General features: G+C 71.2%; 49 protein-coding genes (1 of these 49 running past the window's edge). 17 read left to right on the top strand and 32 right to left on the bottom strand.

Annotation, left to right across the window (positions count from 1 at the left end):
- Together OTB20_RS22290 and OTB20_RS22285 are read right to left on the bottom strand one after the other, a co-directional pair.
- Positions 1–150, bottom strand: the start of a protein-coding gene (locus OTB20_RS22290; RefSeq protein ID WP_267819984.1) for a VOC family protein. The gene continues 351 nt to the left of window position 1, outside the view; 150 of the gene's 501 nt are visible here — the first part of the coding sequence; it begins with the start codon at positions 148–150; its stop codon lies beyond the left edge, outside the window.
- A 347-nt stretch (positions 151–497) separates the two neighbouring features.
- The gene (locus tag OTB20_RS22285) at positions 498–995 is read right to left on the bottom strand and encodes a helix-turn-helix domain-containing protein (RefSeq protein WP_267819982.1); all 498 of its coding nucleotides are present in this window, start codon (positions 993–995) and stop codon (positions 498–500) included.
- A gap of 153 nt (positions 996–1,148) precedes the next feature.
- On the opposite strand from OTB20_RS22285, the gene OTB20_RS22280 reads away from it, so the two are divergent.
- Entirely contained in the window at positions 1,149–1,619 is a 471-nt protein-coding gene (locus OTB20_RS22280; RefSeq protein ID WP_267819981.1) for a hypothetical protein, read from the top strand.
- A gap of 9 nt (positions 1,620–1,628) precedes the next feature.
- Here the strand turns inward: OTB20_RS22280 and OTB20_RS22275 are convergent, their stop codons facing one another.
- The 10 genes from OTB20_RS22275 to OTB20_RS22230 form a co-directional block, all read right to left on the bottom strand.
- A complete protein-coding gene (locus OTB20_RS22275; RefSeq protein ID WP_267819979.1) occupies positions 1,629–2,423 on the bottom strand; it encodes a GNAT family N-acetyltransferase in 795 nt (264 codons plus the stop codon).
- A 130-nt stretch (positions 2,424–2,553) separates the two neighbouring features.
- On the bottom strand, positions 2,554–4,170 hold the full coding sequence (locus OTB20_RS22270) for a phospholipase D family protein (RefSeq protein ID WP_267819978.1): 1,617 nt from the start codon (positions 4,168–4,170) through the stop codon (positions 2,554–2,556).
- Between the two features lie 90 nt (positions 4,171–4,260).
- The gene (locus OTB20_RS22265) at positions 4,261–5,475 is read right to left on the bottom strand and encodes a hypothetical protein (protein ID WP_267819977.1); all 1,215 of its coding nucleotides are present in this window, start codon (positions 5,473–5,475) and stop codon (positions 4,261–4,263) included.
- A gap of 131 nt (positions 5,476–5,606) precedes the next feature.
- A complete protein-coding gene (locus tag OTB20_RS22260) occupies positions 5,607–6,410 on the bottom strand; it encodes an NAD-dependent epimerase/dehydratase family protein (protein WP_267819975.1) in 804 nt (267 codons plus the stop codon).
- Positions 6,407–7,597: a hypothetical protein gene (locus tag OTB20_RS22255; protein ID WP_267819973.1), complete on the bottom strand. Its 1,191-nt coding sequence runs from the start codon at positions 7,595–7,597 to the stop codon at positions 6,407–6,409. The genes OTB20_RS22260 and OTB20_RS22255 overlap by 4 nt, the downstream gene beginning before the upstream one ends.
- Positions 7,591–8,868 (bottom strand): glucarate dehydratase family protein, encoded by a 1,278-nt coding sequence (locus tag OTB20_RS22250; RefSeq protein ID WP_267819971.1) that lies wholly within the window; start codon positions 8,866–8,868, stop codon positions 7,591–7,593. Before OTB20_RS22250 ends, OTB20_RS22255 begins: the two co-directional genes overlap by 7 nt.
- On the bottom strand, positions 8,868–9,791 hold the full coding sequence (locus OTB20_RS22245; RefSeq protein ID WP_267819970.1) for a 5-dehydro-4-deoxyglucarate dehydratase: 924 nt from the start codon (positions 9,789–9,791) through the stop codon (positions 8,868–8,870). The genes OTB20_RS22250 and OTB20_RS22245 overlap by 1 nt, the downstream gene beginning before the upstream one ends.
- Before the next feature lie 35 nt (positions 9,792–9,826).
- Entirely contained in the window at positions 9,827–10,675 is an 849-nt protein-coding gene (locus tag OTB20_RS22240; RefSeq protein ID WP_267819969.1) for a carbohydrate ABC transporter permease, read from the bottom strand.
- A complete protein-coding gene (locus OTB20_RS22235) occupies positions 10,672–11,553 on the bottom strand; it encodes a carbohydrate ABC transporter permease (protein WP_267819967.1) in 882 nt (293 codons plus the stop codon). The genes OTB20_RS22240 and OTB20_RS22235 overlap by 4 nt, the downstream gene beginning before the upstream one ends.
- Positions 11,553–12,893: a sugar ABC transporter substrate-binding protein gene (locus OTB20_RS22230; RefSeq protein ID WP_267819966.1), complete on the bottom strand. Its 1,341-nt coding sequence runs from the start codon at positions 12,891–12,893 to the stop codon at positions 11,553–11,555. The genes OTB20_RS22235 and OTB20_RS22230 overlap by 1 nt, the downstream gene beginning before the upstream one ends.
- Before the next feature lie 123 nt (positions 12,894–13,016).
- On the opposite strand from OTB20_RS22230, the gene OTB20_RS22225 reads away from it, so the two are divergent.
- A complete protein-coding gene (locus OTB20_RS22225; RefSeq protein WP_267819965.1) occupies positions 13,017–13,796 on the top strand; it encodes an IclR family transcriptional regulator in 780 nt (259 codons plus the stop codon).
- Between the two features lie 15 nt (positions 13,797–13,811).
- On the opposite strand, the gene OTB20_RS22220 is transcribed toward OTB20_RS22225, so the two are convergent.
- Together OTB20_RS22220 and OTB20_RS22215 are read right to left on the bottom strand one after the other, a co-directional pair.
- Positions 13,812–15,275 carry a cellulose binding domain-containing protein gene (locus OTB20_RS22220; protein ID WP_267819964.1) on the bottom strand — a complete coding sequence of 488 codons (1,464 nt, stop codon included), beginning with the start codon at positions 15,273–15,275 and terminating at the stop codon, positions 13,812–13,814.
- Positions 15,276–15,288: 13 nt separating this feature from the next.
- Positions 15,289–17,643: a cellulose binding domain-containing protein gene (locus tag OTB20_RS22215; protein ID WP_267819962.1), complete on the bottom strand. Its 2,355-nt coding sequence runs from the start codon at positions 17,641–17,643 to the stop codon at positions 15,289–15,291.
- A 214-nt stretch (positions 17,644–17,857) separates the two neighbouring features.
- Here OTB20_RS22215 and OTB20_RS22210 point away from each other — a divergent pair, with 214 nt between their 5' ends.
- Positions 17,858–19,312 (top strand): cellulase family glycosylhydrolase, encoded by a 1,455-nt coding sequence (locus tag OTB20_RS22210; protein ID WP_267819960.1) that lies wholly within the window; start codon positions 17,858–17,860, stop codon positions 19,310–19,312.
- Positions 19,313–19,492: 180 nt separating this feature from the next.
- Here OTB20_RS22210 and OTB20_RS22205 read toward each other — a convergent pair whose 3' ends face one another.
- On the bottom strand, positions 19,493–20,722 hold the full coding sequence (locus OTB20_RS22205; protein WP_267819958.1) for an MFS transporter: 1,230 nt from the start codon (positions 20,720–20,722) through the stop codon (positions 19,493–19,495).
- Positions 20,723–20,727: 5 nt separating this feature from the next.
- A complete protein-coding gene (locus OTB20_RS22200) occupies positions 20,728–22,071 on the bottom strand; it encodes a peptide ligase PGM1-related protein (protein ID WP_267819957.1) in 1,344 nt (447 codons plus the stop codon).
- A 161-nt stretch (positions 22,072–22,232) separates the two neighbouring features.
- On the opposite strand from OTB20_RS22200, the gene OTB20_RS22195 reads away from it, so the two are divergent.
- The 9 genes from OTB20_RS22195 to OTB20_RS22155 all read left to right on the top strand — a co-directional run bounded on the left by OTB20_RS22195 (position 22,233) and on the right by OTB20_RS22155 (position 34,068).
- Positions 22,233–23,426, top strand: a complete 1,194-nt coding sequence (locus tag OTB20_RS22195; protein WP_267819955.1) for an NAD(P)-dependent malic enzyme — start codon at positions 22,233–22,235, stop codon at positions 23,424–23,426.
- On the top strand, positions 23,423–24,598 hold the full coding sequence (locus tag OTB20_RS22190) for a 3-deoxy-7-phosphoheptulonate synthase (protein ID WP_420716458.1): 1,176 nt from the start codon (positions 23,423–23,425) through the stop codon (positions 24,596–24,598). The genes OTB20_RS22195 and OTB20_RS22190 overlap by 4 nt, the downstream gene beginning before the upstream one ends.
- Positions 24,599–24,798: 200 nt before the next feature.
- Entirely contained in the window at positions 24,799–25,455 is a 657-nt protein-coding gene (locus OTB20_RS22185) for an isochorismatase family protein (RefSeq protein WP_267819952.1), read from the top strand.
- Positions 25,452–27,338, top strand: a complete 1,887-nt coding sequence (locus OTB20_RS22180; RefSeq protein WP_267819950.1) for an anthranilate synthase family protein — start codon at positions 25,452–25,454, stop codon at positions 27,336–27,338. The genes OTB20_RS22185 and OTB20_RS22180 overlap by 4 nt, the downstream gene beginning before the upstream one ends.
- A gap of 95 nt (positions 27,339–27,433) precedes the next feature.
- Positions 27,434–29,908 (top strand): helix-turn-helix transcriptional regulator, encoded by a 2,475-nt coding sequence (locus tag OTB20_RS22175; RefSeq protein ID WP_267819948.1) that lies wholly within the window; start codon positions 27,434–27,436, stop codon positions 29,906–29,908.
- A 237-nt stretch (positions 29,909–30,145) separates the two neighbouring features.
- On the top strand, positions 30,146–31,303 hold the full coding sequence (locus OTB20_RS22170) for an AI-2E family transporter (RefSeq protein WP_420716457.1): 1,158 nt from the start codon (positions 30,146–30,148) through the stop codon (positions 31,301–31,303).
- A gap of 59 nt (positions 31,304–31,362) precedes the next feature.
- Positions 31,363–31,629 (top strand): GlsB/YeaQ/YmgE family stress response membrane protein, encoded by a 267-nt coding sequence (locus tag OTB20_RS22165; RefSeq protein ID WP_267819944.1) that lies wholly within the window; start codon positions 31,363–31,365, stop codon positions 31,627–31,629.
- Positions 31,630–31,735: 106 nt separating this feature from the next.
- Positions 31,736–33,151, top strand: a complete 1,416-nt coding sequence (locus tag OTB20_RS22160; protein ID WP_267819943.1) for an NAD-dependent succinate-semialdehyde dehydrogenase — start codon at positions 31,736–31,738, stop codon at positions 33,149–33,151.
- Between the two features lie 89 nt (positions 33,152–33,240).
- Positions 33,241–34,068: an aldo/keto reductase gene (locus OTB20_RS22155; protein WP_267819941.1), complete on the top strand. Its 828-nt coding sequence runs from the start codon at positions 33,241–33,243 to the stop codon at positions 34,066–34,068.
- 105 nt (positions 34,069–34,173) lie between these two features.
- Here OTB20_RS22155 and OTB20_RS22150 read toward each other — a convergent pair whose 3' ends face one another.
- The 3 genes from OTB20_RS22150 to OTB20_RS22140 form a co-directional block, all read right to left on the bottom strand.
- Positions 34,174–37,074 (bottom strand): ATP-binding protein, encoded by a 2,901-nt coding sequence (locus OTB20_RS22150; protein WP_267819939.1) that lies wholly within the window; start codon positions 37,072–37,074, stop codon positions 34,174–34,176.
- A 69-nt stretch (positions 37,075–37,143) separates the two neighbouring features.
- Positions 37,144–38,547 carry a cytochrome P450 gene (locus tag OTB20_RS22145; RefSeq protein ID WP_267819937.1) on the bottom strand — a complete coding sequence of 468 codons (1,404 nt, stop codon included), beginning with the start codon at positions 38,545–38,547 and terminating at the stop codon, positions 37,144–37,146.
- A 14-nt stretch (positions 38,548–38,561) separates the two neighbouring features.
- On the bottom strand, positions 38,562–39,497 hold the full coding sequence (locus OTB20_RS22140) for a terpene synthase family protein (RefSeq protein ID WP_267819935.1): 936 nt from the start codon (positions 39,495–39,497) through the stop codon (positions 38,562–38,564).
- Between the two features lie 560 nt (positions 39,498–40,057).
- On the opposite strand from OTB20_RS22140, the gene OTB20_RS22135 reads away from it, so the two are divergent.
- From OTB20_RS22135 to OTB20_RS22125, 3 genes are all read left to right on the top strand, one after another.
- Positions 40,058–40,567, top strand: coding sequence for a hypothetical protein (locus OTB20_RS22135; RefSeq protein ID WP_267819933.1), 510 nt, complete (start codon positions 40,058–40,060; stop codon positions 40,565–40,567).
- Between the two features lie 196 nt (positions 40,568–40,763).
- On the top strand, positions 40,764–41,879 hold the full coding sequence (locus OTB20_RS22130) for a mechanosensitive ion channel family protein (protein WP_267819931.1): 1,116 nt from the start codon (positions 40,764–40,766) through the stop codon (positions 41,877–41,879).
- Positions 41,880–42,028: 149 nt separating this feature from the next.
- Positions 42,029–42,292 carry a 4'-phosphopantetheinyl transferase family protein gene (locus OTB20_RS22125; RefSeq protein ID WP_324290404.1) on the top strand — a complete coding sequence of 88 codons (264 nt, stop codon included), beginning with the start codon at positions 42,029–42,031 and terminating at the stop codon, positions 42,290–42,292.
- Between the two features lie 20 nt (positions 42,293–42,312).
- Here OTB20_RS22125 and OTB20_RS22120 read toward each other — a convergent pair whose 3' ends face one another.
- From OTB20_RS22120 to OTB20_RS22060, 13 genes are all read right to left on the bottom strand, one after another.
- Positions 42,313–43,101: a hypothetical protein gene (locus tag OTB20_RS22120; protein WP_267819929.1), complete on the bottom strand. Its 789-nt coding sequence runs from the start codon at positions 43,099–43,101 to the stop codon at positions 42,313–42,315.
- A gap of 66 nt (positions 43,102–43,167) precedes the next feature.
- A complete protein-coding gene (locus OTB20_RS22115; protein WP_267819927.1) occupies positions 43,168–43,710 on the bottom strand; it encodes a hypothetical protein in 543 nt (180 codons plus the stop codon).
- 27 nt (positions 43,711–43,737) lie between these two features.
- Entirely contained in the window at positions 43,738–44,493 is a 756-nt protein-coding gene (locus OTB20_RS22110; RefSeq protein ID WP_420716465.1) for a hypothetical protein, read from the bottom strand.
- 20 nt (positions 44,494–44,513) lie between these two features.
- Positions 44,514–45,050, bottom strand: coding sequence for a hypothetical protein (locus OTB20_RS22105; protein WP_267819924.1), 537 nt, complete (start codon positions 45,048–45,050; stop codon positions 44,514–44,516).
- The gene (locus OTB20_RS22100) at positions 45,047–46,324 is read right to left on the bottom strand and encodes an MCE family protein (RefSeq protein ID WP_267819922.1); all 1,278 of its coding nucleotides are present in this window, start codon (positions 46,322–46,324) and stop codon (positions 45,047–45,049) included. Before OTB20_RS22100 ends, OTB20_RS22105 begins: the two co-directional genes overlap by 4 nt.
- Positions 46,321–47,580, bottom strand: coding sequence for an MCE family protein (locus tag OTB20_RS22095; RefSeq protein WP_420716456.1), 1,260 nt, complete (start codon positions 47,578–47,580; stop codon positions 46,321–46,323). Before OTB20_RS22095 ends, OTB20_RS22100 begins: the two co-directional genes overlap by 4 nt.
- Positions 47,577–48,602, bottom strand: a complete 1,026-nt coding sequence (locus OTB20_RS22090; RefSeq protein WP_267819920.1) for an MCE family protein — start codon at positions 48,600–48,602, stop codon at positions 47,577–47,579. Before OTB20_RS22090 ends, OTB20_RS22095 begins: the two co-directional genes overlap by 4 nt.
- Entirely contained in the window at positions 48,599–49,648 is a 1,050-nt protein-coding gene (locus OTB20_RS22085; RefSeq protein WP_267819919.1) for an MCE family protein, read from the bottom strand. The genes OTB20_RS22090 and OTB20_RS22085 overlap by 4 nt, the downstream gene beginning before the upstream one ends.
- Positions 49,645–50,700, bottom strand: coding sequence for an MCE family protein (locus OTB20_RS22080; protein ID WP_267819917.1), 1,056 nt, complete (start codon positions 50,698–50,700; stop codon positions 49,645–49,647). The genes OTB20_RS22085 and OTB20_RS22080 overlap by 4 nt, the downstream gene beginning before the upstream one ends.
- Complete coding sequence (locus tag OTB20_RS22075; protein WP_267819916.1) at positions 50,697–51,950, bottom strand: MCE family protein; 1,254 nt, start codon at positions 51,948–51,950, stop codon at positions 50,697–50,699. The genes OTB20_RS22080 and OTB20_RS22075 overlap by 4 nt, the downstream gene beginning before the upstream one ends.
- A gap of 1 nt (position 51,951) precedes the next feature.
- A complete protein-coding gene (locus OTB20_RS22070) occupies positions 51,952–52,758 on the bottom strand; it encodes an MlaE family ABC transporter permease (RefSeq protein WP_267819915.1) in 807 nt (268 codons plus the stop codon).
- A gap of 5 nt (positions 52,759–52,763) precedes the next feature.
- Positions 52,764–53,528, bottom strand: coding sequence for an MlaE family ABC transporter permease (locus OTB20_RS22065; protein WP_420716455.1), 765 nt, complete (start codon positions 53,526–53,528; stop codon positions 52,764–52,766).
- Positions 53,525–54,535: an ABC transporter ATP-binding protein gene (locus tag OTB20_RS22060; protein WP_267819913.1), complete on the bottom strand. Its 1,011-nt coding sequence runs from the start codon at positions 54,533–54,535 to the stop codon at positions 53,525–53,527. Before OTB20_RS22060 ends, OTB20_RS22065 begins: the two co-directional genes overlap by 4 nt.
- Before the next feature lie 641 nt (positions 54,536–55,176).
- Between OTB20_RS22060 and OTB20_RS22055 the strand changes: the two genes are divergently transcribed.
- Together OTB20_RS22055 and OTB20_RS22050 are read left to right on the top strand one after the other, a co-directional pair.
- Positions 55,177–55,812 carry a hypothetical protein gene (locus tag OTB20_RS22055; protein ID WP_267819911.1) on the top strand — a complete coding sequence of 212 codons (636 nt, stop codon included), beginning with the start codon at positions 55,177–55,179 and terminating at the stop codon, positions 55,810–55,812.
- 183 nt (positions 55,813–55,995) lie between these two features.
- Positions 55,996–57,606 (top strand): DUF6801 domain-containing protein, encoded by a 1,611-nt coding sequence (locus OTB20_RS22050; protein WP_324290403.1) that lies wholly within the window; start codon positions 55,996–55,998, stop codon positions 57,604–57,606.
- Positions 57,607–57,671 lie beyond the last annotated feature (65 nt).

Here is a 57,671-nt window from a genome sequence, read left to right as displayed (position 1 = left end):
GTCGTTGAGGCTGCCCGGGGCGCTGAGGAAGGCGGCGCGGCCGGGGATCAGGTGGTCGACCTGGAACCCGAAGACGTCGGTGTAGAACTCGACGGACCGGTCTATCTCCCGGATCCAGAGCACGGCGTGGTTCAGGCGGCGGACGGACATGCGGCGGGGCTCCCGTGGAATCGAAGGGCGGTCTGGCTCGGAGTGTGGCCAGCATATCGTTCAAATTCAAACTACCGGGTCCCGGACAACCGCGCGAGTGCGAGGGGCGGCTCGCACGGTGCGGCGCGGTTCCGCGCGCACGTCTCGCGGAGCCAGGACGCTGCTCGCCTGCGCCACGACTGCCGCGGCAGCGGTCGCAGTGTCGGCCGGGCGTGCGGTGGGGTGCGGGGCCAGGGTGATGCGCGGGACCGGTGCGGCGGGCCGTCCGGTGACCTTGACGCGGGCTCGCACCGCGCCGGGAACCGTGCCCAGCCGGTCCGCGACGGCGCTGCGCAGGGCCCTACCCGTCAAGGTGGGCCGTGTGGGCCGCGGTGGCCGCCCGACCCCATCTCCTGAGGGCGTGCCGTCGGCGGGCAGTGACGCTGCGGCTCCTGGGCCAGGCCGTGCAGGAACCGTGCGCAGGCCTCCCGGCGCTTGCCGGTCGGGGCGCTGTGACCGGTTTCCCAGGACCGCACCGTCGCCGCCGTCACGCCGACGGCCGAGGCGACCTGCGACGGGGTGAGCTTCCACGCCTCGCGGAGCCGCCTGCGTTCGACGGGTTCGGGAAGCGCGCGCGTACGAGCGACCGACGGCTGCCGAGCCGGACCTCCATCACGTGGGGGCGTCCGCGTCGCTCGCGCCGTACCGCCGAGAGCCAGGCGCTCTGTGCCGCCTTCGAGGCGCTGTCGTCGGCCATCAGCGGCTGCGGGCGCTCGCCGACGACACCGGTGACGGCCATCAGCGTGCCACCTGGCGAAACGAGGGGCAGGTGCGCCGCCGGGCCACCGGTGCGGTAACCAGCACACGGCTGCCGTCAGGCCTCATGACCGCTCCCGGTCGGCGCGCGTGGCCGGTGGAGATTTCGTGAAACGTCACATGTTGGGTCACGCAGGGGTGGAGCGTACCGAGCACGGCCCGGACGGACCGGGTCTGCGGCATCTGATCACCAGGAGATGCAGATGAAGAGGTTGACGAAGCGGTTACGTACACCACAGCTGCTGGGCGTCGGCGTCATGACGCTGTTGCTCGGTCTGGTTGCCTCGCCCACCGCCCAGGCGGCGACCGCGGCCCCCGCCGCCGCGCAGTGCAGCGGCAGTTGGGACGGCAAGACCTACTGGGCCAAGGCGGCGGGGCGCAACGGCGGCGGCTACGCGCGCACCTACTGGAACAATTCGACCAAACAGAACTGCGTGAAGTTCTGGTCCAGCCCCTACGACGGCCTCGCCTCGCACATCAGCCTGGCGATCTTCGACGAAGGTGGTGACTACTCCATCGACCCGCCGAAGGAACATCCGGCCAACTATCACTACTTCGCCGGGCCGCTGTACACCTGGTTCAACTCGACAGGCCAGTGCATCAGGGTGAGCGGTTCGCTGGTCCGGGGCGGAGTGACCTACAGCCTCGACACCGGGCCGATCCGGTGCGGCTGATGAGACCGCCTACGGGCGCGGGCGCGCCGTGAAGGACGCCTCCGTGAACTCCGTGACCTCGCTGAAGCCCAGCCTGCGGTAGAGGCGGACGGCGGTGGCGTTGTCCGCGCGGACGTTCAGCCCGATGTGCTCCACGCTCTTGCCCAGCCGTCGGCACAGCTCGGCGACACACGCGCCGCCCGCGCCCTGCCCGCGTACCCGTGGATGCGTGGCGACGTTCCCGATCGCGGCGACCCGGTAGGTGGCCGAGTGGACGTGCACGCCCGCCACGGCGACCAGCCGGCCGGCCTGACGGACACCGACGTACTGGCCGGTGTCGAGCATCCGGTGGTCGAACCAGTTGCCCGGGTACGCCTGTGTGAACAGCTCGAGCAGTTCCGGCAGGTCGCCGCGGCCCAGCGGGGCCGGCTGCCACGGGCCGGCCGGATACCGGTCGGCCCGGTCGGGCTCGGTCAGCGCCATGCGCAACAGGGTGCCGTGCGGCCGCACGGTGTAGGCGGATTCCAGGACCTTCGCGGCATTGCCGGTGAGGTGCCCGAAGAAGTGCCGTGGGAGTACGGGCAGCAGCGCCTCGGCGAGGTCTTCCAAGGCGGATGCCTGCCCGGGGCGGGTGAAGCCCAGCAGCGTCGGAACGTCGCCGACGGAGTACAAAAGCGCCACCGGCCCGCCCTCGGAAACCGTGTACCAACTGGTGTGCGGCCACAGCAGGTCGTCGAGGTCGCCGAGTTCCATCACGTGCATCGCCGGATCCCGTTCGAAGCGGGTAGCCAGAGCGGACCGGTCGTGGAGGCTGCTGAGAATCACCCGCCCAGAATACGGTGGCGCCCGCTCCGGCTTTCGGCGAGGTGGGAGCGGAAAGCCGGACCGGGGCCCTGGGGCCACCCTTCCGTCGCGGCGCCCGCCGTCCGGGCAGGACGCCGTCCCCCGGCCGCGGTCAGAAGGCGTTGCGCCGCCGAAAGCCGAACGTACGGCCGTCCGGGTCGACGAGGAGCCGGTACGGCAGCGTGGCGAAGCGGCGCTCGGCGTACGAGAGGTCGGGTGGACGGTAGGCGCGCAGCCGGCCGGGTGGTTTCGGCCCGCGGCCGCCGTCCTCGTGCCAGGCGTCCAGCGCGCCGGCGCTCGCGGCGAACGCCTCGAAGGCTCGTACCGGGTCGCACAGCGGGTCCGGGTCGCCGGGGTCCTCGGGTTCGGGGACGTCGAGGTGCTCGCGGGAGAGTTCCAGCCGCAGCTCCCTCGCGAAGCGGCGAGCTCCGTCCCCCAGCCCGGCGGGATCGGCCGGCGTGCGGGCGTCCAGGTCGTCGTCGAGGACGGCGCAGTTGAGTTCCGAGTCGTGGGTCCACGACCGGAGGTTGATGTTGTCGGATCCGATGGTGGCCCACACGTCGTCGACGGCACACACCTTGGCGTGGACGTACACAGGGGTACCGGCGCGGTTCTCCAGCCCGTAGACCGCCACCCGCCCGCCACCCGCCTCGCGCAGTGTGTCCAGCGCCTTGACCCGTCCGACCAGGTTCATCGGCCGGGACAGCCAGCCGTTCTGGTCGGGCACGGTGGGTATCACCGCGATCAGGCGGAGCTCGGGGTTCTCGTGCAGCGCCCGAGCGAAGCACTCCACCACTTCGGGGGACCAGAGGTACTGGTCCTCCAGGTAGATGAGCCGTCGGGCCCGCTTCAGCGCCTTGAGGTAGCTGCGCGCGACGCTGCGCTCCCCGTCCGGGGCGAAGGGGTAGCCGCGCAGCAGCCGGTTCGGGTAGGTGCGCAGTACCTGCACGGTGTGGTTGCCACAGGGCGGGGGGTCGGGGAGCTGCGGCGGGATCGGATCCGCGTAGGTGTCCTCCCGGTCGACGAGGGCCCGCAGCTTCACGAACGGGCTGCGGCTCAGCGCGGCCGGGTCCTCCCAGCGTTCGCGGAAACCCGCCTCGATGTCACCGACGGCCGGTCCCCTGACTGCCAGTTGGACGTCGTGCCAAGGCGGCCGGGGACCGTAGGCGGCCGCCAGGGGCATCGCCTGCGGATCGCCGTGGTGCGAGGCGTCGTCGTTGCGGCTGTGGCACAGGTCGATACCGCCGACGTAGGCCACGTCCAGGGCGGGGCGGCCGGGATGGCGCAGGACGACCAGCTTCTGGTGGTGGCTGCCTCCGGGGCGGACCCGCATGTCGAGCAGGCATTCGCCGCCGCCCGCCTCGATCGCCTCTTCGAGGTGCCGGTTCTCGCTCTCGCTGAACCGCATTCCGTCCAGGTGGGAGCGCCAGAGGAGGCCTTTGACGATGACGCCCCGCGCGGCTGCTGCGGCCAGCACGGCGCCGATCTCCGTGCCCTCGCCGTCGAGCCGCTCGTCGGGGTCGCCGCGCCAGTCCGTGAAGAGGAGCAGGTCTCCCCGTCGCTGGGCGCGGATGTTGCGCAGGAGCTCGGCGAAGTACGTGGCGCCGTGCACGAGCGGGCGAGCCTCGTTGCCGTTCGTCCAGGCGGCTCCGTCGGGGTGGCGGCTGTCCACCCGGGTGGCCGTGTTCCCGCGTTCACCAGCGGTGAGCATCCAGTCACTGAGTTTCATCTTTGGCGCCTCCCTCAGCGCTGCTACCCGCTCGAGGCAGTTCCAGACGCGACGCGGCTCGCGGCGCGGACGAAGAACAGCGGTCGCCGGTCATACCAGCACCCCGGGGAAGAACATCCCTCCCAGGAGGGCATATTGAATCGAGCAAAATACCAGCAGTGTCGCCTGAACCCATCGGGGCATGCGTCTGACCAGGATGAGCCCGACGAACATTTGCGCATGATTGCGATACCACGACATTTGCGCGCCCGCGAAGAACGGCAAGAGGAAGATGGCCACCGTCAAGATCAACGCGGCCCATTCCTCGACGTCGAGCCGGTGGTTCCGCAGGAGGAGCACGGCGGCAGTCACCAGCACCAGCAGGACGAAGGCGATGTTCAGCCAGAGCTGGGTCCTGTGTGCGGCGAGAGCGTGTTCCACCAGCCACGGCGGATGCCCCTCGGGCTTGTACCAGTAGCTGAACGGGAAATTGTAGGCATTCCTCATCTCGCTGAAGGGCTCACGGAGGTCACCCTGGTGGTAACTGGATTTCTGGATGACCTCGTACGCGTCCCAGCGGCCCGTCCCCTGCCACATCAGCCATTTGGCCCAGAGCACGCCGCAGCCGGCGACGGCAGCCGACGACCCGGCTTTCGCGCACCGCATCGGCCATCTGTCGCGCTGCCACGCGAAGAACGCGCTCAGGAGCAGCATGCCGACGACGACAGCGCCGACGAAATGGCAGGCGCACACGACGAAGCCGCCGGCCGCGGCCATGACCCAGGAGCCGCGCTTCACTCCGGCGATGCAGACGAGTAGTGCCAGCGTTCCGGTGGCGATCGGGAACATCGCATGGAAATAGATACCGCCCGGGAATACCGCGCCAACGGCAAGGGTGAGACCTGTGGCCCATGTCAGCCGGGCACCCATTAACCACCACAACACCGCGAACATTCCGAGCAGGGACAACTCTGCGAGAACGACAGCAGCCATCTCATAAGACATTCCGGTGGCTGAAGCCGCCCGGACCAGCATGGGGTATCCGGGAAACCACGCGGTATTTCCGCACATGACGTCGCGAAAGTCCGGATACCGGTCCCGGCACCAATACATTTCGTAGCCGGACTTGGCAATGGAGAGGTATTGTTCGGAGTCCCAGCGCTTTCGGCCACCCATGGACCAATAGGCCACTTTGGACCCATTGCCGTTGACAGACGCTTTCGCGACCCACCAGGTGACGAGGTTTGCGACCAGCCAGGCGCCGACCGGGGGCAGCGCGGCGTTGCGCCAATCGCGGCGCACCGGACGGGCGGGTTCCACCGGCATGGCGCACTCCGTGCGGGCTGGGAATGTTCCACCCGCAACGCTGCCACTATTCGTTATATACCGCATCATTTACTAACGAACAGTGATGGACTGACGGGCGCGAGTGGCCGCTCCCCCACGGGCCGGGCGTCTCACACGCAGTGGTGCGGGTCCGTCTGTGTGAAGGAGCCCCCGATGAAGCGGGCGTCCGGGTGGGCGGGGTCGAGGGGGCCGTGCGTGGCGAGCAGGCCTTCGGCGTAGATCTCCGCGTCGTCCTGCGGTACGTAGCCGAGGGCTCGGGCGGAGCGTAGGTCCCACCAGGCGCGGGTATTGGCGCTGATGCCGTTGACCACCGTGTGGCCGACGTCCGCAGCGGTGAGGGCGGCGTGCACGAGCCGGGCGCAGTCGCCGGGGCTGAGCCAGGTGGAGAGCATGCGGACCGACCGCGGCTCGGCGAAGCAGGAGCCGATCCGCAGGGAGACCGTCTCGACTCCGTACTTGTCCGCGTAGAGCGAGGCCAGGTTCTCACCGAAGGCCTTGGACAGCCCGTAGTAGGTGTCCGGGCGGGCGGGAACCGCGCTGCCGATGGCGCCGCCGACCAGTGGGACGTAGCCGACGGCGTGGTTGCTGCTGGCGAAGACCACGCGGGGGGTTCCTTCCTTCCGGACGGCCTCATAGAGGTGGTAGGTGCCCTGGATGTTGGCCTCGAGGACCGCCTCGAAGCTGTCCTCCAGCGAGATCCCGCCCAGGTGGACCACGGCGTCCACGCCGCGCACCGCCTCGCGCACCGCCGCCGCGTCGCGCAGGTCGAAGACGAGGGACTCCGCGCCGTCGATCGGCTTCAGGTCCGCGAGTCGCAGCCGGTAGCCGTATCCGGGCAGGCTCGCGCGCAGGAAGGCCCCGACGCCTCCCGCGGCGCCGGTGAGCAGGACCGTACGGGGCGGGGTGGTCGTCATGCGCGGAACTCCTTTGCCAGGTGGGCCAGTAGTGCTGTCCGGTCGGGTGGGAGCAGACCGAGGTGGTACAGGCTGAGCCGGCTCGCCCCGGCGGCCCGCAAGCGGCGTACGTGTGCACCCAACAGTCCTGGATCGGCAGGGTGTTGTGCGGTGACGTAGGCGTCTACGGGCAGGCCGAGCCGGGCGGCCCGCCGGACGAGGTCCGCGGTGTCGGGCCCGGTCGGCCAGCAGGGCACCAGAAGGGTGTCCACCTCCTCGGCCGCCCGGACGGTGAGCCCCGGGGAGGGTCCGGTGACCCAGGGGTCCGGGTGTGCGTGCAGGGCTACGGGCGCACCGGGCAGGGCCTCCCGTACGGCGGCGAGCACCTGCCCGCGCAGCTCGTCGGCGGCGGCGTGCCGCACCGAGAGGAGTACGGCCCCCAGCGCGTCCGGGACGGGCGCACCGGTGGCCCCGGCCGAACGGCGCAGCAACGCCTCGGCCTCGCCCGGGTCGATCCCGGCCGCACGCCAGCGCTCCCGGCAGGCGGCGCAGCAGCACACCGACAGCGCCCTCAGGGTGTGAGCGGGGTAGGCGCCGTCGGTCTTCTCGTGGCAGCCGAGGTGGACGGCGCCGAGCTGGCCGGCGGATTCCAGGGACACTCCGCGCACGGCCCCGGACGGCAGCCCCCGCAGGGCTTCGGCGGCGAGGGTCGCGCAGTACTCCCGTACCTCTTCCTGGGCGGGGCAGAGCGCGTACGGGTAGGTCTCGCCGAAGCAGTTGGTGACGGCGAGCTCCGGGTAGAGGTTCCCCAGGCGGGTGTTGTGGGCCAGTACCAGCCAGGCGTTGACCGGGATCCCCGCGTCCCGAAGGGCTTCGACGGCGGCGCCCGCCGGGTCGGGGCCCGGCGCCCAGTCGGCGCGTACCGGTACGAGGCGGCGGCCGGTCCATACGCGGGGGCGGACTGGTCGGTAGAGGGCGGAGTGGCGGGCGTCGACGAAGCGGCGGCTCGGGTGGAGCGGGGTGGCGGCGCGGGTGGAGTGGTAGGTGACGGCCAGGGTGACGGCGTCCAGGCCCGCCTGCCGCACCCGGTCGGGGAAGGCGGGGTCGCCCAGGACGTCCCAGGGGTAGGCGTGGGCGGTGACGGAAACCGCCGTCGGGGCCGTGTCCACCGCCGGGCCCGCATCCGCGGTCGGGTTCGCGGTCACCATCGGGGGCGCCTCTTCCGGTACGAGGGGTCGAATCGCCGCATGTACGCGGTGTCGTCGCGGTCCCGGATGCCGCACCGCAGGTAGTTCTCGTGGAGGCGGGCCAGTGCGTCGGGGTCGAGGCTGACACCGAGGCCGGGGCGGTCGGGTACGGCGACGGAGCCGTCGGTGATCGGCAGCGGGTCGGTGAGGACATCGACCCCGTACTGCCAGGGGGTGTGGGTGTCGGCGGCGTAGGACAGCTCGGGCAGTGCTGCCCCGAGGTGGGTCATGGCGGCGAGGCTGATGCCGAGGTGGCTGTTGGAGTGCATGGAGACTCCGATGCCGAACGTCCTGCAGATACCCGCGAGTTCGGCGGTGCGGCGCAGTCCGCCCCAGTAGTGGTGGTCGGCGAGGACCACGCCGACGGCGCGCTCGGCGAAGCCGCGGGGTACGTCGTCGGGGCTGACGACGACCATGTTGGTGGCGAGCGGCATCGGCGCGCTGCCGGCGACCTCCGCCATGCCTTCGATACCCGGTGTGGGGTCCTCCAGGTATTCGAGGAGGCCCTCGGTCTCGGCGGCGACCCGGTGCGAGGTCTCCACGGTCCAGGCGGCGTTGGGGTCGAGGCGCAGCGGGTGGTCGGGGAAGGCGGCGCGCAGCGCGCGGACCGTCTCGACCTCCCGGTCGGGCGGCAGCACTCCGCCCTTGAGCTTGATGGAGCGGAAGCCGTAGGTGTCGATCATCCGCTTCGCCTGGGCGACGATGCCGTCCGGGTCGAGCGCCTCGCCGTACGGGTCCGCGCCGGCGGCCTGGGCGTCGTGTGCTCCCGGGTGGGCCGCCCATTTGTGGAAGAGGTAGGCGGAGTAGGGGACGCTGTCGCGGACCTTGCCGCCGAGGAGGTCGGTGACCGGGCGCCCGATGAGCTGTCCTTGCAGGTCCAGGCAGGCGACTTCGAAGGGGCTGAGCACGCGCAGGGTGGTCTTCTGGGGGCTGGATCCGCCGGTCAGCCCGTGCCGGTCGGGGGTGTCGCAGTCCTCGCCGAGGACGGCCCGGACGCGACTCAGCAGGCCGTGGGTGTCGAAGGGGTCGAGGCCGGTGAGGGTCGGAGCCACGGCTCGTAGCAACCGCAGGTGGGCGGCGTCGCCGTACGTTTCCCCGAGGCCGACGAGTCCGTCTCCGCAGCGGAGTTCGACGATGGCGCGCAGGGCCCAGGGCTGGTGTACGCCGGCGGAGTTGAGCAGCGGCGGGTCGGGGAAGGCGACGGGGGTGACGACTGTTTCCCGGACCCGCATCAGACGTCCAGACCGGCGAGGGCGGCGCGTCCGCGGGCGATGATGTCGCCGAGGCGCCGCTGGTGCGCGGGCGTGGCGTCCACGAGGGGTGGCCGGACGGATCCCACGTCCAGGCCCGCCAGCCGGGCGCCGGCTTTGACCAGGGCGACGGCGTAACCGGGTGCTTCGTCGCGCAGGTCGACGAAGGGCAGGTAGAAGGCTGTGAGCAGGGTACGGACGGCTTCCTTGTTCCCGGCGCGTACCGCGCGGTGGAAGGCGGTGGCGATGTCGGGGGCGAAGCAGAGCACCGCGGAGGAGTAGCTCTCGACGCCGATGGCTTCGTAGGCCTGGACGGAGAGTTCGGCGGTGGGGAGGCCGTTGAGGAAGCCGAACTCCTCGGCGCGCGGGTGGCCGCTGGTGCGGACGGCGGTGACCAGGCGGAGCATCGCGTCGACGTCGCCGAGGCCGTCCTTGATGCCGGTGACGGTGGGGATGTCGAGGAGGGCGATCGCCGCGGACGGGTCGAGGACGGCGTTGGCCCGCTGATAGACGGTGACGGGCAGGGAGGTGGCCCGGGCGACGTAGCGGATGTGTTCCACGAGCCCGGCGGGGGTGGAGGAGATGAGGTAGGGCGGGAGCAGCAGCAGTCCGTCGGCGCCGCATTCGGCGGCGGCGGTGGCGAACTCGTGGGCCAGGCGCGGCCCGCCGCCGCATCCGGCGACGACCGGGAGCCGGCCGTCGGCGACCCGGACGGCGGTGACGACCACGTCCCGGTACTCGTCCTGGGACAGGGCGGTGAATTCGCCGGTGCCGCAGGCGACGAAGAGTCCGGCCGGGCCGGCGGCGATCTGCTGCTCGAGGTGTGCGGCGAAGACGGTCAGGTCCACCTTGTCGTCGGCGGTGAACGGAGTCAGTGGAAAGGACAGCAGCCCGTGCAGGCGCATGGGATCCCCTTGTCGTACGGATGGGTGGTGGCTTGTCAGCCCTTGACCGCGCCGGAGGTGAGTCCGCGCATGAACTGGCGCTGCATGGCGATGAACGCGATCACGCTGGGCAGCAGGGCGAGCAGCGCGGACGCGAGCAGGACGCCGACGCCGACCTCCTCGTCCGCTCGCAGGGTCCGCAGGGCGAGCGGGAGGGTGAACTGGCGGGCATCGGTGGCGACCAGCAGCGGGAGCATGTACTGGTCCCAGATCATGGTGAAGCCGAAGATGCCGATGACCCCGAGGGCAGGCCTGCACAGCGGCAGGATCACCGACCAGAAGACCCGCAGGTCTCCGGCCCCGTCGAGGCGGGCGGCCTCCTCGAGTTCGACCGGGATCTCCTTCATGAATTCGGCGGTCACCAGGATGGAGAACGCCCAGGCTCCGACCGGGACGATCATTCCCCAGAGGCTGCCGGTGAGGGAGAGGTCGGACAGGACCAGGGAGAGCGGGATCGCGAGGATCTCCTCGGGGAGCATCATCGTGCTGAGGATCAGCAGGAGGACCAGGGGCAGGCCCGGGAAGCGTTTGCGGGCCAGGGCGTAGGCGGCGCAGACGCTGACCGCGATCTGGAGCAGCAGTCCGCCGCCGACTACGAGGAAGGAGTTGAGGAGGTAGAGCAGTACGTCCCGGTCGAAGGCGGCCTCGAAGTTCGCGAGCGTGGGCCGGGTCGGGAGCAGCGTCAGTGACGTGGGGTCGGTGGTCCGGTTGAAGGCGCTGGCCAGCAGGGCGAGCAGCGGCCCCGCGAAGACCACTACCAGCAAGGCGTACACCAGCAGTTTCGCGGTGACGGCGACCGCGCCGCGCCGGGCCTCCAGGCCGAGCGCGGTGTCCAGGCGGCTCATCGCGCCTCCTTTCCGGTGCGGGCCCGCCCCAGGCGCGCGGCCAGGGTCAGAGCGACCGAGGCGCAGAGCAGGACCATGGATCCGGCCGCGGCCACGCCGAGTTCGCTGCGTTCCAGGCCGAGTTTGTAGATGAGGGTCATCAGTACTTCGGTGGAGCCGTTGGGCCCGCCGTTGGTGAGCAGGAAGATCTCGGTGAAGACGCGCAGGCTGCGGATCGCGGCGAGCGTGAGGAGGATCGTGAAGGCCGGGCGCAGGGCGGGCAGGGTCACGTGCCACACCCGCCTGCGCACTCCGGCGCCGTCGGCCGCCGCGGCTTCGTAGAGGGTGCGGTCGACGCCGGCGAGCGCGGCGATGAAGATCATCATGTCGTACGGCGCCCCGCGCCAGACCCCGACCGCCATGACCGACCACAGGGCGCTGTCGGGGCTGTTCAGGAACTGTGAGGGGGCTGCCCCGAACCAGCCCAGCAGGGTGTTGACGATTCCGTCCGCCGCCGGGTGGTAGAGGATGCGCCACACTTCGGCGACCACGGCCATCGCGGTCACGGTGGGCAGGAAGACGGCGGTCCGCACGATCCACAGGCGGCGGGCGGTGCCTTCGAGCAGCAGCGCCAGCGCGAGGCCGAGGACCACCGATCCGCCGGTCTGGCCGACGGCCAGGACGAGGGTGTGTCCGATCGCGTCGAGGAAGGCCTCGTCGGTGACCACCTGGCGGTAGTTGCCCCCGCCGACCCATCGGTCGCCCAGGTAGGGCCGCACCTCGTGGAAGCTCATCTCGACCGCCCGCCACATGGGCAGGAACTTGAAGAGCGCGAAAAGGAGCAGCGCCGGGGCGAGGAACAGCCACGGTGTGAGCCACCCCTGCCTCGGCGGGCGCATCAGGAGCCCGCTCCCTGCTTCTTCAGCTCGGCGGTGAAGGACTCGGCGAGCTTGGCGAGCGTGGCTCCGGGGTCGGAGCCGCAGTCGGCGACCATGCCGTTGAGCGCCTCGGCCGAGGCCTGGCGGAAGTGGGTCCACTCCTTGACCACGGGCGAGTACCGGCCCGCCTCGCGGTAGACCTTGTCGAATACCAGCCAGCGCTTGTCGGTGCGTACGGACGCCAGGTCGACCGACTTGTTGACGGGCAGCCGTACGACGTTGCCCGCGGTGTCGCCCGCCATGCCGGCCTTCTGGCCCTCGGCGCCGATCAGGAACTCTGCGTACGCGAGCTGGCCCTTCGGGTTCTTCGACCCGGCCATCAGGTAGGTGTTCTCGCCCTCGGCCAGCACGGAGTTCCCGCCGCCCGGGCCGGCCGGGAGCGCCAGGACCTCGTACTTGTCCGCGCCGAGCGCCTTGTCGAAGCGGGCCATGTTGTAGGGGCCGGTGAGGTAGATCCCGCCCTTCCCGGTCTCGAAGAGCGGGTGGGCCTGGGTGGTCTCCGCGGTCACCGCGCCCGGGACCACGCTCTTGGCGGTGCAGAACTGGTCCTTGAGGCGCTGGGCGGCGGCGGTGGCGGCCGGACTGCCGATGGCGGGCTTCAGGGCCTTCGGGTCACCGCCGGTGAAGTAGTCGCCGCCCGCGGACCACAGGAAGCTGGAGAAGTACCAGTCCATGTAGCCGCGTTTGGTGGTGCCGGGGATGACGTACCCGTAGGTGTCGGCCTTGCCGTTGCCGTCGGGGTCCCTGGTGGTGAAGGCGGTGGCGAGGGCGTCGAGCTGGTCCCAGTCGGCGGGCTGTGCGATGCCCAGCTTCTCCCGCCAGTCCCTGCGGACGAAGAGGGCGAACGTCTGGGCCGAGAAGGGGACTCCGTAGTACTTGCCGTCGGCCGCCTTCGCCGCCTCCCAGGAGGCGGGTATCAGCTGGTCCCCGCCCTGGACGGCGGCCTTGTCGACCTCTCGTACGAGGCCCTGCTTGACGAGGGTGCCCAGCTGGGCGGTGTCGTTGACGATCAGGTCCGGCAGCTTCTTCTGCGCCGCCGCCTGCTGCAGCTTCGTTTCGAAGTCGTCGAACAGCGCGGTCACTTTGGCCGGTACGCCGGTGGCCTTCGTGAAGGCGGCGGCGAGCTCCTGGTGCGTCTTCTCCGTGGGCGAGCCCGGGGGCTTGCGGACCCAGATCTCCAGCGGCGCCTGGTCGTTCCCGGCGGTGGGCCCGGAATCGTCACCGCAGCCGGTGAGGGAGGTGAGGGCGAGCACGGCGGCCAGGGAGGCTGCCAGGGAGGTGGACGCGGCTCTGCGATTCATCGTGAACGAATCCCCGTCTAGATATGTGGACAGGATCTGAGAATGTAGTCGCTCTGCAGAGGGAAGTTAGCCTCCGCTACCATGCGGGTCAACACTCATGAGGAAATGATCTGGAGGGTGGACATGCCTGCTGCCCAGTCGGACGTCTCGACCGTGAAGTCCGCGGAGCGGACCGTGCGCATCCTGGAGGCGCTCGCCGCCTCCGCCGAACGGCTCACCGTCTCCGAACTCCAGGAGCGCCTCGGCTATCCGCGCAGCAGCCTGCACGCGCTGGTCCGCACCCTGCGCGAGCTCAAGTGGGTCGAGGCCGACGACACCGGATCCGCCTTCGGCGTGGGACCCCACGCGCTGCTGTCCGGAACCGCCTACCTCGACCGCGATCCCGCCCTGCCGTACGCGCACGAGGTGATCGAGGACCTGCGCGCCGAGACCGGGTACACCGTGCACTTCGCCCGCCGCGACGACGCGTACGTCCTGTACCTCGCGAGCCGCGAGGCGCGCGACAGCGTCCGCGCCATCTCCCGGGTCGGCCGCAGGCTGCCCGCCCATCTCACGGCGCTGGGACAGGCGTTGCTCGCCGAGCTCACCACCGAGGAGGTGGAGGCGATCCTGCCGAAGCGCCTGGAGGCACTCACCCCGAGCTCCGTCACCGACCGGGCCACCCTGCACGACGAGCTCGCCCGGGCGCGCGACCGGGGCTGGGCCCTGGAGCGCGAGCAGGGCACGTTGGGGGTCGCCTGCCTGTCGGCGCCGGTGCAGTACCGGATCCCCGCCACGGACGCGATCAGCTGCTCCATGCCGGTGGGCGCCGCCACGGAGAAGGAGGTCGAGCGGGTGGCGAAGGCCGTGGTGGCACACGCCACCACCCTCGCCACCACGCTCCGCCGCCACGGCATCAGGTAGCGGCGGGGACCGGCACTACGGCGTCACGGGGATGTTGGTCAGCCCGCTCACCGCCCTTGTCACGGCGTTGGACACGTACACGACGTTCGGCCGGGCCGAACACTGCGAGGTGGAGGTCACCTTGATCGCGTACGCGCCCACGCCGCCGAGGTCGGAGGTGTTGTCGCGCCACACCGTGCCACAGCCGTTGGGGAAGGACGGCGTGGTTGCGGGATTGTGCGTCTCGTAGCCGTTGGCGAAGGTTCCGGGCGCGGAGAAGGTGCCCTTGTTCCCCTCGATCAGGTAGTCGACGCCCTTGACGTCCACCCACGAGTCGGCCGAGTTCTGGCCGGTCAGCCCGCGGCCGTCGAAGGTGTTCCCGCGGATGATCCCGGCGAAGGTGCCCTCCTTGACATCGATCGCCTCGGCGGCGACGTACGGTCCGATCCGGTTGTTCTCCACCACCACCCGGTCCGAGCGGTCCACCCCGCCGGAGTTGCCGTGGCACCCCCAGTTCGAGCCGGCGGAGCCGAGGTACACGCCCTCGCCGTAGCCGGGCTGGACCAAGCCCGTGTACTCGACCACGGAGTTGCGGATCACGCCGTCGGCGGAGGAGCGGCGGAAGTGCACGCCCTCCTCCTCGACATGGTGGACGTACAGCCCGTCGAGGGTGACGTGGTGCGAGGCGTCGAGTACGACTCCCTTCTTGGAGTCCCTGACGGTGAATCCGGTGAGGTTCCAGTACGGGGCCCCGTGGAGCCAGAGCCCGTAGCCCGGGTCCCAGCCGGCCGTGGGCACCGGGCAGGACGGGGCCTCGCCCGAGGGGCCGTCGTTGACGAGCACGGCGGTCCGGGGCCCGGTGAGCGTGATCGGCTTGGCCTGGGTCCCGGCACGCTGGGTGATGAAGGAGCCGCGGTACTCCCCCGCCGCCAGCCGGATGGTCTGGCCGGGCGCGGCCGCGGCGAGCGCGCTCTTCAGCTGGGCGGAGGTCGCCACCTCGACCACGGGGCCCGAGGGCGCGGTGGGTGTCGGGGTCGGGGTCGGGGTGGGTGTCGGCGTGGAGGTGGGTGTCGGCGTGGAGGTGGGAGTCGGAGTGGGGCCGCCGCCGTCGCACGGCGCCCCGTTCACCTTGCAGTTGAGCGGCAGACCGAGCCCGCTCGCGTTGAAGCCGAAGCTCGCGGTCGCACCGGGCGCGATGTCGCGGTTGTACGCGACGTTGGCGAAGGTGTAGTGCTGACCGCTCCGGGTCTTGGTGGCGGACCAGTGGCTGGAGACGGTCGTTCCGGCCGGCAGGTCGAATTCGACGGTCCAGCCCGTCGCGGCGGCGTCTCCCCCGTTGGTGACCGGTACATCGGCTCCGTAGCCGGTGTCCCACACCGAGGTCTGGACGGCCTTCGCGGTGAGGCGCGGCGCGGCGGCATGGGCGGCCGGGCTCAGGAGTCCCGCCGCGAGGAGTGCGGCGAAGGCGGCTGCCGCCGCCCCGGGTATCGATTTGCGCATGGTGGCGGCGCTCCTATCGCAGACGTGCGGTGAGTTGGGTCGGAGAGCCGGGCCCGGAGGCGTTGAAGCCGAAGCCCTTCTCCTGGCCGGGGGCGAGGCCGCCGTTGTAGGCGACGTTGGTGAAGGTGTAGTGCTGGCCGCTCTGCGCCTTCGTGGCCGCCCAGTGGCTGGAGACGGCGGTGCCACCGGGCAGGTCGAAGCCCACCTGCCATCCCGTCACGGGGGCGGCGCAGTTGTTCTTGACGAACACGTCCATGCCGTATCCGCTGCTCCAGACCGAGGTCCGCACCGTCCTCGCGGTCAGGCAGCCCGCCGGGGTCGGCGTGGGAGTCGGCGTCGGGGTGGGAGTCGCGGTGGGCGTCGGGGTCGGACTCGGGATCCCGGTGGGCGTTTGCGTCGGGGTCGGTGTGGGGTTCCCTCCGGTCACCGACCTGAGGAAGAGCGAAGCACCGGTGTCCGTGAGGGTGGCGTCGATTCCGTGGCCACCCGTGTAGTCGAGCTGCTCGCGCCCGGCCCAGTCGCTGATCGGCGTACCGCCCGAGTCGAGGTGCTTCCATCCGCTGCCGCTCCAGCCGAACTGGTAAACGCGCTGATGGTCGGCGTAGTACGGGGTGTACGCCGCGCCCGCGGTGGCCTGCTTCGTCATCGTGTTGTTGAAGAAGACGTTGCGCGGCCCGCTGGAGCCCGACCACTTCACCGCCTTCTTTCCCGCACCCCACCAGATCGGGTACCACGTCGAGGCGTCAGGGGACCCGCCGCCCTCCTCACCGCAGTTGGCACGGCAGTTGGCGGAGCGGTGGTCGTAGGGCACGGTCACCTTGTTCAGTTCGAACAGGTTGTTGCGTTCCCAGCCGCCGTGCAGGTTGAGGTCGGAGTCGAAGTCGTTGCCGATGACCACGTTGCCGGAGGCCGACCACTGGAAGGTGAAGTGGCGCAGGTTGCGCGAGGTGTTGCCCGCGTAGAGCGAGTCCCAGACCCGGGAGCCGCGGAAGTAGCCGTTGCCGCCCTTGCCCTTGTTCCAGGAGCCGTCGAGCTGGTTGTCGACGATCTGGAGGTGGTAGGCCTCCTCGGTGACGATCGGGTGGGAGCCGGTCATCTCCGTCCTGATGCCCCGGACCCAGGAGTTCGCGGCCCACTTGAACACGATGCCGTGCATCTCCTGGGCCGGATCCATGTTGCCGTAGTTGTGCACGGCGCCGGCGGGGTCGAGGCCCGGGATCTCCTGGGTGAGTGCGAAGTCCTCGAATCCGACGCCGAGCACCGGGTCCACCAGGGGGGCGGCCTTGGAGTCGTAGACGGCACCCTCGATGGCCGCCGAACCGTCGGAGGTCGAGGTGACCGGTACGTCGTACTCCAGCGGTTTGTCCAGCGTGAGCGTGCGGTTCGCGGAGTCCACGGCGGCGATGGTGAAGATCTGCTGGCGCATGTGGATGTTCTGCAGGGTCCCGTCGGCGGGCTGGACGTTCTGCTGGGCGTAGAACGTGAGGGAGTTGGCGGCGCGGATGTTCACCAGCCCGCCAACGGCGAACGGGGTGAGCGCGCCGCTGGCGGCGAGGTGGACGATCCTGTCTCCGGTGCGCGCCGCGAACCCGGTGTCGCCGCTCTTGCCGCGCAGTTTCAGCCCAGCCTTCCAGTGCACGTCGACCGTGCCCTCGAAGAGGTCCTTGCGGTTCGCGGGGGCCGCCGCGTATTCGGAGGCGTAGGCCGTGTGCACCCCGCGCGACTGCACGCGGAAGAGGCCCCGGCCGGGCCAGATCCAGCCGCCCTTGGCCGATCCGGAGGTCATGCCGTCCTCGTCCCAGTCGGACCCGTCGGGAGTGAGGGCGTCGTACCGGGTGTCGGTGTCGGGCCGGAAGACGATGCGGGTGCCGCCCGGAGCGCTGCCGGCCCCGCGCAGGGTCAGGTAGTCCGCGTCGACGGAGATCTGGCGGGACACGTCGAGTACGCCCGCCGGAAGGGTGATCAGGGAGAGTCTGGTGTAACTGCCGCCGGGTGAGCAGTTGGTGCGGACGTGGTCGATGGCGGCCTGGAGTCCGGCCGAGTCGTCGGCCCCGTCTCCGGGTTTCACCCCGTACTGGGAGGCGAGTTCGGCCGCCGTGATCTGGCAGGCGGCGTCGGGGGTGGTCTGGGCCGGGCCCGGCAGGTCGGCGCCGCCCCGGTATCCGGCCTTCGACCAGTCGTACAGACCGGGCAGTGGGGTGCGTCGGTTGGCTTCTGACAGGTCCAGACCGACGAGCGGCGCGGGGGCGGCGGCAGCGGGCCGGGGATCGGCGGGGCGGGCGTCTGCGACTCCGAGCGCGACGCCCGAGGCGCACAGAACGGCCGTGGCGCCGCCTAGTGCGGCGACGGTTCTCCATCGTGCGGACAACGTACCTCCTGGGATTTGTGGGGGCGGAGGGGATGTAGCCGTGTCACATCGTGCTGACGTACGTCCAGCTGGTCAATGCCTGTCTTGGGATCAATATTTGATCCACATACGTGGATTCGGTGCGGGCTCTTGTGCGGCCGGGTCGGGCGCTGCTATTCCATTCCATTAGGAAAGTTTCCTTACGATCGCCCGATCGTCAACGGACGGAGACACCTTGAGACCCCCAAGCGTTCGACTGCGCTCCCTCGCCGCAGCCGCAACCGTCGTCAGCGGTCTGCTCGTCGGCCTGACGACCGCACCCGGTACGGCCTCGGCCGCACCCGTCACCCACGAGGCGGAGAGCGCCCTTGTGTCGAAGGGCGCGGCCGAGTCCAACCACGCCGGATACACCGGCAGCGGCTTCGTCAACTACGACAACGTCACTGGCAGTTACGTCGAATGGACGGTCAACGCCGCACAGGCCGGCAGCGCCACGGTCAATCTGCGCTACGCCAACGGCACCACGACCAACCGCCCCATGACCATCACGGTCAACGGCACGGCCGTCGCCCCGAACAAGGCGTTCAACGGGACCGGAGCCTGGACCAGTTGGACCACGGCGGGACTGACCGCCACCCTCAAGGCCGGTACGAACACCATCCGTGCCACGGCCACCACCGCCAACGGCGGCCCCAACGTCGACCACCTCACCGTCGACACCGCGACCACGACGCCGCCCGTGCCCGGCACCACTCCGGTCGGCATCAACGGCCAGCTCGCGGTCTGCGGCACCAAGCTCTGCAACCAGTACGGCAAGCCGATCCAGTTGCGCGGCATGAGCACCCACGGCACCCAGTGGTACGCGCAGTGCCTCACCAGCGGTTCGCTCGACGCCCTCGCCAAGGACTGGAACGCCGACGTACTGCGCGTCTCCACCTACGTCCAGGAGGACGGCTACGAGACCGACCCGCAGAAGTTCACCGACCTCGCCCACTCGCTCATCGAGCAGGCGACGGCCCGGGGCATGTACGTGATCGTCGACTGGCACATGCTCGACCCGGGTGACCCGAACTACAACCTGGCCAGGGCCAAGACGTTCTTCACTGCGATCGCCAACCGCCACAAGGGCAAGAACAACATCTTCTACGAGATCGCGAACGAGCCGAGCGAGGTGAGCTGGGCCAAGGTCAAGAGCTACGCGGAGCAGATCATCCCGGTCATCCGGAACATCGACTCCGACGCACCGGTGATCGTCGGAACCCGCGCGTGGTCGTCCTTCGGCGTCTCCGAGGGCGCTGACGAGACCGAGGTCGTCAACAACCAGGTGAACGCGGCGAACATCCTGTACACGTTCCACTTCTACGCGTACTCGCACCGCGAGGAGTACTTGGACACCCTCTCGCGCGCCGCCGACCGGATCCCCGTGTTCGTCACGGAGTTCGGCACCCAGAACTACGCCGGCGAGGGCAGCAACGACTTCACCATGTCGCAGAAGTACCTCGACCTGATGGCAGCCAAGAAGATCAGTTGGACCAACTGGAACTTCTCCGACGACGAACGCACCGGCGCCGTCTTCAAGACGGGCACCTGCGACAACAACGGCCCCTGGACCGGGACCGGTTCGCTCAAGCCGGCCGGTGTCTGGATCCGCGACCGCATCCGCACCGCCGACAGCTTCCCCACCAGCTAGCCTCCCGACCGACCCCTGGCCCCCGACCCCCGAACGCCCCCGCACAGGTGAAAACCACCTGTGCGGGGGCGGGGGCCTGACGGCCCCTTCCCGGTAAGGACCGTCAGGAGCGGATCGCGGCGGCGACGACGGCGACGGCTCCGCGGGCGCGCCGAGACGGCCATCGGCCCGCTCCGCGGTTCAGGGACGGGGGTCGCTCAGGGCGGGGACGGGTTTGCGGGTGGGGAGGGGGGTTCGCTCGGCGAGGGCGCTGACCGCGGTGATGACCAGGGCGATGACGACGCCGCCGAGGATGGCCGTCGTCGGGTCGGCGACTTCCAGGGCCACCGCGGAGAGGGACGCCGTGAGGCTGTAGCCGGCGCCCTGGACGGCGTACATCATCGAGTACCCGGCGGCGTGGGCGTGTTCGGGCAGGCGCTCGCGCAGGCTCAGGCTGCGCGAGACCATGACTCCCGACTGGAAGACACCCGCCGCCGCGAGGGCGATCGCCACACCGGGCAGTCCGGGCAGGACCGTCACGAGGGCTACGCAGCCTGCGGTGACGGCGAGCAGTACGAGGCTCTGGACGCGGACCGATCCCGGCCAGGTGCGCAGTCCGTAGCAGAAGGCTCCCCCGGCGCTCGCCAGGGCGAACCCGGCGAGCAGCGGCCCCGACCAGCCAACGGGCATGGAGCGGTCCTCCAGCAGTGCGGGCAGGACCAGTTCGGCGGTGGCGAGCATGGCCATGGCCGCGGCGCTGGTGAGGTAGACGGGCCAGCCGGACAGCAGGATCCGTGTCATGCCGGGTTCCCGGCCGGTCCGCCCAGCCGGAGTGGCCGAGGCGAGCGGCTCCGGCTCGGGCAGCAGGACGAGCAGGGCCGCGGACGCGGCGGCGAGGACGGCGCCGAGGATCAGCGGGGCTCCGGCGAAGGCCTGGAGCGCCAGGACGACGACGAGCGCGGGGGCGGCGGCCCAGGTGATCTGCGTGAGGGTGGCCTCCGCACTCAGGGCCCGCGGTACGGCGGCCTCGTCGACGAGGCGGGTCAGGAGCGTGCGGACGCCGCCCGGGCAGGCGGCCGGGGCCGCGCCCGCGAGAAACGCGAGGGCGATGGGCACGGGTACGGGTGCACCCCGGGTGAGGGGGATCGCGGCGAAGGCGGCCGCGGCGACCAGCAGGCCGGCGGCCAGCTGGGGGCGCATGCGGTGGCGGGCCAGCCGGGTGCCGAGAAGGGGGGCGCCCACCACCTCTCCCAGTACATAGACGGAGGCCAGGGTCGCGCCGAGGGTGTAGCCGCCGGGGCCCTCGCGGCTCATGAACACCAGGGCGAGGGGGGCCATCGCCACCGGCGCTTTGCCGGTCAGTGCGACGAGTGCCCAGATCAGCAGGTCGCGGGTCATCAGGGCCCGGTAGCCGCTCCTGACTGCGGTCACCGCCCTCAGCCCTTCGTGCCGAATCCGGCGAGCAGCCGGGTGACGCGTCCTTCGAGTGCTTCGGCGTGCTCCAGGCTCTCGCCGACCACGCAGTACTCGCCGAAGCCTCCGTCGGGGCTGCCGTCGTCCACCGTGATGAGCACTCCGGTGCGGGTGGCGGGGTCGTATCCCAGACCGGCGGCGTCCAGTGCGCGCACGGTGGCGGTGAAGCCGGGGAAGGTGCAGCGGCGCAGTTCCACCAGGACGCGGTCGGCGAAGTAGTCGCCCGTGACGACGCGTTCGCCGATGCGGTGGATGTGGGTCGATCCGCCGGTGCGGCAGTTGAACTCGTTGATGAGGATGTCCTGGCCGGGGGTGACGATCGCGTCGATGCTGACGGTGCCGCGGTAGCCCATGGCGTGCAGCGGTTCGCACAGCCGGCGGGCGGTCTCGAGGAAGCCGGGGAAGGCGTCGAGGCCGGCCGAGGGGGCGGGCACGATCAGGCCGTTGAGCACGGGCTTCATGCGCATCTCGCCGTGCCCGGTGAACTCGATGCCGCCGTCCTCGACGCGCAGTTCCGCGTAGATGGGTACGGACTGCGGGACGTAGTCCTCGATGACGACGGTGCCCCGGCCGCCGTCGGTCAGCCAGGGCCACCGGTCCGTCAGGTACTTGTCGAGTTCGGCGCGGTCGGCGGCGACCACGGTGCGCTGGGCTCCGATCGGGGCGATGCCGGGGACGGGGCTGACGATCTCGTTGCCGAATCCGGCTACGTGGAAGTCCTGTTTGAGGATGGCGGGCCGGCCGCGGCCGAGGAGCTGCTCCCACAGGAAGTCCGCGGCGTCGTCCTGCCCGGCGAAGACTCCGCCGCGCGGTACGGGCGAACCGGTGCCGCCGGCCAGGGCCCGGAAGGTGGCCTTGCTGTTGAGGAGGCGGCCGCCGCTCTGGTCGAGGAAGCCGAAGCCGGGTGTGGCGGCGTCGAGACCGAGGGCGCGGGTCAGGCCCGCGACGGTGCTGTCGAAGTGGAACGGGAGCACCTGGTCCACCCGGTGGGTGGCGACGGCCTCGCGCAGTTCGCGTACGAAGGTGTCGTCGCCGAGCCGGTCGCGGGAAAGCACGCCCTCGCCGAAGCGGCCCTGCGGCGGGACGAGGACCTGTACCGAGGAGCGGTCGATGCCGAGCCGGTCGGTGACGTAGCGCAGGAAGTCCTCGTCGGCGGCGACCGGGAGGACGAGGACATCGCCCTCGCCGAGGAGCCAGGCCATGCGCTGGGCCTGGTTGCCCACGTAGCGGCGGTATTCGGGGGCGAGCAGTTCGAGGTCGCCCACCATCTCCTCGGTGCGCTGGTTGCTGATGATCAGGGTCGCCATGGCGGTCTCTCGTCCTTAGGGGTCGCTGAATTCCTGCTTCGCCATTGTGTGTTCGCCATTGCGTGCGTGACCACTGCGCGAACGGGTAGTTCAAGGCTCCGGACCGGTACTACTCGAGCGAGTAGTCCGAATTCGCGGATTCCGTGGATAGCCTTCTCGGCATGATCACCACCAGGGCCGGAAAGCCGGTTACGGACGCCGAGATATTCGCCGCACACGAAGGCGGAAAACTCGGCATAGAGATCACCACCGCATTCGACGACCCACGTTCCCTCGCCGCCGCCTACACCCCCGGGGTGGCCCGGGTGAGCCAGGCGATCGCCGCCGATCCCGCACTCGCGGCGCACTACACCTGGGCCGGCCGGCTGGTCGCCGTGGTCACCGACGGGACCGCCGTACTGGGCCTGGGCGACCTCGGTCCGCGAGCGGCGCTGCCGGTGATGGAGGGCAAGGCGGCCGCGCTCAAGAAGTTCGCCGGGCTGGACGCGGTACCGCTGGTCCTGTCCACGACCGATGTCGACGAGATCGTGGAGACCGTCGTCAGACTGCGCCACTCCTTCGGCGCGGTGAGTCTGGAGGACATCTCCGCACCCCGGTGCTTCGAGGTCGAGGCCCGGCTGGTCGAGGCGTTGGACTGTCCGGTCATGCACGACGACCAGCACGGCACCGCCATCGTGGTCCTGGCGGCGCTGCGCGGAGCGTGCACCGTGCTCGGACAGTCGCCGCAGAGCCGCCGCGTGGTCGTGCACGGTGCCGGAGCAGCCGGTGTGGCCTGCGCTTCCATCCTGCTCGCGGCGGGCGTGCGGGACGTGACCGTGCTCGACTCGCGCGGCATCCTGGTGCCGGGACGGGCGGGCATGAACCCGGTCAAGGCCGCCCTCGCGGAGCGGACCAACCCGCGGCGCCTGCACGGCACGGCCGCGGCGGCGCTGCGCGGCGCCGACGTGTTCGTCGGCGTGTCCGGCTCCCGGGTGGCGCCACAGCTGATCGAGACCATGGCCCCGGACCCCGTCGTGTTCGCACTGTCCAGCCCGGATCCGGAGGTCGATCCGGATCTGGTGGCGGGATACGCCGCGGTGACCGGTACGGGCGCCGCCGACCGCCCGAACCAGGTCATCAACACACTGGCCTCGCCGGGCGTCTACCTGGGCGCACTGGACGCGGGGGCCCGTCGCATCACGGAGTCCATGAAGATCGCGGCCGCCGACGCGCTCGCCGAGCTCGCCGCCCCCGACCTCGCCGCGGACCGGGTGGTGCCGTACTCCCTGGATCCGCGGGTGACCCCTGCCGTCGCCCGCGCCGTACGGGCCGCCGCGCTCAAGGAATCCCCGGAATCGGAATGGAATTTCAGGTGAACGAGATACGAACTGCCATAGCGGCGCTGCCTGCCCTCCAGCAGCCGCAGTGGGGTGACCACCCGGAGCTTCCGGCTGTTCTGCGGGAACTCGAGAATTCCGCCCCGCTGATCACGGCAGCCGACACCGGTGAACTCACGGGGCGTCTCGCCGAAGCGGCCGCGGGCCGGATCCAGGTGGTCCAGGCGGGCGACTGCGCCGAGGACCTCGCCGAGAGCAACCCGTACGACGTGGCCCGCAAGGCGGGCCTGCTGGAGGTCCTCGCGGGGACCATGGCGATGGCCTCGGGCCGTCCCGTGCTGCGGGTGGGGCGGCTGGCCGGCCAGTACGGCAAGCCCCGCTCGCGGCCCACCGAGACGGTGAACGGGCGGGAGCTTCCGGTGTACCGGGGTCCCGCCGTCAACTCGGCCGAGCCCGACCCGGTGCTGCGGCAGCCGGACCCCGCCCTGCTGCTGCACGCCCACCGGGCCGCCCGGCGGGTCGTGGACGCGCTGGGCTGGGACCGGCCGCCCGCGGAACGCCACCGGATCTCGGCCCCCGTGTGGACCAGCCACGAGGCCCTGCTGCTCGACTACGAACTTCCGCTGCTGCGGCGGCAGTCCGACGGGTCGATACTCCTCGGCTCCGCCCACTGGCCGTGGATCGGCGAGCGCACCCGGCAGATCGACGGGCCGCACGTAGCGCTGCTGTCCCTGGTGTCCAACCCGGTGGCCTGCAAGGTGGGTCCGGGGATGACCCCGGCCGAACTGCTGGCCCTGTGCGCACGGCTGGATCCCCGGCGCAGCCCGGGGCGGCTCACCCTGATCGCCCGGATGGGCGCCGGTACGGCCGCCGCCCGGCTGCCCGCCCTGGTGCGCGCGGTACGGGCCGCCGGGCATCCGGTGCTGTGGCTGTGCGACCCCATGCACGGCAACACCGTCAGCGGGCCCGACGGGCTCAAGACCCGGCTGGTGGGCACCGTGGTGCGCGAGGTGGAGGAGTTCCAGGAGGCGGTCCCCGCGGCTGGAGGCACGGCCGCGGGCCTGCATCTGGAGACCACCCCGGACGAGGTGACCGAGTGCGTGTGGGGCTCGCAGGACATCTCCGTCGCCAAGACGAAGTACACGAGCCTGTGCGACCCGCGCCTGAACCCGGCACAGGCCGCGGCGGTCGCCGCCGCCTGGCGCTCCTGACCACGACGGTCCTGACGCCGACGCTTCTGACGCCGACGCTTCTGACGCCGACGCTCTTGACGCCCCGCGGCAACGGTCCCGCGGCTCCCCCGCACCACGGACCCCGCCGCCGCACCGCCGCACCGCCCGTGCAAATCCCGCCGCCGAGCCGCCGCGATCGCCTGCGGCGCGCCGCGTAGAGAAGGAATCCGAGGACGACCATGCCGGGAATTCCCGCCATCGCCCCCTACCCCATGCCCACCACGGCCGATCTGCCCGCCAACACCGCTGCCTGGGAGCCCGATCCGGGCCGGGCCGTACTGCTGGTCCACGACATGCAGCGCTACTTCCTCGAGCCCTTCCGGTCCGGCGGCTCGCCGGGCACCGAACTGATCCGCAACGCCGCCCTGTTGCGCCGCCGGTGCGCGGGCCTCGGCATCCCCGTGGCCTACACCGCCCAGCCGGGCGGCATGACCGAGAGCGAGCGCGGGCTGCTCGCCGACTTCTGGGGGCCGGGCATGCGCGTGGCGCCCGAGGACCGCGAGGTCGTCCCCGAGCTCGCCCCCCACCCGCAGGACTGGCTGCTCACCAAGTGGCGCTACAGCGCGTTCTTCGCGTCCGACCTGCTGGCGCGGATGCGGGAGGCGGGCCGTGACCAGCTGATCCTGTGCGGGGTCTACGCCCACGTCGGGGTGCTGATGACCGCCGTGGACGCCTTCACGCACGACATCCGCCCCTTCCTGGTCGCCGATGCCGTCGCGGATTTCGACGCCGCCTCCCACCGCCTGGCCCTCGAGTACGCCGCCGCCCGCTGCGCGGTGGTCACCACCACCGACGCCCTGGTGTCCTCGCTCCGCGCCGAAAGGGCCGCCCGGTGACCTCCGACCTGCTGGAACACGTACTGCAGGGGCGCCGTCAGGCCTACGCCCTGCTGCACCGGCCGGACTGGTCGGGCGAGCGGCTGGAGGTCCTCGCCGGTCCGTTGGCGCACGTCGGCGCGCTCGCCGACCTGCCGCTGCCGCCGTCCGGGGCGGCCGGCGGGACGGCGCGCCACGACGTCCTCGCCCTCGTCCCCTACCGGCAGATCACCGAGCGGGGCTACGCCTGCACCGACGACGGCGAGCCGCTCATCGCCCTGTCCGTGACCGAACAGGAGGCGCTGCCGCTCCACGAGGCACTGCGCAGGCTGCCCGACGAACCGGTGGCGCTGACCGGCGGCGGTTTCGACGTGCCCGACGAGGAGTACGCGGAGCTGGTGCGGCGCGTGGTGGCCGACGAGATCGGGCGCGGCGAGGGCGCCAACTTCGTCATCCAGCGTTCCTTCACCGCGGACGTCACCGACTACGGCTTCCGCAGCGCCCTGTCCTTCTTCCGGCGGCTCCTGCAGCGCGAGTCCGGCGCGTACTGGACATACCTCGTCCGGGCCGGGGAGCGCACCTTCGTCGGCGCGAGCCCGGAACGCCACATCAGCGTCGCGGACGGCAACGCCGTCATGAACCCGATCAGCGGCACCTACCGCTACCCCGCCTCCGGCCCCACCCTCTCCGGCGTCCTCGACTTCCTCGCGGACCGCAAGGAGACCGACGAGCTGTGCATGGTCGTCGACGAGGAACTGAAGATGATGGCCCGGATCTGCCCGGCCGGCGGCCGGGTCACCGGCCCGCACCTGCGGGAGATGGCGCGGCTCGCCCACACCGAGTACTACATCGAGGGGCGCACGGACCGGGACCCGCGGGAGATCCTGCGGGAGACGATGTTCGCGCCCACCGTCACGGGCAGCCCGCTGGAGAGCGCCGCCAAGGTCCTCCAGCGGTACGAACGGACCGGGCGCGGCTACTACAGCGGGGTCGTCGCCCTGATCGGCCGGGACGGGGCGGGCCGGAGCAGTCTGGATTCGGCCATCATGATCCGTACGGCGGACATCACCGGCGGCGGGCGGGTGAGGATCGGCGTGGGCGCCACCCTCGTACGCCATTCCGACCCGGATTCCGAAGTCGCCGAGACCCGTGCCAAGGCGGCCGGCCTCCTCTGCGCGCTGGAGAGCGGGCCGACCCGGTTCTCCGCCCATCCGCGGGTGCGCGAGGAGCTGCGCCGTCGCAACGACGGCCTCGCGGACTTCTGGCTGCGGCCGGCCGCCGACCGGCTGCGGCCGCTCCCCGGCCTGGCCGGACGTACGGCGCTGGTCGTCGACGCCGAGGACACCTTCACCTCGATGATCGGACATCAACTCGCCTCCCTGGGGCTGTCGGTGACGGTTCGCCGGTACGACGAGCCGTACGGTCTCGACGGACACGACCTCGTGGTCATGGGGCCCGGGCCGGGGGACCCCCGGGCGGCCGCCGACCCGAAGATCGGCCATCTGCGGGAGGTGACCGGCCGGTTGCTCCGTGAGGGTCGGCCGTTCCTCGCGGTGTGCCTCAGTCACCAGGTCCTCGCGAGCCGCCTGGGGCTGGCGCTGGTCCGGCGGGCGGTGCCCAACCAGGGCGTGCAGCGGGACGTCGACCTCTTCGGCACCGTGGTGCGGGCGGGCTTCTACAACACCTACGCCGCCCGCAGCGGGTCACGGGAGTTCGGCCATCCGGAGTTCGGTCCCGTCCGGGTCAGCCTCGACCCGGACACCGGCGAGGTGCACGCACTGCGCGGCCCTGCCTTCGCCTCGGTCCAGTTCCACCCCGAGTCCGTGCTGACCGAGGACGGGGAGCGCATCATGGGCGGGCTCGTGGCCGGGATGTTTCGTACGCGTACCGGCCGGACGGTCTGATCCAGCCGTGCCCCGCCCGGCATGGTTATGGTGGTGCGGGATGCGGAAACCGCCGGTCCGGCGAGGGGCGGTTGCTAGGGGCGGGAGACGGACGAATGGTTGCGGTGACGGCCTTGTACGGGCGCGAGAAGGAGCAGCGCCGCCTCCTGCAATTCCTGGACGAGCCCGCGCACGGGCGCCCCGAACTCCTCGTCGTCGGGGGGCAGACGGGCATCGGCAAGAGCCGTCTCCTCCTCGACGCCGCGGGCCGGGCCCGGAGCCGGGGCTTCGCCGTCCACCAGCTGGGCGACGCGGACCTGTACGCCCCCGCGCCGCCCCGGGCACTGCGGGAGGCCCTCGGTACCGAGCGGCCCCTGTTCGTGATCGACGACGCGGGGGCCGGGGCGGCCGAGGCCTTGCTGTCGCTGGTGCGGGAGCAGCGGCCCCCGTCCGCACGGCCGGTGTCCGTCCTGCTGGCCCGCACCGCGGGCGCGGCGGGAGCGGACCGGTCCCGTTTCCCCTCCTGGGAGGACGCGCGCTCCGAGCAGGGCGTGACGCGCACCTGCCTGGAGCTGGAGCCGCTCGGCGAAGCGGCGGTGCGCGAACTCGTCGGCGGGCAGCTCGGGGTGGCGCCCCAGCCCGCCCTGCTGGACGTGATGGCCTGCGCGAACGGCAACCCGCGGCTGATCGTCGAATTCCTCGAAGGGCTCCGCGAGGAGGGCCGCATCGGTCCCGACGGAGACCTGGTGCGGCTCACTCCCGGCCGGCTGCCCGACCGGGTACGGGCCACGGTCGCGGGCCTGCTGCGTGACATGTCGCCCGAGTCCGTACAGCTGTTGCGGGTGGGAACGCTGCTGGGCCGCACCTTCCAGCTCTCGCAGGCCGTGGCGATGCTGAACACGAGTACCGCCGCGCTGCTGCCCGCACTGGAGGAGACCCTGGCCATGGGGGTGCTGCGGCTCGCGGAGGACGGGGTCACCTTCGAACACCCGCTGCTGTGGCGGGCCGTGTACGAGGCCATCCCCACCGGAGTGCGCTCCGCCCTGCTGGAGGAGGCCCGGCGGGTGGCCGCCCGGCCGGTGCTGCCGCCGCACGACCTCGTCGCGCTGGGGCGCGGGACCGGTGCCCGCCGGGAGCGGCCGGGCCCGTCCGGCGGCGGCGCGGGCCTCCCCGGCGCCCTGGACACGCTGCTGGCCTCCGGTTACGCCGGTTCCGCCCTGGTGCTGGCCCGCAACGCACTCGGGCGGCCGATGCCCGACCACGAGGCGGCGGCGCTGCGGCGGGTGCTGCTGGACCTGCTGATGGTCGGGGTCGGCGGCAGCGAGGTGCTGCGCGGCGACACCGACCCTGCGGCCGGACCGGCGCCCGACCTGGCCGAGGACGGCAGCCAGGAGGCCCTGCGCGCCGCCGCGACGGCCCTGGCCCGGATCCGGTGGACCGAGGGCGACGCCGAGGGGGCCCTGCGCAGTGGCGCCGAGGCCGCCGAGCAGCCCCTCACCCCGGACACCGCCGCGGCCCGGGCCTACCCGCGGATCGCACACGCCCGGCGGCTGATCGCGGTCGGCGAGATCCCGGCGGCCCGCGCCCTCATCGGCCGGCTACTGGAGGAGACCTCCGCCAGGGACCTGGCGACCTTCGGGCCGGCCGCCGGTCTCGCGCTCGCCGAGGCCCATGTGCGGGCCGGGGAGCTGGACGACGCGGACGGGGCTGCGCGCGCCGCGCTGGCGGCGGCGGATCGGCAGGGCCTGCACACCCTGGCCGCGTGGGCGTCGGCCACCCTGGCCCGGGTGGCCCTCAGGCGCGCGGACGCCGCCCCGGCCGATGAGCACCTGGAGCGGCTGCGGGGGTTCGCGCCGCACCTGACTCCGCTGGCCGCCGTCCCGGTGGCGTGGCTGGGCCTGCTCCGGCTGGCGGCCGGGGGCGAGTCCCGGGCTGCCGCGCAGCTGCTGCGCGGCACCCACCGAGCCCTCCCCTCCCTGGGCACCCTGCACTTCGCGGAGCCGGGGGCCGCGGCATGGTTCGTACGGTTGTCCCGGGCAGCCGGGGATCCGGCGCCGGGGCAGGAGGCGCTGCGGACGGTGGAACGGCTGGCGGCGGCCAATCCGGGCATCGCCGGACTGCAGGCTGCCGCCTCGCACGCCCGGGCGCTCTTCGAGTGCGATCCGGACGGCCTGCGCAGGGCCGCCGCGGAACACACCGACGCCTGGGGCGGGGCGACGGCGGCCGAGGACCTACGGGCCCTGCTCGAGGCGCGGGGCCAGGCGGACCAGCGCGTGGAGGTCTCCCCCGGTTCCAGCTCCCATCTGATCCGGGAGCATCCGGGCCGGTGCGTCCCGGTGACCTCTCCCGAGTCGGCGGCACCCGCTCCGGGCGCCGCTGCGGGCTGGGAGGGACTGGGCGAGACCGAGCGCACCATCGCCTTGCGCGTCGCGGACGGCCTGACGAACCGGCAGGTGTCGCGCGAGGTGCAGCTGTCTCCGCACACCGTCAACTACTACCTCCGGCGCATCTACGGAAAGCTGGGCATCCGCTCACGGGTGGAGCTGACCCGCCTGGTGCTGGCCGAGTGCGAACGACAGCGGCTCCCCTGACCGCGGGCCCCTGACCGCGGGTTCCTGACCGCGGGTCACCGCGACGGCGGAGCCTCGTACGCGTGCAGAGTTCGAGGTCGGCATGGGTCCTGGAAAAGCTGACCCAGCTGGTCACACCTCGTAGGGGACGACCAAAGTCCCCCCGGTCCGGGACCATCGACTCCTCCTCGACCGCCAGGGCCGGGGCAAGGGCTCACGGGTAACCGCCCATCGCGCGAGCACCCAGTGAGGACCCCCTTGACCACGGAACAGTACGCGGCGTCCCCCGAGCATCGGACCGGGCTCCGGGAGCGTGTGAACAGCCGCCTCCCACCCGAGCCGAGTTCCGTCATCCCCTGGGGTGTACGGGTCGGCGCCGAAGCGGCCTGGCGGCTGATCGTCCTCGCCGCCGCCCTGTGGCTCCTGATGCGCGTGGTGGCCACTGTGCAACTGGTGGCGTTCGCGTTCGTCGTCGCCCTCTTCGCCACGGCCCTGCTGCGCCCCGCCGTATGCCGTCTCGAACGCTCCGGCCTGCACCGCGGCCTCGGTACCGCCCTGGTGATCGTGGCCGGATTCGCGGTGGTGACCCTGATCGGCTGGTTCGTCGTATGGCAGGTCGTCGCCAACTCCGACGACGTCGCCGGCCGCCTCCAGGAGGGCATCCACCAGCTGCGTTCCTGGGCGCTGCGCAGCCCCCTGCACGTCACGGACCAACAGGTCGAGCAGGCCGCCCAGAGCCTCAGCGACGCCGTCGGCGCCAACGCGGCGAAGCTGGCCACGACCGGACTGCAGGGCGCCACCTTCGTGGCGGAGTTCCTGACCGGGGCCCTGCTGACGGCCTTCTCCACCCTGTTCCTGGTCTACGACGGCCCCCGCGTCTGGCGGTGGGTGCTCGGCCTGGTCCCCGCCGCCGGGAGGCCCGCGGTGGCGTCTGCGGCCCCGTACGCCTGGCGCACCCTGACCGCCTACGTGCGCGGCACGGTGGCCGTGGCCTTCATCGACGGCCTTTTCATCGGGCTCGGCCTCTACCTCCTGGACGTCCCGCTGGCCGTCCCCCTGGCGGCGCTGGTCTTCCTGTGCGCGTTCGTTCCCCTGGCGGGCGCCGTGGCCTCCGGGGCACTCGCCGTCCTCGTCGCGCTGGTGACCTGCGGGCCGGTCACCGCGCTGGCCGTGCTCCTCATCGTCCTGGCGGTCCAGCAGCTCGAAGGACACGTCCTGCAGCCGTTCATCCTCGGCCGCGCCGTCCGCGTCCACCCGCTGGCCGTCATCCTCTCCGTCGCGGCCGGCGGCCTGGCGGCCGGCATAGCCGGCGCGGTGATCGCCGTACCCCTCGTCGCGGTCGCCAACACGATGGTGGGCCAACTCCGCCGCGCCGCTCACACAGAGCCGCAGGAGATTCAAAAAGACCAGGTTTAGACCTATTTTTCCCGGACACTCTGGAGGGGTGTCCGTGCCATCTCCACCGAAAGAGCTTCATGGGAATCATCGCCTGGATCCTGCTGGGCCTACTGGCCGGAGCCATCGCCAAAGCCGTCACCCCGGGCCGGGACCCGGGCGGGTGCCTGGCCACCGTGCTCATCGGCGTCGTCGGCGCCGTGCTCGGAGGGTGGCTGGGGAAGGTCCTCTTCGGAGTCGACTCGATCGACGGGTTCTTCCACCTGTCGACCTGGATCGCGGCCGTCGCGGGCTCGGTCTTGCTCCTCCTGGTCTACCGGCTCGTGGCGGGCCGTCGCAGCCACTGAGCTGAGCGCGGAGCACGTCGGTTGAGCTCCGCGACCCACCCCCTCAGGCCACCCGCCCCCTCAGGCCGCTCACCACACACACCGCACCTGTTCCACCGGAGGTTCCATGTCGGATCCACACAAGAGCCCGTTCGCGACCGTCGACCCGTACACCGGGGAAACCCTCGCCGAGTTCCCGGCCGTCGAGGGGGCGGCGGTCGACGCCGCGCTCGAACTCGCCGCCGAGGCGTTCGAGGCCTGGCGCGAGCGGCCGGTCGCGCAACGCGCCGACATCGTCGGACGTACGGCCGAACTGATGCGGGAACGCAAGGAAGAACTGGCCGCGCTCATCACCCTGGAGATGGGCAAACTCATAGCCGAGGCGCGCGGAGAGGTGGACCTCGCCGCGTCCATCCTGGAGTACTACGCCCGACGGGGGCCCGAGTTCGCCGCCGACGAGCCGCTCGACGTGGCGGAGGGAGAGGCGTACCTCGTCACCGAGCCCCTCGGCGTCCTGCTCGGTGTGATGCCGTGGAACTTCCCCCTCTACCAGGTGGTCCGCTTCGCAGGGCCCAATCTGGTGCTGGGCAACAGCGTGCTGGTCAAGCACGCCGGCAGCTGCCCGCAGTCCGCGCTCGCCCTGGAATCGCTGTTCCACGACGCGGGCGCCACCGAGGGCGTCTACACGAACCTCTTCGTGAGCCACGCCGAGGTCGGACGCATCATCGACAGCCCGATCGTCCGCGGAGCCTCCCTGACCGGCAGCGAGAAGGCGGGCGCCGAGGTCGCCGAGCGGGCCGGGCGGAACATGAAGCCCAGCCTCCTGGAGCTCGGCGGCAGTGACGCCTTCATCGTCCTCGACGGCGCACACCTGGAACGCACCGTCGCCGCCGCCGTCGCGGGCCGTATGGCGAACACCGGGCAGAGCTGTGTGGCCGCGAAGCGGTTCATCGTCCTGGACGAGGTCCACGACGCGTTCGTGGACGGACTGCGCCACGCGTTCGAGGCGCTGCGGCCGGGCGACCCCGCCGACGAGGCGACCACCCTGGGCCCCCTTTCCTCCGAGCGGGCAGCCGCGGACCTGGTCGACCAGATCCGCGAGACGGTGGAGCAGGGCGCGGAACTGGTCACCGGCGGCCACCGGATCGACCGGCAGGGTGCCTTCGTCGAACCCACGATCATCACCGGCGTCGAGCCGGGCATGCGCGCCTACGCCGAGGAACTCTTCGGGCCGGCCGCGGTCGTCCACCGGGCCGCCGACGAGGACGCGGCCGTCGCCCTGGCCAACGACAGCCGGTACGGCCTCGGCGGATCGGTGTTCTGCGCGGACGTGGAACGCGGGCGCCGGGTGGCCGAGCGCGTGGAGACCGGCATGGTCTGGGTCAACCATCCGACCTCGACCCAGCCCGACCTGCCGTTCGGCGGCCTCAAGCGGTCCGGTTACGGCCGGGAACTCTCCGAACAGGGCATGCGCGAGTTCGCGAACCGCAAGCTCGTCCGGATCCTCCCGCCCGACGCGGAGCTGCGCGGGATCGCCGGCTGACCGAACCGGCCGCGTCCGGGCCCTCCCAATGCGCGGCCAGTGACACCGGCCGCCGTAACGGCAATACCTGCACGACATCAGGAGCACCCATGACCGCAGTACCCGCCATCGCCCTCAACAATGGCGTGAAGATCCCCCAGTTGGGCTTCGGCACCTTCCAGATCCCTCCCGAGGAGACCCGGGTTACGACGCTGGCCGCCCTGGAGGTCGGCTACCGCCACATCGACACGGCGCAGATGTACGGGAACGAGAAGGAGGTCGGCCAGGCGGTCCGCGACTCCGGCCTCGACCGCTCCGATGTCTTCGTGACGAGCAAGCTCGCCAACGACGCCCACTCGCGAGACGACGCCCTGCGGGCCTTCGACCGCAGCCTCGAAGAGATGGGCCTCGACCACCTCGACCTGTTCCTCGTCCACTGGCCGTTGCCCACCCGCCGCGATCTCGTGGAGATCTGGCAGGCCCTGGAGGAGATCTACCGCTCCGGGCGGGCCAGGGCCATCGGTGTCTCCAACTTCCAGCCCCACCACCTGCGGCGGTTGATGGAAGGCAGTCCGGTGGTACCCGCGGTCAACCAGATCGAAGTCCACCCCTACCTCACCCAGGACGAGGTCAGGGCCTTCGGAGCCGAACACGCCATCGCCACCGAAGCCTGGTCGCCCATCGCCCAGGGCAAGGTGCTCGACGCGCCGACCCTCCAGCGCATCACGGAACGCGTCGGAAAGTCTCCGGCCCAGGTGACCCTGCGCTGGCACCTGCAGCGCGGGGACATCGTCTTCCCGAAGTCCGTGACCCGTGAACGCATCGCGGAGAACTTCGGCCTCTTCGACTTCGAGCTCACCGCGGCCGACATGGGCGAGATCTCCGCTCTGAACCGCGACGAACGGACCGGACCCGACCCGGACAGCTTCAACGGCTGAGAGCCGCGGAGCCGCACTCGACCCGCGAGCCGCCGGTGGCCCCGGGCCGGAGGGGAAGCCCCGCCCCGGTGCGGCCGGCCCCCGTCCGGGAGGCCGGCCGTGCGATCAGGCTCCGAGGGCCCGGTGCAGTCCGAGCCGGTCGGTGCCCAGTTTCGTGAAGACCGCGGACAGCAGCTCGGATACCGCCTGGGCGTCGGTGTGCATCGCCGCGCCGATCGCCCTGTTGTCCATGCCGACCGAGGCGTGACGGGCGGCCGTGAGCTCGGCGACGGTCAAGCTGTCCTGCTCGGAGGTGCGCAGACGGCGAGGCCGCAGACCGGCCGAGGCCAGCTGGGTCCTCGCCCGGCTCGCGAGCCCGTCGGCGCCGCAGGCGGCGGCCACCTCCATGCCCCGGTAGATCCGCTGCGCCGCCTGGTGCGGGTCGCCGATGATGTGCAGGGCCGTGCCGTGGTCGATGAGCGCGTGGGCGAGCTCGCAGGCGGCCGGAGACTGTTCGAGGTGCTCCACCGCCTCCTGCAGCAGGCCCGTCGCCTGGGACGGGTCCGTGGCCGCCGCCGCGACGCGCAGGGCGTGGCCTATCACGCTGGACGTCCCGAACGCGCGGGCGCGTGCCACCGCTTCGGCCGCCGTGGCCCGCGCCTGCTCGGGCGCGTGCGTTGCCTGCGCGAGCGCGAGGTCCAGCTGCCAGGGGCTCCACGAGGGGTTGCGCGTGCCGCGGAGGTCCAGGCGCCGGCCGGCTGCGGTGAGGTGGTGCTCCGCCTCCTCGATCCTGCCCTGGGCCAGGAGCAGCTTGCCCCACACGGCCTGCGGGTCGGGATAGACCACGGCCTTGGGGAAGCCGTCCGCCAGCTTGTAGGCGTTGGCGACGCGCTGGGCCTCGGCGGTGTTCCCCCGGGCGAGCAGGGTCTCGATGAGGGTGCCGACCGCGTACCACTGCGCCGGGATCCCGTGTCCGACGCGATCGGCGATCTGCAGGCCGTTGCGTACGAAGTCCTCGGCCTCGGCGAGCTGCCCGCGCCGGTAGCGGACGTAGCCGAGCAGGGTGTAGACGAACGACAGGTGCGCGCCGCGCCATCCCTTCGCCTCGAACTCGACGATCGCGGTGTTGAAGAGGTCCTCGGCCCGGCCGGGCTGGTCGCAGTACATGAGTGTGACCGCGAGGACGGCGGGCACCTCGAAGCCGAAGTCCTGGTCGGTCCAGCTCATGCCCCCGTCCAGCGCCTGTTCCGCGTACTCCAGGGCGGTGGAGGCGGACTCGCCGCGCATCGCGGCGTCCCAGGCCCGCAGGCCCAGGATGTGCCGCTCGGGCAGGCCACGGCCGGTGAGCCGCTTGGCGAACTGGGCGAGGAGCCGGGAGCGGGCGGGCGAGTTCTCCTCGTCGAACCGGACCGAGTTCCACTTGAACTGCTCGGCCTGCATGCGCAGCCGGGTACGGGAGCTCGTGGCGTGCCGGGCCTCGTCCGCGAGGAGCCCGGCCGCCTGTCCCAGCTGCCCCGTGTGGGCGAGCGCCTGGGCGAGCCGGTACGTGATCGCCTCACGCAGGTTCTGGTCGGTCTTGGGCTCTTCCAGCGCGGCCCTGAGCTGGTTGATCGTCGTCGCGGGATCGTGCAGGAGGTTGGCGGATCCGAGTTCGAACAGGACCTCGGCGCGGTCCTCCACGTCCGGGGGCTCGCGCAGGGCACGGGCCAGGTAGCGGCGCGCGGCGTCGGGAGCACCCGCGGAGAAGCTCTCGCGCGCGGCCTGGCGCAGCTGCTGTACGACCCACGGGTCGCCCTCGGGGTGCATCTCCAGCAGGTGGCGGGCGGCGGCCGCCGAACCCTGCCCGTCATCGACCAGGGCCTGGGCGGCCATCCCGTGCATGGCGACGCGCACACCGGGCGGAATCGAGCGGTACACGGCGGTGGCGATGAGCGGGTGGAAGAACTCCACGACCTCTTTGCGCCGTACGTCGGTGAGGACGGTCAGGATGCGTGCGGCCCGCAGCCGGTCGATGGACTCGGCGGCCTGCGCCTCACCGAGGGCGGCCACGCCCCCGACGATGCCGAGGGGGACCGCGGTGCCGAGCACGGCGGCGGCCCACGCGAGCCGGACGGTGGACGAGCCGAGCTGTTCGAGCCGGTCGATCAGGCCGCTGCCCTTGACCGCGGAGGCCAGGTCGCGCAGCTGGGGAATGTTGTCCTGGTGCGGTTTCAGCCCCCGGTCGCGGCCCTTCATGGCCAGCTCGACCACCTCGAAGGGGTTTCCGCCGGTGATCGCCCAGCATTCGCGGCAGAACACGTTGTCGGCGTTCTCACCGAGGGCGTCGCGCACGATGCGCGCGACGGCGCTCGTGGTGAGGGGAGCCAGCTCGTGCGGGCGCGCCCCCTGGCGTCCCATGAGGGCGCGCAGCGCGCCGGCGTCGGCGGGGATCTCGTCGGGCCGGCAGGCCACCATGATCAGCATGGCCAGTTCCTCGGCCCGCGCCGCGAAGGAGGTGAGCCAGCTCAGGGACTCCGCGTCCGCCCAGTGCGCGTCGTCGACGATCAGGACGACGGGGGCGTTGCGCACCGCTAAATGCGTGACCACCCAGTCGAGTCCGTCGCGCACGCCCTGCGGGTCGGGTCCCGTCGGCCCCTTCGGGGCCGCGGTCAGTCCGAGGGCCGGGGCGACGATGCCGTACCAGTTGCCGAGGGCGTCGCGCCGTTCGTCCTCGCCCATGGCGGCGAGGGCCGGCTGGATGAGCTGGCGCATCACGTGGAACGGAACCTGCCGCTCCTGCTCGCCGCCGCGTGCGAAGAGCACGGTGCAGGAGCGCTCGGCGGCATGCCGACGTGCCTCGTTCAGCAGGGTGGTCTTGCCTATGCCGGCCGATCCCGCGAAGGTCAGGACACCGCCGAGGCGGTTGGCCGGACCATTGCCCGAGATGCCGCAGAGCACGTCCACCGCGCGTTGGATCGCCAGGACTTCGGCTTCCCGTTCCAGCAGGGGCTGGGTGTCCCAGCCTCTCGGTTCGGTGACGTGTGACATCTTTTGCCCCCTCAAGCACGTGCGGCCGAGTGTACGGGCCGGAGGAGGAGTTGATGCTGTTTCAGCGCACTATTGCGGCATCTCACCACTCATATGAGAAGAGTGCTGTACCTTCCGCGCCACAGGAATCATCGGCAGTTCGCTGGGCTGCGGGATCCCCGCGGGAAGTTCGCGCACGGTGACACCCGGGGCGGGCTTCAGGTGCCACCGCGAGGCGACGGTGGCCACCGCGGTAAGGATCTCAGCCACGGCGAAGGAGTCGCCGATGCACTTGTGCTGGCCGGCCCCGAACGGGACGTAGCTGTGGGTGCGGGCCCGCTCGCTCGCCCCATGCTGCCAGCGGTCCGGGTCGAAGACGGCGGGATCGGGGAACAGCACGGGGTCCCGGTGCAACGCGTAGGGGCTGTAGGCCAGTTCGGCGCCGGCCGGGATCGAGATGCCACCGAGGGTGAGGGGGGCCAAAGCCCTTCGGGTGAAGAGCAGCGGGGAGTGCAGGCGCAGCGCTTCCTGGAAGACGTTGTTCGTGTAGGTCAGCGCGGGTATGTCCGCGGGACGCACGGGGCGGGACCCCACCACCGCGTCGACCTCGGCGTGGACGCGTGCCTCCACCTCGGGGTGCCGGCCGAGCTCGTGGAAGATCCAGGACAGGGTGGTCGCCGAGGTCTCGGTGCCGGCGAACATGATGGCGATGACCTCGTCCCGCACCTGCTCGGCGTCCATCGTCGAGCCCGTCTCGGAGTCCACGCCCGCCAGCAGCAGGGAGAGCAGGTCGTGGCGGTCGCCCCGCGCGGTCTTCTCCTCGGCGCGGTACTGCTCGATCACCTGGTCGATGATCTGGCGCAGCCGGGCGGCGGCGCCGTCGAACCGCCGGTTGTACGGAATGGGCAGCCGGTCCAGCGACTTGGGCATGACCGCCCGCACCAGCATGCCCTCCAGGACGATGGGCAGCGAGCGGTGCACCTCCTCGACGGCGGGCCGGCTCAGGTCGCCCGAGAAGATCATCTCGGCGACCGAGGCCATCGCGTACCCGCGCGCCTCCGTGACCATGGAGATCTCACGGCCGGCCGTCCACGACCCGGACATCGCCTCCGCCTGCCGGCACATCACCTCGGCGTACTCGGCGATGTGGTTCCGGTGGAAGGCGGGTTGCATCATCCGGCGCTGCTTGCGGTGGAAGTCGCCGTCGGTGGTCACGATCCCGTTGCCGAACACCGGGCGCAGCCTGTCGAAGATCCGCCCCCGGCCGAACTGCTGCGCCCGCTGCACCAGTACGGAGTGGACGTGCTCCGGGCTCGTCAGTACGTGGACGGGCCAGGTGCCGATGTCGAGCCGCACGATGTCGCCGTGCTCCCGGAGCGACTCCAGGAACGCGATCGGCCGGCGCCACAGTTGCAGGGCGTGGCCCAGGAGCGGTAACCGCCCAGGGGCGACCGGAGCGTGGACCTCGGGACCGAGATGCTGCGCATGTGCCATGAACCGACTCCCCGTCATGCCACGGAGACAAGATCCGGGCGGGTGTACGCAGACTCCAGTCCGGCCGCGAACCGTTCGTCGCTGTACCGCGTGCACTCGTAACGCTGCCACAGATCGGCGCCGATCATCCAGTCCTCGTAACTGCGCACGCAGCGGGTGACCGCGTCGAGCAGCGACGGATCCGTCCCGGGGAGGGCGCCGATGGCCTGAATCAGACGCCGTTCCTCGGTCAGATACTGCTCGATGCGCTCCTGGATGCGGCCCTCGACCGCCTGGACGGCGTCGGGGAGCGAGCACCTCTCCCAGAAGGAGATGAGGGAGACGAGGTTGTTGGTGTCCCCACAGGCGTGCTCCTTCGGAAGGGAGAACACGTCGTTGCCCCACGAGATGACGTCGAGCACGCTCGCGGCGAGAGCCTGGAACTCGGGAAGGTCGTGGACGTTCTGCGGGAGGTCGATCCCGAGCCCGGCCTCCACCATGTCCATCATCGGAAGGATCTGGGAGCTGTGGCGGCGCATGAGGACGTACTCCTGGACCGCCGGGCGTCCCGCGGCGGCGCGGTTGCCCGCCTCCTGGTCCAAGGAGTGGAGCATGAGGGGGACATGGGCGCGGTAGCGGGCCGCGGTCCCCTCCGACATGCCGGCCAGGATCCGGTCGCACAGGTCGATGAATCCCGTCACCAGCGGATTTCGGCCCGCTGCCGGCCCCTCGATCCGCCCCGTCCGCAGATAGCCGGTGATCGCGTCGGTGATGGGCCGCCAGGCCGCGACCTCCCCGGTCCTGATGAGGTGGTCGTGCTGGTCGTCCAGCACGAACGACCAGGCCATCCACTCGGCGAGCAGGACGATCCGCTCGTAGGGGACGTCACCGCTCACCCGGCCGGCGAGATGGCCCACGCCGATGCCCGAGAACTGCTCGGCGGCGGCGGTCACGAGCTCGTGACGCAACACCCACGAGGTCGCTTCGGCGTTCGCCCGGGCAGCTTGAGGATGCTTGGAGTTCCCGAACGGAAGGTGGAAATCGGGAACGGAGAAAGAACTGAGCTGGGCCATTGATCCCCCACGGAAGAGTCGGATTGGTCAATACCCGCTCAATACACGATCACGCTGTCCACCCGCGACCCGAACGCCCCTCTACTGCGGCATCGCCACGGCCACACCGTGTGACGACCGGAATGAACCGGTCGCCGAGTGGCCTGATCCTGCCCATGCGTGACCACATCAGGCCACCCATGAACTAATTTACCCTCAGAACGCAGCGCGCTGTCAATGTAGGAGGAGTGAACGCGGGTAATCCATCCCGGAATTGCCGAAATCGCATTCTTTTTGAATGTGCAATTGGCATAGTCGGTTGCGTGTGGGGCGCCCGGGACCCGTGAGGACCCGGGAGGGCGGTACAGGAGGCAGTCGGGGGCAGCCACGGGGGCGGCCCGGTGGCCGAAGAGCGCCGTCGGAACGCCGGCCGCTGCCTACACTGCGCAGGACCACGGCCGTCGGGGGAGGGCGGAGGCATGACCGAGAACCTTCCGCCGGACCCTGGAGGTTCTGCAGGCCCTGCAGGCCCTGCAGGCTCTGGAAGGCGGGCGGATCCCGGCGAGGCGGGAGAGGGCCAGGAGGCCGATGTCCTCGGCTCCTACCTTGAGTTCTCGCGGATCCGCCTGGGCGCAGAGCGGTTCGAGACGCTCGTCCGGGCCGTCCAGACCACCTGCGCGCTACTGGCCGAGGGCCACCAAGTCCTCCTGGGGGAACCGGCGGAGGACGGGCTCACCGGCGGCCTGCGGGGAGATTACCTGTCCCTCATGGCGGTGATGATCACCGGACACCTCGACCACCACCTGGTCGAGCTCGAGACCTCCTACGGCGGCAAGGGCTGGGCGGTCGTGGAGAACGTCCGCACCCGTCCCGGGCACCCCCGCGCATCCCCGGCCGCCCGGGACGCGGCGGGGCGCGCGTGGAGCGACGGCCGGCTCGACGGCCGGCTCGACGGCATCGTCCGCACGACCGGCTCCACGGCTCCCTGAGGGGACGCACCATCCCCCCTGAGCCACTGTCGTGATCATGAGGCAGGATGGCAGCCCGTTCCGGATGCGCACATGCGCCCGAACGCGGTTTCCCTCACGACGAACTGACAGGTGACAAGGTGAGCACACCCCTCATACGGCGGCCCGCAGCGACCGCCGCCGCCTCCCCGGTCCGGCGCGGAGCGGCGGGGGTCCGGTGAACCGGGACCTCGTCCTGCACGACTGGATCGTCGCCGGCATCGTGCTGGCCGCAGGCGCCCTGGCCGGGCTGCTCCTGCGCGCCCTCGTACGGTGGCTGGCCAAGCACGCCCTGCGCACGCGGTGGAGCGGGGACGACATCCTCGTCGACTCATTGCGCACCCTCGCACCGTGGGCGGCCGTCATCGCGGGCGCCGCGGCGGCCGCCTCCACCCTGCCGCTCGGCACTCGGGTCGCCGGGTACGTGAACCAGTCCCTGACGGCCCTGCTCATCCTCATCGCCACGCTCAGCGCGGCCCGGGTCGTCGCGGGCTTCGTCCAGTCCATGGCCCAGGCGCGCACGGGAGTGGCCGGATCGGCCACCATCTTCGTCAACATCACCCGGGTCGTGGTGCTCGCGATGGGCCTGCTCGTCGCACTGGAAACCGTGGGCGTGTCCATCGCACCCCTGCTCACCGCGCTGGGCGTGGGCGGCCTGGCGGTCGCCCTGGCGCTGCAGGACACCCTCGCCAACCTCTTCGCCGGAGTCCACATCCTCGCGTCGAAGACCGTGCAGCCCGGCGACTACATCCGCCTCACCAGCGGCGAGGAGGGCTACGTCGTCGACATCAACTGGCGCAACACCGTGGTCCGCAACCTGTCGAACAACCTGGTGATCATCCCCAACGGCCGCCTCGCGCGCACGAACATGACCAACTTCACGCAGCCCGAACAGCAGTTGTCGATCATGGTCCAGGTGGGAGTGGGGTACGAGAGCGACCTGGAGCACGTCGAGCGGGTGACGCTCGAGGTGGTCGACAGCGTGATGGCCGACATCAACGGCGCCGTCCCCGACCACGAAGGGGCCGTCCGCTTCCACACGTTCGCGGACTCCAGGATCGACTTCACGGTGATCCTGGGCGTCGGCGAGTTCAGCGACCAGTACCGGATCAAGCACGAGTTCATCAAGCGCCTGCACCGCCGCTTCCGGGTCGAGGGCATCTCCATCCCCGCCCCCACACGCACGGTCGCCCTCCAGCAGGACACCCCCCGGCCACCCGTCCCCGCCGTACCCTCGCCACTCCCCCAGCAGCGTGACGCCCCACCCCCGGTCCTGGCGGACAGCACCCGGTGAGGCCGGGCGCCCGTTCCCGGGCGGCCCCCCGGCCGACCGGGGTCAGCGCGGCAGGGTGGAGTAGTAGCGTCGGCAGGCGCGGAGCATGCCCTCGATCCGGGGGGCTTCCAGGTCGGACCCGAGGCTGCCCGCGCGCAGCACCGCGGACCATCCCGGAGCTGGCCGACGTCCTGCACCCTCGGGAGGCCGCCGAGCTGGCGAGCCTGTCCCCCGGGGAGCGCTCGGCGGCCTTCACCCGGGTCTGGACCCGCAAGGAGGCCTACCTGAAGGGCCTGGGGGTCGGCCTGTCGGGGAACCCGGCGGCGGACTACGTCGGTTCGGGTGCCGTGCCGACCCGCCTGCCGGGATGGACCCTGACGGACGTCCTGGTCCCGGAGGGCCACCGCGCGGCCCTCGCCCTGCACACGCCGTGACCCGCCGGGCGAACGCCCGGTCAGCGACCGAAGGTGTCGATCCCCTCCACGATCCAGTGCCCGTCACGATCCACCAGATCGAGGGCGAACATCGCTCCCGCGTAGACGCCCTGGTCCTGGGGGCCCTGCTTCTCGGCTCCCGCCGTGCTGACGCTGCTCTGGTCGGCATAGATCAGGACGCGCGCCCGGTCGCCGTCGATCCGCTCGACCGCGCTGTCCGTGACCGTCGTGGTGATCACCGTCTTCTGCTTCTCCGCCTGGGCGAGGACGTCGTTGAAGAGCGCCCGGTGCTGGGTGACGGCCTTTCCCGTGAGCAAGGTCTTCGACGCGCTCTCGAAGGCGGCGGGCCGGGCGTGGTCGTAGGAGAAGAGAGAGGCGACGGCCTTGGCGGTCTGGCCCTTGATCTCGCTCGTGCGGGCGAGGTCGGTGAGCGCGGTGTTCGCCCGTACGGGATCGGCCCGCAGCGCCGCGGCCCGGTTCTGGGCGAATCCGGCGCCGGAGCCGAGGAGCACGGTGAGGACGCAGAGGACGAGGAGGGGGGCGAGGTGTCTCCTTCCTCCCCTGCCCGTGGAGTCGGCCGCCTGGGCCCCTTCGTCCGGCTCGGCCGCCTCCTGCCACTTCGCGCCGGCGGCCTTCCGCGTGGAGGTCCTGGCCCGCGCGGGCGCCGGCCGGGGGCTCACTGGGCGGGAGGAGCCGGCGCGGGGCTCCTGCGAGCCGGTGTCGTCGGCCGGTCCCATGGTGGGGACGGTCTGGTTGCCGACGGCCTGACGGCGGCGCTGGCGGTTGATGAGGTGGCGGGTCGTCGACATCGTGCCTGTCCTTCTCGGGTACGGGCGGCTCTCGGCTGCGGATGGCTCTCGCGGTACGGCGGCCGGTCAGCCGGTCGCCGTACCGCCCACGGGGGCCTGACCCAGCGCGCTGAGCTTCCACTGGGTCCCGGTGCGGCTCAGTTCACCGAGCATGCGGCTGTCCTTCTCGCTGCTCTTGTCGTCAGCGGCCTTCACCGTGATCCGCAGGGCGACCAGCACCTTGGCCCGCCCCGCGCGGTCGTCCAGCTCAGTAACCGCGCCGGACAACACCCGGGCCGTGGTCACGGTCTTCGCCGCCTTGACCTGCTCTGCGAACTCGGCTCGCCCTTTGACGAGTTGGTCGTGCAGGTCGCCGGTCGTGGACGACTCCCACAGATCCAGGCCCTGGTCCACCTCGGTGTGGTCGAGGGTGTTGAGGTTCTGCACGGCCTGTTCCGCCGCCGCGAGCGCCTGGTCGCGCTGGGCAGCGTACGCGGCGGACTCGTCGTGGCTCGCCCCGTACCAGCCCTGGCCCGCCCACGCGGCGAAGCCGCCCGCGACCAGGGTGAGCGCGAGGGCGACGGCAAGGATCGGCCGGGTGCCCCCGAGGGCGCGGACCGCGAGTGTCATGGGGTGCTCCCGTCTCCCGCTCATCTTTCAGCGGGTCTTGATGTCGACGATCTGCCAACGGTCGTCCTGGAACTGGGCGGTTACGGTCAGTTGGGCCGCGGCCGAGGTGGTGGCGCCCTCGTCCCGCCTCGAGGTCTGGTCGAGGAGGACCAGGAGCCGTGCGGTGTCCCCGTCGAGTTCGATCACCCCGGTGCGGACGGCCCGCGTGTTCAGGGTGATCTTCTGCGTCTCCAGGTTCGCGCGGAGCTGGGTGAACAGGTCGCCGTACTGCCGGGCCGCCTTGCCCCCGAGCACCGTCCGCGCCGATCGCGCGGTGGCGTCGGCGCCGGCGGGGGTGTACGAGAAGATCCTGGCAAGGCCGTCACTGACCTCGCCGCTCACCCGCTCTGTGGTCGCGGTGTCGGTGAGGGCCCGGTTCCGGGCGGACGGGGTGGCGCGCAGCTGGTGTGCGCCGTAGAAGAAGGCGCTCCCGCCCAGGAGCAGGAGGGCGACGGCTGCCGCGGCGGCCGCGGTGTGCCACCGGCCGGCGAAGCGGGAGCCGGAACCCCGGACGTCCGGGGTGCCTTCGGCATCGCAGTGACCGCCGTCCTCGTCCGCGTCCCCGGCGGGCCGACTCCCACCGGGGACGCGGACGGGTCCGGGCGCCCGGGTCCCGGTGTCGGGCGGTGCGGATGCGTCGTCCGGGTCGGCCGTGGCCGTCGCTCCGGAGCCGGCCGCCGGTCCGGCCGGTCCGGCCGTCGTGTCCTGCGCGGCCGGTCCCTCGGTCTCCGCGAGCCTGTTCATCGCCTTGCGCGGCAGCCCCGTCACCTCGCCTCGCTTCCTGCGGTGGCCGCCCGGGAACCGGCGGCGCCGGCCACCGGTACGGCGCTCAGCGCCTTGACCTTCCACGTGTCGTCGCCCGTACGCTCCAGGACGGCTTCGAGGCGCTTGCGGTCGCTCGTCGCCTTCGAGGCGCCTTGGGGCGTGACGTCGACGCGGACCGTCGCGATGAGCTTCGCCGTACCCGCCCGGGTGTCCAGCGCGGTGACGGCCGCCTCGGTGACGGTGGCGCGGGCCGAGGCGCCCACCACCGGCCGGGCGGCGCCCAGTTCGGTGTGCAGCGGCCCGGTGGAGGCGTCGCGCCACGCCTCGATGCCGGCCTCCGCGTGCTCGCGCGTGGACGCGTCCAGGGTGTTGAGCACCACGAGGTGATCGCGGCCCTGGGCGAGGACGTCGTCCCGGTCCCGGCCGAAGGCGAGAGCGTCGTCGGTGCGAGCCTGTGCGTACGTCCAGGCGCCGGTCCCGCAGAAGGCGAGCGCCACGGCCAGCGCCGCGCCCGCGAGGACGCGTGCTCGCCTCATCGACCGCTCCCGGCACCGAGGCCGAGCAGCCCGGCCAGGTCGGTGGGCCCGCCGCCTTGGCCCGGCAGGGCGAGTGCGCCGGGCAGGGCCCGCGCCGCCGGTGCGGTGGCGGAGCCGGCGCTGCCCGAGGGCAGCGAACCGGGTTGGGCCGGGGTGGGGACGGGACCGCCCTTCGGGGCGTTCGCGGAGCCGCGCACGTTCGTCCCGGACGAGGCCGGGCTGGTGCAGGAGGCTCCGGTGTTGAGGGCGGGCGCGGTGCCGAGGTCCAAGCCGTTGCGGTAGCGCGTGCCACCGTAGCCGGAAGTACAGGGCAGGGGCTTGAAGAAGGTGACGGCCATGCCGAGGTTCATCCGCCCTCCGTCGACGGTGGTGGCGCCCGCGGAGACGGCCACGGGGAACTTCACGAGGAGCTCCTCCAGGCCGTGCTGCCGGGTGACGGCGATCTCCGAGGTGGTGAGCAGGTTCGCGAGGACCACGCCGAGGCTGGGATCGAGGTCGCGCAGGAGGCCGCTGACCTGGGTGGCCGCGTCCGGCGTGACGGCGAGCAGGCGGCGCACGTCGCTGTCGGAGCCCTTGAGGGTGACGGCGAGTTCGCGTGCGCCGCTGGCGAAGTCGCGGATGGCTGTCGCCTCCTCGGCCTGGGTGCGCAGGACGACCTCGCCGTCGTTCATGAGGCGGGTGGTCTCGGGCAGGGAGCGGTCGGCGGCCTGGACGAACGCGCTGCCGCTGTCGATCAGGGCCTGGAGGTCGTCGCCGTGGCCCTCGAACGCCTTGCCCAGCTCGTCGACGACCGTGCGCAGCGAGTCGAGCGGAACGGACCGGGTGAGGTCGTTCATGCTCGCCAGGAGGTCGGTGACGGGTGCGGGGACCTCGGTGTCGGCCTGGTCGATACGGGCCCCCTCCGCGAGGTACGGGCCCTGGTCGCTGCGGGGCCGCAGGTCGATGTACTGCTCGCCGACGGCGGACAGCCCGGCGACGACCGCCTTGGCGTCGGCGGGGACGCGGGCGGCCGCCTTCTTGATGTGCAGCCGGGCCACGACCCCGTCCGCGGTGAGGTCGATGGCGCCGACGCGTCCCACGGAGACGCCCCGGTAGGTGACGTCCGAGTGGGGGAACAGGCCCCCGGTCCGGGAGAGGTGGACGTCGACGGTGTAGTAGTCGGCGACGCCGACGTAACGGCCGAGGTCCGCGTAGCGGATGCCGAGGAGACCGAGGACGAGGACGGAGATGACGAGGAACGCGAGGTTCTTCAGCCGTACGGCGAGGGTGATCACCGGGTCTTCCCTCCGTCCTGTGCTCCGTTGGCGGTGCTCCGCGCGCCCGGGGAGGAGGACGAGCCGGGCGGGGTGAAGTTCTGGACGGGCGGCAGCGGCAGCGGTGACGTCCGGTTCACGGGCCCGCTGCCGGACGCGCCCCCGCGGGCGGTGGCGCCCGGATCGGTGGGATGGGTGGGCGTCGGGCCGGGCGTGGCCTGCGGGACGAGCGGCGGGATGACCCGGGTGCCCGGTTCGGCGGCGATGTACAGGTAGGTGTTGAGGTAGTCGCCCTTGATGCCCCGCATCACCTCGTCGGTGAAGGGGTACGTCAGCAGCGCCTGGAGCGAGTCGGGCAGGTCGGCGCCGGCGTCGGCGAGTGCCTTCAGCGTCGGCGCCAGGGCCTTGAGGTCGGCGACCATGTCGTCCTTGCCGGCGTTGATGGTGGAGACGGCGACGCCGGACAGCGTGTCGAGGGCGCGCAGCATGGTCAGGAGCGAACCCCGTTGGTTTTCCAGGGCCTTGAGGCCCGGCGAGAGGCCGGTGAGGACTTTCCCCACGTCCTCCTTGCGCTCGGCCAGGGTGGCGGAGAGCCGGTTGACCGCGTCGAGGGCCTGCGTGATGTCGTCCCGGTGCGCGTCGAGGTCGCTCACGAGGGTGTTGACCCGCTCCAGCATGGATCGGACCTCGGGCTCGCGTCCGCCCAGCGCGGAGTTCAGCTCCTTGGTGATGGTCTTGAGCTGGTTGATCCCGCCGCCGTTGAGCAGCAGGGACAGGGCGCCGAAGACTTCCTCGACCTCGGTGTTGCGGCTGGTGCGGGCGAGCGGGATCGTACTGCCGTTGGTGAGGCGCGCACCCCCCGCGTCCTTGGCGGGGGCGGTGAGCTCGATGAACTTCTCACCGAGCAGGCTGGACTGCTGCAGGCGGGCGCCCGCGTCGGCGGGCAGGCGGATGTCGCCGTTGATCTTCATGGTGACGTGCGCCGTCCAGTCGCCGGTTCCGAGGCGGATCTCGGTGACGCGGCCGACGGCGACGTCGTTGACCTTGACCGCGGACTGCGGAACGAGGCTGAGGACGTCGGCGAGTTCGGCGGTGACCGTGTACGGGTGGGAGCCGAGGTCCGCGCCGCCGGGCAGCGGCAGGTCCTCGATGCCGTCGAAGCGGGGCAGTTCCGCGGGGAGCATGGTCACGGTGAGGACCACGACCGCGCCCAGGGCGACGATCCCGCCGATGCCGGCCCCGGCGGCCTTGCCGGTGAGGGGTCTGCGGCGCTTCACCGGTCCCCCTTCCCACTGCCGGCCGCGGAGCCGCCGGTCACGGGCAGCGGGAGCAGCGGTCCGCCCATGCTGATCTCGTTGAGGTTGGCCCGGCCGTCGAGGGTGCGGGTGTCCTTGTTGTACGCGCCCACCACGTTGGCCGCCGCGAGTGGGGCCACGTCGAGGGCTTCGGCGAGGGAGGCCCGCTGATCGACGAGGGCCTGGGTGAGGGGGACGAGCCGGTCGACGTTCTGCTTCAGCTGGCCCCGGTTGTCCTGGATGAAGGTCTTGACCTGGGCGAGGGCCTTGCCGAGTTCGGTGAGGGCGCCCGCGAGGTCGTCCTTGTTGTCGGCGAAGAAGGTCACCACGTCGTCGAGGCGTTCCTGCGCGGTGCGGACGTCGCCGTCCTTGTCCTTGAGCATGGTCGTGAACGTCTGGAGCTGGCCCAGGGTGGCGAACAGGTCGTCGCTGCTGCCGTCGAGGGTCTTGGCAGCCTTGCCGAATTCCTGGATGGACGTACCGATCGCGTCACCGTTGCCGTTGAGGTTCTTCGCGCCGGTGTCGAGCAGGCGGGACAGGGCTCCGTCCGCGTTGGCACCGTCGGGGCCGAGGGCCTTGCCGAGGTCGGTGATCGAGGCGTACAGCTGGTCGATCTCGACGGGGGTCCGGTTGCGGGACGCGGCGAGCCGGGCGCCGTTCGCGAGGGCGGGGCCCGAGGCGTACGCCGGGGTCAGCTGGACGTACCGGTCCGCGACGATGCTCGGGGCGACGATGACGGCCCGCGCGTCTGCCGCTACGCGTACACCGTCGTCGATGTGGAGTCGGACGCGTACACGGGTCCCCTCGGGCTCCACGGACTCGACCTCACCGACGCGCACCCCGAGGATCCTCAGGTCCGATCCGGCGTAGATGCCGACGGCGCGGTCGAAGTAGGCCGTGACACGGGTGCCTTCGGAGCCGAGGGCGCGTACGGCGACGAGGCCGCAGGCCGCGAGCACCACCATGGCGAGCCCGATGACGAGGGGTCTTCTGAGTTCGGTCATCGGGCACCGCTCCCCTTCGCCGCCGCCGTCTGCTGCGGCGGTTGGCATCCGGTCTTGGGCTGTGACGCCGCGGGCAGGTAGTTCCGGGGCACGACTCCGCACAGGTAGCTGTCGAACCAGTGACCGCTGCCCAGGGTGTTGCCGACGAGCCGGTAGTACGGGCCGACGAGGGCGAGGGTCTTGTCGAGCTGGCTGCTGTTCTTCTCCAGGACCTCGGTGACGCGGCTGAGGGCCTTGAGGGTGGGGCCGAGTTGACGGTCGTTGTCGGTGACGATGCCGCTGAGCTGCGTACCCAGCTCCCGGCTGCCCTTGAGCAGGGCGCGGATGGCGTCGCGTCGGTCCTTCAACTCGCCGAGGAGCGAACCGCCGTCCTCGATGAGGGTCTCGAAGCTGGACTTCTTGCCCTCCAGGGTTTTGGTGAACGTCCGGCTCCCTTGGAGCAGTTGGGAGAGTTGGACGTCACGACTGGAGACGGACTTGGACAGTTCGGACAGGCCGGTGGCGGCGCTGCGCACGTTGGGCGGCGAGTTCTTGAAGGTGTCGGAGATCGTCTCGAAGCTCTCGGCGAGCTTCTTCGTGTCGATGGCGTCGACGGTGCCGCTCAGGTCCTGGAACGCCTGGGTCACGTCGTACGGGGACGTGGTGCGCGCCAACGGAATGCGGCTGCCGGGGTCCTGGCGTCCGCCGCCCAGCGGGTCGAGGGCCAAGTACTTCTCGCCGAGCAGGGTCTTGATGGCGATGGCGGCGGTGGAGCGGTCGCCGACCCAGGCGGCGCCGACCCCGAACGTCACCTTCACCTTGGGCCCGTCGAGGGCGACCCCGGTGACCGAGCCGACCTTGACGCCGGCGATGCGCACCTCGTCGCCGGTGGCGAGTCCGGCGGCCTCGGTGAAGTCGGCGCTGTAGGTGGTGCCCGCGCCGGAGAGCGGCAGGCGGTCCACGTTGTAGGCGAGGACGGCGATCAGGGCGAGCACGACGAGCCCGACGGCGGCCACCGCGACGGGGTTGCGGTCCTTGACGGGGGTGAACCTGGGCGGGCGGCTCATCCTCGGCACCTCGATTCGGTCACGATGATGCCGGTCGGCGGCTTGGAGCCGTCGGAGGTGCTCACACCGCTCACACGGGCCTCGCAGAGGTAGAGGTTGAACCACGACCCGTACGAGGACAGACGGGCCAGGGCGGCCATCTTGGCCGGGGTCCTGGTGAGGAAGTCCTCGATCTGCGGCGTGTGGTCGCCGAGGGTGTTCGAGAGACGGCCCAGTTCGCCGATGCTCTGCTTGAGGGGGGCCCGCCCGTCCTGGAGGAGTCCTGCGGTCACGGTGGTGAGGTCGCCCATCGCCTGGACGGCCTCGCCGAGGGGCTTGCGGTCGTCGTTGAAGCCCGTGACGAGCTTCTGGAGGGTGACGACGAGATCAGCGAAGGCGGCCTCGCGGGTGTTGAGCGTGTCCAGGACCGTATTGAGGTTGGTGACCACCTGGCCGATCACCTGGTCCTTGGCGGCGACGGTCTGCGTGAGCGAGCCGATGTGCCGGATGAGGCTGTCGACGGTGGCGCCCTCGCCCTGGAGGACCTGTACGAGCGACCCGGCGAGGTCGTTGACGTCACTCGGCGACAGGCCCTCGAAGAGCGGTTTGAACCCGTTGAACAGGAGCGTCATGTCGAGCGCGGGCGTCGTGCGGTCCAGCGGGATGGTGGAGCCGGGCGGCAGGGCGGCGCCCACGTCACCGCTGCCCCGGTCGAGGGCGACGTAGCGCTGCCCGACCATGTTGAGGTACTTCACCGCGGCGGTCGCCGAGTCGGGGAGCGTGCGGTCGTCGCGGATGCGGAAGGTGACCTGGGCGGTGCGCCGGTCGACGACGCGGACGTCCGTCACCTCACCGACCTTCACGCCCGAGATCCGTACGCTGTCCCCGTCGATGAGCCCGGTGACGTCGGTGAACAGCGCCTTGTACGAGCGCGTACCCGCGTCCACGCCGGTGTTGGCGATGCTCAGCGCGAGCACGGTCGTGGCGAGGGCGGTGACCAGAACGAAGATCAAGGACTTGACCAGCGGGCCGGTCAGGGGGCGTCGTCGGGTGTGGGCGAGGTCGTTCGTCACTTGAGGACCACCTCCGCTCCGCGGTACGCGGGTCCGGCCAGCAGACTGGTCCAGTCGGGCAGGTCGCCGGGCGGTGTGTCGGCGGCGGGGGCGAGGAGCTCGTTCAGGAGGTCGTTCTCCTGCGCGGAGTTGGCCGGCCCGAGGTTCTGCTCGGCTGCCGCCGTGGCCCGCGCGGCGGGTGCCACCGGGACACCGAGGTAGGGCACCGGGTAGCAGTGCGGACCGCCGCCCGAGGTGTACGAGGGGGTGTCGCGGCCGGGTACGTACGCCCCGCGCGAGGGCACGGTGACCACGTTGACGTGCAGCCCGGGCTGGTCGGTGCCCTTGCCGAGCGCCTTGTCCATGGCCGGCACGAACTCGGCGAGGGTGCGCAGGGTGCAGGGGAACGACGAGGAGTACTCGGCGAGCAGCTCCAGGGTCGGCCTGCCGGTGGCGCTGAGCCGGATGATGTTGTCCTTGTTCTGGCGCAGGAAGGTGGTGATGTCCTGGGCGGTTCGAGTGGTGGCCCCGAAGGTGCCGGCCAGCTCGCTCTCCTTCTCGGCGAGCGTGCCGCTGGTGGTGGTGAAGTCGGTGAGCGCCGTGACGATGTCCGGGGCCGCGTCCGCGTACACGTTGCCGACCTTCACGAGTTCCTGGAGGTCCCGGTTGAGCGTGGGCAGTTCGGGGTTGAACTTCTTCAGGTGGGCGTCCAGTTGGGCGAGGGTGTCGCCGAGCTTGTCGCCCCGTCCCTCGAGCGCCCGGGAGACGGCGGACAAGGTGGCGGAGAGCTTCTGCGGCTGGACGGCCGAGAGCATGGGCAGCACGTTGTCCAGGACCTGCTGGAGTTCCACGGCGCTGCTGGAGCGGTCCTCGGGGATGACGGCGCCGGCCCCGATCGGATGGGGCGAGGGCGACGTCGGCGGTACGAGCGCCACGAACCGTTCGCCGAACAGGGTCGTCGGCAGCATCTGGGCGCGTACGTCGGCGGGGACCTCGTCGAGGGTGTCGGGGTCCATCGCGAGCGTGAGCCGGGCTCCCGTGTCGGTGGCGTCGATGGAGCGGACCTCGCCGATGACGACGCCGCGCATCTTCACCTCGGCGCCCGGGTGCATCTCGTTTCCGAGGCTGCTCGTCTCGACGGTGATCGGGGCGCTGTCGGTGAACTGCTTGTCGTAGACGGCGATCGCCAGCCAGACGAGGAGGGCGGGAACCAGCAGGAAGACGAGGCCGGCGAACCGGCGGCGCAAGGTATCACTCCGTGGGCTGCTCATCTCACCCCGCCACCTTCACGGTCGTGGTCGCGCCCCACAGGGCCAGCGACAGGAAGAAGTCGGTGACGCTGATGAGCACGATGGCGTTGCGCACGGACCGGCCCACCGCGACGCCGACCCCGGCGGGGCCGCCGGAGGCACGGAAGCCGTAGTAGCAGTGGGCGAGGATCACCATGACGCTGAAGATCAACACCTTGAGGACCGACAGCACGACGTCCGTCGGGGAGAGGAACAGGTTGAAGTAGTGGTCGTAGGTTCCCTGGGACTGGCCGTTGAACAGGACGGTCACGTAACGGGAGGCGAGGTACGACGAGAGGAGGCCGATCGCGTAGAGCGGGATGATCGCCGCGACGCCCGCGATGATGCGGGTGGTCACCAGATACGGGATGGAGCGGATGCCCATGCCCTCGAGTGCGTCGATCTCCTCGTTGATCCGCATGGCGCCGAGCTGGGCGGTGAAGCCCGCGCCGACGGTCGCGGAGAGGGCGAGCCCGGCGACCAGGGGCGCGATCTCGCGGGTGTTGAAGTACGCGGAGACGAACCCGGTGAACGCGGCCGTGCCGATCTGGTCGAGGGCCGCGTACCCCTGCAGGCCGACGACGGTGCCGGTGAACAGGGTCATCGCGATCATCACACCGATGGTGCCGCCGATGACACCGAGCCCGCCGGATCCGAAGGCCACCTCGGCGAGCAGCCGCTGGACCTCCTTGAGGTAGCGGCGCAGGGTGCGCGGGATCCAGGCCAGTGCCTTGACGTAGAAAAGGAGTTGGTCGCCGGACCGGTCGAGCCAGAGGAACGGGGAGGCCATCGACCTCAGCCTCCCTTCGGCGGGACGATTTGCAGGTAGATGCCCGTCAGCACCATGTTCACGAAGAACAGCAGCATGAAGGTGATGACGACGGACTGGTTGACGGCGTCGCCGACCCCCTTGGGGCCGCCGCGCGGGTTGAGGCCGCGGTAGGCGGCGACGATGCCCGCGATGAACCCGAAGATCAGGGCCTTGAACTCGCTGATGTACAGGTCGGGCAGCTGGGCGAGTGCGGAGAAGCTGGACAGGTAGGCACCGGGGGTGCCGCCCTGGAGGATGACGTTGAAGAAGTAGCCGCCGAGCGTGCCGACGACGGAGACCAGGCCGTTGAGGAGCACGGCCACTCCCATCGTCGCCAGCACCCGCGGCACGACCAGGCGCTGGACGGGCGAGACACCCATGACCTCCATCGCGTCGAGCTCCTCGCGGATCTTGCGCGAGCCGAGGTCGGCGCAGATGGCGGAGCCGCCGGCGCCGGCGATGAGCAGGGCGACGATGAGCGGGCTCGCCTGCTGGATGACGGCGAGGACGCTGGCGCCTCCGGTGAACGACTGCGCGCCCAACTGCTGGGTGAGCGAGCCGACCTGGAGCGCGATCACCGCGCCGAACGGGATGGAGACGAGCGCGGCGGGCAGGATCGTGATGCTGGCGATGAACCAGAACTGCTCGACGAACTCCCGGAACTGGAAGGGCCGTCTGAAGATGGATCGTCCCACCTCGGCCGCGAGGGCGAAGAGGCGGCCGGTCTGCCGCAGTGCGCCCGTGATCACGAGCCGGTCCCGGTGGCCGGAAGCCGCAGGGTCGGCGCCTGCGCGCCGCGCGCGTAGGTGTCCTCGATGGCGGCGCGGGCGGCGGGCGGCAGTGTATGGAGCATGCCGAGGACGCGCTCGCGGCGCCTGACGGCCGCCTGGCGGGGCGGCAGTCCGGGCGAGGGCTCCAGTTGCGGGACGATGACCCGGGGTGTGGTGGGTACGACGCCGGGCACGGCGGCCTCGGCGGCGAGCGTGACCGCGTCCTTCTCCTCGGACATCCCGATGGGCCCTTCGCGCCGTCCCGCGAGGAACTGTGCCACGACCGGTTCATCGCTGGTGAGCAGCAGTTCGCGCGGGCCGAAGGTGACGAGGTTGCGCCGGAAGAGCATCCCCATGTTGTCGGGGACGGTCGCGGCGATGTCGAGGTTGTGGGTGACGATGAGCATCGTCGCGTCGATCTGTGCGTTGAGGTCGATCAGCAGCTGCGAGAGGTTGGCGGTGCGAACGGGGTCGAGGCCGGAGTCCGGCTCGTCGCACAGCACGATCTGCGGATCGAGCACGAGCGCTCTGGCGAGCCCCGCCCGCTTGCGCATGCCGCCGCTGATCTCGCCGGGGAGCTTGCCCTCCGAGCCGAGGAGCCCGACGACGTCGATGCGCTCCATGACGATCCGGCGGATCTGCGACTCCTTCTTCCGCGTGTGCTCGCGCAGCGGGAAGGCGATGTTGTCGAAGAGGGACATGGACCCGAAGAGGGCGCCGTCCTGGAACATGAGCCCGAAGAGTTTACGGGCCTCGTAAATGTCGCGCTCGGGGCTGTTCACCATATCGACGCCGGCTACGAGGACGCGTCCCCGTTCCGGCTTCAGCAGGCCGATGAGCGACTTGAGGAACACCGTCTTCCCGGTACCGGAAGGGCCGAGCATGACGCTCACTTCCCCTGCGGGCAACGTCAAGGTCACGTCCTGCCAGATGTTCTGCTTGCCGAAGGACATGGTCAGACCTTCAACAACCACTTCGATTCCCACTCCACCTCCAGCAGTCGCGTGCCACGCGTGCGTCGCGGGCCGCACGTTAGGTCGTTCGCGATCACCGGACAATAGGTGTGACACCCATTCGACCCGGCGCCCGGGAACTTGTCACCACGTGGACAAAGTCGGATGCGCCACTTGTCTCGTCCGTCAGGAATCCTGCCCGCAGGGGCCGTCAACCAGGGGTCGAGCGTCGCACCCGGAACGCTACGGCCGGGTAACATCCGACGGCAATAAGCGGGGTCAGAGTTTTTCGCGAGACGACCCGCGACCCGCACTCCTTGTCACATGGATTACACATGGGCGCCGTTGTTTGTCACGGCGGAGAGCATGCCGCGCTCCCCATCGAGATGCATACGCCCCGGCCGAGGGGAAAACGAGGCGAAGCGGCGCTCGATCGACCGGAATTATCGATTTTACGCACCCGGCGGCTAATGCGATGTCGAGGACCGCTCACCCCGTGAACAGATATTGGGGGCAGTTCAAAGAATCTTGAACTACGCCATTGTTCCGCCAAGTTTCCCGCAAGTAACGTCAGCGTCGCGGCCGAGGAACACCGAGCCGCGGGCCGTCTGTGTCTCCCCCTCACACAGCTGCGGCCCACCTCTGCCGGTCAATCCCCAAGGAGTCCCACAGTCATGAAGAACACCATCAGAAACCTCGCCGTCGTCACCGGCGCCGCTGCCGCCGCGCTCGCCCTGACCGCGGGCTCGGCATCGGCCCTGCCGTCCACCACCTGGACCGTCAACCCGTCCCCCGCGTCCTACACGGCGACGAACAGCGGGAACATCGTCCTCAGCGTCAACGGCATCGCCATGACGTGTACGACGTCGGGCGCGTCCGGCTCGATGGCCAGCGCGACCGGCAACCCGGCCACCGTCGGTTCGATCAACGCCATCAACTTCGGTGCCACCGGCTCGCCCTGCACGAGCGTCCTGGGCAACGTGACCACCGTCGCCACCACCCCGTGGACCGTGGTGGCACAGGACTACACCGCCGCGACCGGCGTCACCAAGGGCTACATCGGCAACGTCGACGCCAAGGTCACCGTCGGTGCCTGCGTCTTCCGCGTGACGGGCAAGGCGTCCGCCACGTACACCAACTCCACGGGCAAGCTCGCGGTCGCCAGCACCGCCGGCCAGCTCAACGTCGTCTCGTCGACCAACTGCGGCAGCGCCGTACCGGTCGGCGCCAAGCCGATCTTCACCGGTGCCTACCTGGTGAAGAAGACCGGTACCACGATCATCCCGACCATCGTCGGCACCAACCCGTAGGGCGTGCGGGAGTGCCCCTGGCACTCCCGCGGGTCCGTACGCCCGACCGGCAGGACCGGCCGGGCGTTCGCCGACCCACGCCGACCAGGCACGCCGACCGGCCACGCCGGCCGTCGTGCCCCGGACGATCCCCGAGCGGAGCAAGTGATGAGAGGCCACCGTCCCGCCCTGCGGACGCCGCGTGTGCGTGCACGCGGTGCGGCGATCGCCGCCTTCGTGGCGCTCGCCCCCCTGATCTCCTCGGCGGCTGCCGCGGTGGGCTCGCAGGAGGTCACCGCGAAGCTGCCCTACGACTGCGCGCTGCCCTCGGGACAGCAACGCGTCGCGGTACGGGTCACGGCCACCTTCCCCGACCGGGCCACCGCCGGCGAGACGATTCACCCCACCGGGGTCACCACGACGGTCGAACTCCCGGTCGCGGCCGTCGCCGATCTGACGACCCTGGGGGCCACCACGGTGGTGCCCGAGACCAGGCTGTCCCTGGACATCGCCCAGCACGGGGCGAAGGCGCAGGCCCTCTGGCGCGGCACCGGCGCTTCCCCGCCCGTGGCCGTTCCGGCCGCAGGCCCGTTGTCCCTCACCACCACCGGCGACGCCCCGACCGTGACGGCGGTCGCCGACGGCGACCTCACCCTCACGGCCACGGACCTGGGCGTCGACCTTTCCCTCGGCACCGCCGACGGCGCGCCCACCACTCCCGCGTCCCTCTCCCTCGACTGCACCCTCGCGAAGGACGCGGACGACCACGGCCGGCTGGCCACCGTGCCGGTCGGCCCGGCCACCCCCACCCCGACTCCGAGCAGTTCGGCCTCGCCGTCGGCCCCGGCGTCCGGGCGGCCGACGGACCCCGCGTCCCCGGCGGGCTCCGCGTCCCCGAAGGGCTCCGCGCCCCCGAAGGGCCCCGGCACGCCGAAGGGGTCCACGGGGCCGGGGACTCCCGCGGAGGGCGCGGGCGGGGCCAAGGGCAAGGCACCGAAGGTCGGCGAATCCCGCGCCGGCTCGTCGGCCGCCAGGCCGCCGGCGCCGCCCTGCGTCAAGCAGAACCCGACCGACAAGTCACTCACGGCGTACATCACGGGCTACTCGAACGTCCGCAAACTGGGCGGCGCCTCCCTGATCCCGGTGTCGTGCGTGCAGATCGAACAGGGCGACCCGGACATCTCCTTCCCACCGGACGGGAGCATCCACCTGCTCCAGAAATCCGCCGCCTATCTCGACTACCAGGGCCGCAAACAGACCCCGCCGTTCAAGTCCACCTTCCTGACCTTCGGATTCACCCCGACGACGGCGACCATGATCCTGGAGCAGGCGGGGCCCATGACTGTCGCGTCGGACGTCCTGCTCGTCTTCCCCGACAACATCGCGGAGACCTACGTGCGCGCCCCACTGGTCCTGCGCGTACTGGACGTCGAGGTCAACGGCACTCGCCTGGACGTCGGTCCGTCGTGCCGCACGCAGACCCCGCTCAGCTCCCCCGAGCCCGATCCGGCCACGTACCCGGGCCCGCACCTGGTGATGCTCGGGAAGGGGCAGCTCATCAACGGCACGGACGCCACCGGTTACGTCCTGACCTCCGGCGGCCCGCTGACAGGCGAGGTGACCATCCCCGCCTTCACGGGCTGCGGCGCGGGTGGTGAGGACCTGGACCGGCTGCTGACCGCATCCATCTCGGGCCCCGGCAACTACGTCAAACAGATCCAGGGCCAGACGTGTGCGGTGGCCGTCGAGGTACCGACCGAGGGCCAGTGCACCGAGGACCACCAGCCGTACGTGGTCCCCGTGCCGGAGCGCTGATCCGTACCACCCGCCCCGCCGCTCGGCGCACCCCCGCCCTCCCCCCCCGGCCCAGGGGAAACCAC

It is taken from the genome of Streptomyces sp. H27-H1 (assembly GCF_026627445.1).
GTDB lineage: Bacteria > Actinomycetota > Actinomycetes > Streptomycetales > Streptomycetaceae > Streptomyces.
Note: the sequence above shows the minus strand (reverse complement) of the source record. Positions and strands in the feature narration are given on the sequence as shown.

Bases quoted from the DNA above. Each gene is read 5' to 3' on its own strand.
- OTB20_RS22280 (WP_267819981.1), top strand. From the start codon at position 1,149: ATGAAGAGGTTGACGAAGCGGTTACGTACACCACAGCTGCTGGGCGTC.
- OTB20_RS22270 (WP_267819978.1), bottom strand. From the start codon at position 4,170: ATGAAACTCAGTGACTGGATGCTCACCGCTGGTGAACGCGGGAACACG.
- OTB20_RS22265 (WP_267819977.1), bottom strand. From the start codon at position 5,475: ATGCCGGTGGAACCCGCCCGTCCGGTGCGCCGCGATTGGCGCAACGCC.
- OTB20_RS22260 (WP_267819975.1), bottom strand. From the start codon at position 6,410: ATGACGACCACCCCGCCCCGTACGGTCCTGCTCACCGGCGCCGCGGGA.
- OTB20_RS22255 (WP_267819973.1), bottom strand. From the start codon at position 7,597: ATGGTGACCGCGAACCCGACCGCGGATGCGGGCCCGGCGGTGGACACG.
- OTB20_RS22250 (WP_267819971.1), bottom strand. From the start codon at position 8,868: ATGCGGGTCCGGGAAACAGTCGTCACCCCCGTCGCCTTCCCCGACCCG.
- OTB20_RS22245 (WP_267819970.1), bottom strand. From the start codon at position 9,791: ATGCGCCTGCACGGGCTGCTGTCCTTTCCACTGACTCCGTTCACCGCC.
- OTB20_RS22240 (WP_267819969.1), bottom strand. From the start codon at position 10,675: ATGAGCCGCCTGGACACCGCGCTCGGCCTGGAGGCCCGGCGCGGCGCG.
- OTB20_RS22235 (WP_267819967.1), bottom strand. From the start codon at position 11,553: ATGCGCCCGCCGAGGCAGGGGTGGCTCACACCGTGGCTGTTCCTCGCC.
- OTB20_RS22230 (WP_267819966.1), bottom strand. From the start codon at position 12,893: ATGAATCGCAGAGCCGCGTCCACCTCCCTGGCAGCCTCCCTGGCCGCC.
- OTB20_RS22225 (WP_267819965.1), top strand. From the start codon at position 13,017: ATGCCTGCTGCCCAGTCGGACGTCTCGACCGTGAAGTCCGCGGAGCGG.
- OTB20_RS22220 (WP_267819964.1), bottom strand. From the start codon at position 15,275: ATGCGCAAATCGATACCCGGGGCGGCGGCAGCCGCCTTCGCCGCACTC.
- OTB20_RS22200 (WP_267819957.1), bottom strand. From the start codon at position 22,071: ATGGCGACCCTGATCATCAGCAACCAGCGCACCGAGGAGATGGTGGGC.
- OTB20_RS22195 (WP_267819955.1), top strand. From the start codon at position 22,233: ATGATCACCACCAGGGCCGGAAAGCCGGTTACGGACGCCGAGATATTC.
- OTB20_RS22185 (WP_267819952.1), top strand. From the start codon at position 24,799: ATGCCGGGAATTCCCGCCATCGCCCCCTACCCCATGCCCACCACGGCC.
- OTB20_RS22175 (WP_267819948.1), top strand. From the start codon at position 27,434: ATGGTTGCGGTGACGGCCTTGTACGGGCGCGAGAAGGAGCAGCGCCGC.
- OTB20_RS22165 (WP_267819944.1), top strand. From the start codon at position 31,363: ATGGGAATCATCGCCTGGATCCTGCTGGGCCTACTGGCCGGAGCCATC.
- OTB20_RS22160 (WP_267819943.1), top strand. From the start codon at position 31,736: ATGTCGGATCCACACAAGAGCCCGTTCGCGACCGTCGACCCGTACACC.
- OTB20_RS22155 (WP_267819941.1), top strand. From the start codon at position 33,241: ATGACCGCAGTACCCGCCATCGCCCTCAACAATGGCGTGAAGATCCCC.
- OTB20_RS22150 (WP_267819939.1), bottom strand. From the start codon at position 37,074: ATGTCACACGTCACCGAACCGAGAGGCTGGGACACCCAGCCCCTGCTG.
- OTB20_RS22145 (WP_267819937.1), bottom strand. From the start codon at position 38,547: ATGGCACATGCGCAGCATCTCGGTCCCGAGGTCCACGCTCCGGTCGCC.
- OTB20_RS22135 (WP_267819933.1), top strand. From the start codon at position 40,058: ATGACCGAGAACCTTCCGCCGGACCCTGGAGGTTCTGCAGGCCCTGCA.
- OTB20_RS22120 (WP_267819929.1), bottom strand. From the start codon at position 43,101: ATGTCGACGACCCGCCACCTCATCAACCGCCAGCGCCGCCGTCAGGCC.
- OTB20_RS22115 (WP_267819927.1), bottom strand. From the start codon at position 43,710: ATGACACTCGCGGTCCGCGCCCTCGGGGGCACCCGGCCGATCCTTGCC.
- OTB20_RS22110 (WP_420716465.1), bottom strand. From the start codon at position 44,493: ATGAACAGGCTCGCGGAGACCGAGGGACCGGCCGCGCAGGACACGACG.
- OTB20_RS22105 (WP_267819924.1), bottom strand. From the start codon at position 45,050: ATGAGGCGAGCACGCGTCCTCGCGGGCGCGGCGCTGGCCGTGGCGCTC.
- OTB20_RS22090 (WP_267819920.1), bottom strand. From the start codon at position 48,602: ATGACCGAACTCAGAAGACCCCTCGTCATCGGGCTCGCCATGGTGGTG.
- OTB20_RS22085 (WP_267819919.1), bottom strand. From the start codon at position 49,648: ATGAGCCGCCCGCCCAGGTTCACCCCCGTCAAGGACCGCAACCCCGTC.
- OTB20_RS22075 (WP_267819916.1), bottom strand. From the start codon at position 51,950: ATGAGCAGCCCACGGAGTGATACCTTGCGCCGCCGGTTCGCCGGCCTC.
- OTB20_RS22070 (WP_267819915.1), bottom strand. From the start codon at position 52,758: ATGGCCTCCCCGTTCCTCTGGCTCGACCGGTCCGGCGACCAACTCCTT.
- OTB20_RS22055 (WP_267819911.1), top strand. From the start codon at position 55,177: ATGAAGAACACCATCAGAAACCTCGCCGTCGTCACCGGCGCCGCTGCC.